The sequence below is a fragment of the Streptomyces sp. NBC_01268 genome (assembly GCF_036240795.1).
Classification (GTDB): domain Bacteria; phylum Actinomycetota; class Actinomycetes; order Streptomycetales; family Streptomycetaceae; genus Streptomyces.
Genome location: NZ_CP108454.1, coordinates 2,231,742 through 2,288,337 on the forward strand (window position 1 = coordinate 2,231,742; position 56,596 = coordinate 2,288,337).

Here is a 56,596-nt window from a genome sequence, read left to right on the forward strand (position 1 = left end):
GACGCCCTGCGCGAGGAGGGAGCCGTATGACGGGCCCCGCCGGGCACGGCGGACTCACCGTCCCGGCCGGGCCGGCGGGTCTCGCGGGCCGGCCCGGTCGCCTCGGGCGCGACGCCCCGCCCGTCCCCCTCACCTGGCTCTACGCCCCCGGCGACCGCCCGTCCGTGGTCCGCAAGGCCCTCGCCTCCGGGGCCGACGTCGTCATCGTGGACCTGGAGGACGCGGTGGCCCCGGACCGCAGGGCCTATGCCCTGGCCGCCACCGCCGAGCTGCTCGCCGAACCCCACCCCGTACCGATCCACGTCCGCATCCACTCCCCCCGTGACATCCCCGCACTGGCACCCCTCCCCGGGATCGTCGCTCTCCGTGTTCCCAAGGTGACACACCCCACTGACATCCAGCGGATCGTCGAGCTCGCCCAGGGCCTCCCGATCTACCCGCTTCTGGAGAACGCCCTGGCCGTGGAGCACGCCTACGCCATCGCCGCCGCGCACCCCTCGGTCCACGGCATCGCCCTCGGCGAGGCGGACCTGCGCGCCGATCTGGGCGTACGGGAGGACAGCGGCCTCGACTGGCCGCGCAGCCGGGTCGTGGTCGCCGCCCGCGCGGCCGCGCTCCCTCCCCCGGTCCAGTCGGTGCACCCGGACGTCCGCGACCTGAACGCGCTCGCCGCGGGATGTGCGCGGGGCCGTGCCATGGGCTTCCTCGGCAGGGCCGCGATCCATCCCCGCCAGCTCCCCGTCATCGCCCGGGCCTACCTGCCCACGCCCGGCGAGGTCGCCGCGGCCGAGGAGGTCGTGAAGGCGGCGGAGACCGAGGAAGGGGCGCTCGCCCTTCCCGACGGACGCTTCGTGGACGCGGCCGTGGTCGAGGGCGCCCGCCGCGTCCTCACCCTCGCGGCCCGTACGGCCTGACGGGCGGGGGGGCCGACGACGCGGAAGGGCCGCCGGGACCGGATGGTCCCGACGGCCCTTCGCCGTGTCGGTCGGTCGGCCGGGTCAGCGCCCGCCCGCGCCGGCCCCGTTGTCCACGCCGTCCTTCGCGGCGGCGTCCTCGGCCGGGGCGTCGGAGGGCTCGTCCTCCGTGGTCCTGCCCGTCTTGCCCTGCGGAGCCCCGTCGGCGGCGGCGTCCTTCGCCGGCGCCTCGTCCGAGCCGGAGTCGGCGTCGGGGGCCTTGTCGCCGCCGTCCGCCTTCTCGCCGACGACGTCGTCGCCCTGCTCCGTGGCGTCGGCCTGGTCGGCCTGGTCGCTCTTCTCGGTCTTGTTCGCCTTCGGCTCCACGATCTCCTCGCGGCCCGGGCGGATCTTCGCCGAGATCACGATGTAGACGACCGCGAGGACGAAGACGATGATCGCCGTCCACACGTTCAGCCGCAGGCCGAGGATGTGGTGGGCCTCGTCGACGCGCAGGTACTCGGTCCAGACGCGGCCCGCGCAGTACGCCGCGACGTACAGCGCGAAGGCGCGGCCGTGGCCCAGCTTGAAGCGGCGGTCGGCCCAGATGACCAGGAGCGCGACGCCGACGCACCACAGCGACTCGTAGAGGAAGGTCGGGTGGTAGAGGCCGGCCTCGCGGTTGGGGCCCGCGGTGATCTTCAGCGCCCAGGGCAGGTCGGTCGGCTTGCCGTAGAGCTCCTGGTTGAACCAGTTGCCCCAGCGTCCGATGGCCTGGGCGAGGGCGATGCCGGGCGCGATGGCGTCCGCGTACGCCGGGAGCGGGATGCCGCGGCGGCGGCAGCCGATCCAGGCGCCGACGGCGCCGAGCGCGATGGCGCCCCAGATACCGAGGCCGCCCTCCCAGATCTTGAAGGCGTCGACCCAGTTCTCACCCTCGCTGAAGTACAGCTGGTAGTCGGTGATCACGTGGTAGAGCCGGCCGCCGACGAGGCCGAAGGGCACGGCCCAGACGGCGATGTCGGCGACGGTGCCGGCGGTGCCGCCCCGGGCGATCCAGCGCTTGTTGCCGAGCCAGACGGCGACGAAGACACCGATGATGATGCAGAAGGCATAGCCGCGCAGCGGGATCGGTCCGAGGTGGATCACGCCGGTCGACGGGCTGGGAATGTAGGCAAGGTCCATGGCAGGTCCGACGCTACCCTGCCGGGCGGGCCGTGCGGCAGCCAGCCCGGCAACTTCTCCGTAACTACCGTGACGGACGAGGTCAGCGGGTGGCGGATCCGGCGGCCGGGGAGGCCGTGCCGGGCTTCTTGCCCTTGTTGGCCTCGGCGACCCACTTCTTCAGGTTCTCCGGGGAGATCTGCTCGTTCCCCTTCGACGGGAAGATCGATTCGCCGTTGAGCAGGACGGACGGGGTGCCGGTGAACTCGCTGGCGCGGAAGGCGTCGTTCGACTTCTTCACCCAGGCGTCGTGCGTGCCGTCCTCCACGCAGCTGCGGAAGGCGGGGGTGTCGAGACCGGGGACCTTCGCGGCGAGCTCGATGAGCTTGCCGTTCTTCGCGTAGGCGTCGTCGGTCTCCTGCGGCTGGTTGATGTAGAGCACGTCGTGGTACTGCGTGAACTTTCCGGCGTCCTGGGCGCAGGCCGCCGCGTTGGCGGCGCGCAGGGAGCCGCTGCCGCCCATGTTCCCGTCGATGAGGGTGGCGAGGTGGTACTCGGCCTTGACCGCGCCCGAGGCCTCCAGCTCGTGGACGGTGTCCCGGAAGAAGTTCTCGAACTGGGCGCAGGCCGGGCAGCGGAAGTCCTCCCAGATCGCGAGCGTGGACGGGGCGTCCGGCCTGCCCTGGGGGATGGCCGGCTTGTCGCCGCCGATGGCCCCGGTGGGGGCGACCACGGGGCCGGCCTTGTCGGAGCTGTCCTTGCCGCCGCTGTTGGCGGCGATCACTCCGACGACCGCGGCCAGGCCGAGGACGCCGACGACCGCGGCCGACACGATGAGGACGCGCCGCTGCTTCTCGCGGGCCTTGTCACGCTGCCGCTGCTGCTGGAGGCGCTCCCGCGCGCTCTGGGTACCGCCATTGTTCTTCTCGCTCACGCCCACAGCAACGAACCGGGGAGGCACCACCGTGCCTCCCCGGTCCGGAATCCACCCGTATGGGTTACGGGGTGCGGCGCACGCCTTCGGCGAGTTCGGCCGCCAGTTCCCTTACGGCGTCGAGTCCGGCGCCCTCGTCGCCGTCGGCGTCGAGGATCCGCTGCACGAAGGCGGAGCCGACGATGACGCCGTCGGCGAAGGCGGCGACCTCCTTCGCCTGCTGCGCGTTCGAGACGCCGAGTCCGACGCAGACGGGCAGGTCGGAGGTGGCCCGGGTGCGGCGGACGAGGTCGGAGGCCTGCGTGCCGACCGACTCGCGGGTGCCGGTGACGCCCATGAGGGAGGCCGCGTAGACGAAGCCGGAGCCGGCCGCGGTGATCGTGGCGAGCCGCTCGTCCCTGCTGCTGGGCGCGACGACGAAGACGGTCGCGAGACCGTGCTTGTCGGCGTGCTCGCGCCAGAGGGCGGACTCCTGGACCGGCAGGTCGGGCAGGATGCAGCCCGCGCCGCCGGCCGCGGCGAGCTCCTCGGTGAAGCGCTCGACGCCGTAGCGGTCGATCGGGTTCCAGTAGGTCATGACGAGGACCGGCTTGCCGGTGGCCTCGTGGGCCTCCTTCACCGTGCGCATGACGTCGACGATCTTGACGCCGCCGCGCAGGGCGATGTCGTCGGCGGTCTGGATGACCGGGCCGTCGAGGACCGGGTCGCTGTGCGGCAGCCCGACCTCGACGACGTCGGCGCCGCCGTCGAAGACCGCCTTGATGGCGGCGATGCCGCCGTCCACGGTCGGGAACCCGGCCGGGAGGTAGGCGATGAGCGCGGCCCGGTTCTCCGACCTGGCCTTGGCCAGGGTGTCGCTGAGCAGCTGAACGTTCCCGGTCACTTGGCGCCCCCCTCGGCTCCGTTGTCGTACAGCCCGAAGTAGCGGGCCGCGGTGTCCATGTCCTTGTCGCCGCGCCCGGAGAGGTTGACGAGGAGCAGGGCGTCCTTGCCGAGCTCCTTGCCGATCTCCAGCGCCCCGGCGAGGGCGTGCGCCGACTCGATGGCCGGGATGATGCCCTCGGTGCGGGAGAGCAGGCGCAGGGCCTGCATGGCGGCGTCGTCGGTGACGGCGCGGTACTCGCCTCGGCCGCTGTCCTTGAGGTAGGCGTGCTCGGGGCCGATGCCGGGGTAGTCGAGTCCGGCGGAGATCGAGTACGGCTCGGTGATCTGGCCCTCGTCGTCCTGGAGGACGTAGGAGCGGGAGCCGTGCAGGATGCCGGGCTCGCCCGCGGTCAGGGTGGCGGCGTGCTCGCCGGTCTCGACGCCGTGGCCGGCCGGCTCGCAGCCGATCAGCCGGACGGAGGCGTCCGGGACGAAGGCGTGGAAGAGCCCGATGGCGTTGGATCCGCCGCCGACGCAGGCGACGGCCGCGTCGGGCAGGCGGCCGGCGCGCTCCAGGATCTGGCGGCGGGCCTCGACGCCGATGACGCGGTGGAAGTCGCGGACCATGGCCGGGAAGGGGTGCGGTCCGGCGACGGTGCCGAAGAGGTAGTGCGTGTTGTCGACGTTCGCGACCCAGTCGCGGAACGCCTCGTTGATGGCGTCCTTGAGGGTGCGGCTGCCGGACTTCACGGCGATGACCTCGGCGCCGAGCATGCGCATGCGGGCCACGTTGAGGGCCTGGCGCTGGGTGTCGATCTCGCCCATGTAGATGGTGCAGTCGAGGCCGAACAGGGCGCAGGCGGTGGCCGTGGCCACGCCGTGCTGGCCGGCGCCGGTCTCGGCGATCACGCGGGTCTTGCCCATGCGCTTGGTGAGCAGGGCCTGCCCGAGCACGTTGTTGATCTTGTGCGAGCCGGTGTGGTTGAGGTCCTCGCGCTTGAGGAAGACGCGGGCGCCGCCGGCGTGCTCGGCGAAGCGCGGGACCTCCGTGAGGGCGCTGGGGCGGCCGGTGTAGTTGACCATCAGGTCGTTGAGCTCGCGGGCGAACTCGGGGTCGGCCTTGGCCTTGTCGTACTCGACCGCGACCTCGTCGACGGCGGCGACGAGGGCCTCGGGGATGAACTTGCCGCCGTAGGCGCCGAAGTAGCCCTCGGGAGAGGGGATCCGACCCTCCGGGTCGGGAATGAAGAACTCGCTGGACATGCGGTTGCTCCTCGCGGGGCGGGTGCCCCGGGTACGCGTGCTGATGATGGTCACGGTATGCGCGCGACCCCCTCCCACACGCCGCCCTCGCCGACGGGCTCCCGCCCGCCCCGTTCGTGGGCTCGCGCCCCGCCCGTTGGGGGCAATCGTTCCGCTGGGCGGAACGGGTGGGCAGAACGGACGGCGCCCCTCGCCGGGCCCAGGCTTCCGCGCCTGAACACCCACCCCCGGTGCGCCGCACCAGGGGTGCGGGTCGAGGCACTGGGAGCGGAGGCGCCGCAATGGGCGCCGCCGCGTGTGCCCACCCGTCCCGCCCTGCGGGACGGGTGCCCACACGGAGGTGGGCGGGGAGGGCTACGGCGAGACGGCGGCCGGCGCGGGCGCAGCCGGAAGGGCGGGGTTACGTGTGGATGGTGATGGTGCGCGCGAGGCGCGGGCGCCATCGCATGCCGTTGACCTGGCCGGGCTCGTCGCCGATCACGTACCGGACCCGGCGGCCGTGGACACGGCGGGCGGGTGCGCGGCAGCCGCGCGGCCGGCAGCCCCGGGCCAGCGGGGCGTGGGCGGGAGCGGCGGCGGTGCGGAGCAGGGTACGGCGCGCCGACGGGACCTCTGGCGGGGTCGGCGTGGCGCGTCGGACGGTCATGGCGGAGGTCAGCTCCGGCCGTGGCGCAGGGCCGGGTGGGCGCCGGCGGCGACGAGGTCGGCGACGGCGGCCTTCGGGTCGCGGCCGGTGACCAGCGACTCGCCGACCAGGACCGCGTCGGCCCCGGCGTTGGCGTACGCGATCAGGTCGTGCGGGCCGCGGACGCCGGACTCGGCGATCTTGACGATGGTGTCGGGGATCTCGGGGGCGACGCGCTCGAAGGTGGAGCGGTCGACCTGGAGGGTCTTCAGGTTGCGCGCGTTGACGCCGATGATCCGGGCGCCGGCGTCGACGGCCCGCTCGACCTCCTCCTCGTCGTGGACCTCGACCAGCGGGGTCAGGCCGATGGACTCGGCCCGCTCGATGAGGGAGACCAGGGCCTCCTGCTCCAGGGCGGCGACGATGAGGAGCGCGAGATCCGCTCCGTACGCCCGCGCTTCCCAGAGCTGGTACGCGGTGACGATGAAGTCCTTGCGCAGCACGGGGATGTCGACCCGGGCGCGGACGGCCTCCAGGTCGGCGAGGGAGCCGCCGAAGCGGCGCTGCTCGGTGAGGACGGAGATGACGGCGGCGCCGCCCGCCTCGTAGTCCGCGGCGAGCGCGGCCGGGTCGGCGATGGCGGCGAGGGCGCCCTTGGACGGGCTGGAGCGCTTGACCTCGCAGATCACCTTGACGCTGTCCCCGCGCAGTGCGGCGACGCCGTCCTTGGCCTGCGGCGCCTTGGCGGCGCGCTCCTTGAGCTCGTCGAGGGAGACCCGCGCCTGCCGCTCTGCGAGGTCGGCGCGCACGCCTTCGATGATCTCGTCGAGCACACTCACGCGAGAGGCCCCCTTCCGGGACGGTGACGGTGTTGATGAACGCCGAGGAACAGTGTTCAGCCAAGTCGATGGTATCCGCAGGTGGGCCCCGGACCCGCATCGGTTCGCGACGCGTCCCACCTGCTGGGACTTCAGGGGGCCAGCGCGGAGCCGAACGGAAGGTTCCGCACCAGGGTGAAAACGGCCAGAACGGCCCCGACGCCCCACCAGAGGACCGGGGAGACCGCCAGGCGCATCGGGACGCCCCTGATGGCGCGAACCAGCCAGACGGCCATGACGACCGCGAAGACGCCGTAACCGACGACGGCCAGGGCGTTCGCGCCGAAGGCGGCGCCGAGGTCGCCGTGGACGAAGGCGTGGGCGCTGCGCAGACCGCCGCAGCCGGGGCAGTAGACGCCGGCGAAGCGGAGCAGCGGACAGACGGGGTAGTGGCCGGGTTCGTTGGGGTCGACCGTCCCGACGTACGCGAAGGCCGCGGCGACCCCGGCGAGGGCGCCGAGCGGGGCGAGCAGCCGCCGGGCGAGGGGCTTGGGCGGCACGGCGGGGGCGTACGGGCCGGGCGGCGGCCCCCAGGGGGCCCGCAGGGGTTCGGTCTCGGCTCCCGCCGTCGGCTTCGCGTCCACCCGGTGATTCTCGCCCGTGACGCGCGAGGGCGCAGCCCCGCGTCGCGGGACTGCGCCATCGGAGTGACCCTGGGGCGTCAGGCGCGCGCCCTGATGCTCGCGGTGGCGGTCTCACGGGCGGCGATGACGGCGGCCGACTGCTTCGGCATGCCGAGGCCCGCGACCTTCATCACGCCGCCGACGATGCCGCCGAGGACGATGACGCCGATGCCGCCCCAGAAACCGGGCACGTTGGCGGCCACCATGAAGACTCCGGCGATGCAGAAGCCGATGAAGGAGATGATGACACCGGTCCAGGCGGCCGGGGTGTGTCCGTGGGCGCTGCCCGCCATGAGTTGCTCCTCGTTGGTGTTGCTCGGTGGTGACGCCTCATTCTTCCGCACATGGGGGCGCGGAGATGAATCGGGGTGCCCGAACGATCACGCGTCGCGCTCGCGGTCCGGCCGTCAGTCGCCGTGGGTGGGGTCCTCGCCGCGGTCGAGGGCCTTCCACAGGTCCTCGGGCCGGTCCGGATCGGCCGTCGCGGGACGGCGCGTCGCGCGCGGGGTTCCGGAGCGCTCGTAGCGGCCGCCCATGGCGGGCCAGGCCTTGCCGTAGCACAGGGCGAAGAGCCCGGCGGCCAGGATGAGGACGGCGCCGGCGGCGGTCACGTACGGCCAGACGGTGTGGCTGAGGCCGTCGACGACGGCGGCGGTGTTGCCGCTGATGCGGGCCGCCTCGGCGTCCAGGGCGGCGCTGTCGGAGGCGCCGAGGACGGCGGCGAGGGCCGCGCCCGCGCCACTGAGGGCGAGCAGGGCGGCGACCAGGGTGCGGCCGGTGCGGCGGACCGCGAAGACGGCGACGAGCGCGGCGAGGCCGACGATCGCGAGCGCGGTCGGCACGCCGGTGACGGAACCGCCGTCGGCGTGCACCGGAACGGCGCCGCCGCCGACGGCCGCGGTGCCCTCGGCCCAGATCTGGCCCGCGGAGAGCAGCACGACGGTGGCTCCGAGGGCGCCGAGCAGGAGGGCCGCGGCCAGACTGCGACGGGCGCCGGAGGAGGAGGCGGCGCCGCCCGGGCGGGCGGCTCGGGGCTGGGGTACGGGTACGGCACTCACGTACCCCACTATCCCCTACCGGCTCCCGGTGCGTTCATCCGGTCGTGGTCATCCGGTTGGCCGTGTGGACGGCGCGGAGCACCGCCGCGGCCTTGTTGCGGCACTCGTTGTCCTCGGCGACCGGGTCGGAGTCGGCGACGACACCGGCGCCCGCCTGCACGTACGCGGTTCCGTCGCGCAGCAGCGCGGTGCGGATGGCGATGGCCGTGTCGGAGTCCCCGGCGAAATCGAGATACCCGACACATCCGCCGTACAGGCCGCGCCGGGTGGGTTCGAGCTCCTCGATGATCTGCATCGCGCGGGGCTTGGGCGCGCCGGAGAGGGTGCCGGCCGGGAAGCAGGCGGTGAGCACGTCGAAGGCGGTCTTCCCCTCGGCGACCCGGCCGGTCACGGTGGAGACGATGTGCATGACGTGCGAGTACCGCTCGATCGACATGAAGTCGACGACCTCGACGGAGCCCGGTTCGCAGACCCGGCCGAGGTCGTTGCGGCCGAGGTCGACGAGCATGAGGTGCTCGGCGCGCTCCTTGGGGTCGGCCAGCAGCTCCTCGGCGAGGTCGTGGTCCTCCTGCGGGGTGGCGCCGCGGTGCCGGGTGCCGGCGATGGGGTGGACCATCGCCCGCCCGTCCTCGACCTTGACCAGCGCCTCGGGCGAGGAGCCGACGACGTCGAAGCCGTTCTCGAAGCGGAAGAGGTACATGTACGGGGAGGGGTTGGTGGCCCGCAGGACCCGGTACACGTCCAGGGCGGTGGCGGCGCACGGGGTCTCGAAGCGCTGCGAGGGCACCACCTGGAAGGCCTCTCCGGCCCGGATGCGCTCCTTGATGTCCTCGACGGCGTCCTGGTAGGCCGGGCCGCCCCACAGGGCGGAGAACTCGGGGAGTTCGGAGGCGGGCAGGGCGGCGGGGACGGTGGCGACGGGGCGGGCCAGGTCGGCCTCCATCGCGTCGAGGCGGGCGACGGCGTCCGCGTACGCCTCGTCGACGCCGGTCTCCAGGTCGTTGTGGTTGATCGCGTTGGCGATCAGCAGGACCGTGCCGTCCCAGTGGTCGAGGACGGCGAGGTCGCTGGTGAGCAGCATGGTGAGCTCGGGCAGCCGGAGGTCGTCGCCGCCGTGCTCGCCGATGCGCTCCAGGCGGCGGACGATGTCGTAGCCGAGGTAGCCGACCATGCCGCCGGTGAACGGGGGCATGCCGCCCGCGAGGTCGCGGGGGGTGTGGAGGGTCTCGACGGTCGCCTTCAGGGCGGCGAGCGGATCGCCGTCGACGGGGACGCCGACCGGCGGGGTGCCGAGCCAGTGGGCCTCGCCGTCCTCGACGGTCAGGGTCGCGTCGCTGCGGACCCCGATGAAGGAGTAGCGGGACCAGCTGCGCCCGTTCTCCGCGGATTCGAGGAGGAAGGTGCCGGAGCGTTCGGCGGCCAGCTTGCGGTAGAGCCCGACCGGGGTGTCGCCGTCCGCGAGGAGCCTGCGGCTGACGGGGATGACGCGGCGGTCGGCCGCCAGCTTGCGGAAGTGCTCGAGATCCATGGCGCCAGACCCTACTCGGCCGCGCGGAGGACGTCGGCGTCGAAGCAGGTCCGGGCCCCGGTGTGGCAGGCGGCGCCGACCTGGTCGACCTTGACGAGCAGGGTGTCGGCGTCGCAGTCGAGCGCGACGGACCGGACGTGCTGGACGTGGCCGGAGGTGTCGCCCTTGACCCAGTACTCCTGGCGGCTGCGGGACCAGTAGGTGCAGCGGCCGGTGGTGAGGGTGCGGTGCAGGGCCTCGTCGTCCATCCAGCCCAGCATGAGCACCTCGCCGGTGTCGTACTGCTGGGCGATGGCGGGAATCAGACCGTCCTCGCTCCGCTTGAGGCGGGCGGCGATGGCCGGGTCGAGGTCGCTGGGGGTGCGGGGCGTGCTGCTCATGACGCCATTCTGCCGCGCCGGGCGGGGATGTCCGGCGGTGCGTCCACTGGGCGGACCGGCGGACACCGCCGTACGCTGGCGAGCATGTCGACCCATGCCAAGCGTGAACGCCTTCTGCTCGCCGACCTGTTGGAGGCGGCCGGTCCGGACGCCCCCACGCTCTGCGAGGGGTGGCGGACCCGGGACCTGGCGGCCCATGTGGTGGTGCGCGAGCGCCGCCCGGACGCGGCGGCCGGGTCGGTGGTGCCGGCCCTGAAGGCCAGGATGGAGCGGGTGCAGGCGGAGTTCGCCGAGAAGCCGTACGAGGAGCTGGTCCAGCTCATCCGGACGGGTCCGCCGCGGCTCTCGCCGTTCACGATCAAGCAGGTGGACGAGGGCGCGAACGTGGTGGAGTTCTTCGTCCACGCCGAGGACGTGCGCCGGGCGCAGCCGGAATGGTCGGCGCGCGAACTCGACCCGGTCTTCTCCGACGCGCTGTGGTCGCGCCTGGAGAAGTCCGCCCGCCTGCTCGGCCGCAAGGCCCCGGTCGGCCTGGTGCTGCGCCGCCCGAACGGGCAGACGGCGGTGGCGCACCGGGGCACCCCGGTGGTGACGGTCTCCGGGGAGCCGGGCGAGCTGACGATGTTCCTGTTCGGCCGCCAGGACGTGGCGAAGGTGGCCCTGGAGGGCGACCAGGAGGCGATGGACCGGCTGCACGAGACGAAGCAGCTGGGGATCTGAGGCCGGCGGGCCCGCACGGGAGGCGCCGGGGGTATGGTCGCCGCCCGGCGCCGAGTCCGGTGCGACCCCGTGCCGCCGGGACCCAGGGCCTGTCGTCAGACTCCCGTCGTCGCCCGAAGGGCGGCCCCGCGGCGTCTGGTGCGTGCTCTCGGCGTGCCGGGTGGAAGCCCTCGTACTGGACGTACTCGGACTTTCACCCGGTGCGGCGAGAGCGCGTGCCAGGCGTCGCGGGGCAGGCGGGAGTTCGACGACAGGCCCTAGCGCGGCAGCTCGGCCTTGCGGACCGCCGGGACGAGGAGGCCGTAGATCCCCGAGAGGGCGCAGACGGACGCGCTCACGACGTACACCGGGCCGAGGCCCCACAGGCCGATCGCGGCGCCGGTGAGCGGGTAGCCGAGCGGTGCGAGGCCGAGGGAGCAGAGGCCGGCGACGGCGGTGACACGGCCCAGGTAGGCGGGCTCGCAGTGGGTCTGGACGAGGGCGTTGCACAGCGCCCCGGAGAGTCCGGCGAGCAGGCCGATGGCGAGCGCGACGGCGACGGCGGCGGGCAGGACCGGGGCGTAGGCGAGCGCGCCGATGGCGACGGCGCCCAGGGTCATGGTCCAGCCGCTGACGGCCCCGGCGCGCGGTACGTGCCCCCGTACCGTCAGGAGCAGCGCGGCGGCGCCCGCGCCGGTGCCGAAACCGGCGAGGATCCAGCCGATGCCGGACGCTCCCCAGTCGCGCTGCTCGGCGAGGACGGCGAGGCCGACGTTGAGGGGGCCGACGAAGCCGAGGTCGCTGAGGAGCACGATGACCATGAGCGGGCCGAGGACGCGGTGTCCGCGCAGGTAGCGCAGTCCATCGGCGAGGTCGCTCAGGGCGGTGCCGTCGCGGACCCCCTCGGTGTCGGGGAGCGGGCGCAGCCGCAGCGCGGACAGCAGGGGGATGGAGAGGGCGAAGAGGACTCCGGCGGCCCCGAAGGCGGTGGCCGGGCCGCCGAGGGCGACCGCGAGGCCGCCGAGCGGGGCGCCGAGGACGGCGCCGCAGCGGTACGCGAGGCCGCGCAGGCCCTGGATCCGGGCCAACTGGTCGGTCGGGGCGATCCGGGGCGGCAGGGCGCCGACCGCGGGCAGGAACAGGGCGTCGACGGTGCCGAAGACGAGGGCGACGGCGGCGAGCGCCCACAGGCCGGGCGAGGTGAGGAAGAGCGTCGCGGCGAGGCCGAGGACGACGAGGCAGCGGACGGCATCGGAGCCGATGACGACGCGGCGCGGGCCGAGGCGGTCGGCGACCACTCCCCCGCCGAGCATGAGCAGGGCGCGGGGCACGGCACTGACGGCCATGACGAGTCCGGCCTGGGCGGGGGTGCCGGTGCTGACGACGGTCCAGGACAGGGCGAGGTGGTAGACGCTGTCGCCGAGCGTGGAGGCGGTGTAGGCGCCGACCCAGCGCAGCACGTTCGGGTCGCGGTGGGCGGGGCGCGCGGGGGCGGGGGCCGTGGCCGTAGCGGTGGCGGTGGCGGTGGCGGTGGCGGTGGCGGTGGACATCGGCTCAGCCCCGGTACGGGAAGCCGAAGAGGTGGACGGCGACGTTCTCGCGCCCCTCGGTGTCGCCCGCCGCCTCGGCGGCGCGGGCCCGCTCGTCGTACTTCCTGACGAGCTCGTCGAGCTCCGCGCCGAGCCCGGCGAGTTCGTCGGCGGTGAGCCGGGGCAGCCACTCCGAGCTCATGGCGGCGGTCCGCCAGGCCTCGGACCAGGTGTGCCGTTCGTCGAGGAAGCGGCTGTGCATCTCGGTGCGCTGCGCGTTGACCGTGCGGCCGAACGCGGTGCTCGCGGCGGCGAGTTCGGGGGCTCCCTGGAGGTCCTGCTCGTGGATGCTGAAGCCGTAGGAGCTGGGCTGCCACCAGCGCTCGCGGCCGTCGGAGGACTGGCTCTCGGCCTCCTCGATGAGGCCGTGGTCGGCCAGCTTGCGCAGGTGGTAGCTGACGAGGGAGACGGCCTCGTCGACCTGGTCGGCCAGCTGCGAGGCGGTGGCGGTGCGGGCGACGAAGAGGGCGCGGTAGAGGCGCATCCGCAGCGGGTGGGAGATGGCTTTGAGGGTGCCGAGATCGGTGATCCGGCGGTTCTCCGACGAGGTCATGTCAGAAACTCTAGATAGGAAAGAAAACTTGCGCAATGGATGTTGCGCAAATAATCCTGTGCATCGGGGCAAGGGGAAGCCCCCGGATCCGAGGGGTCCGGGGGCTTCTTTGAGGGGTCGGACGGCCGAGCGGCCGGAAGACTCAGCGGACCTGTCGGCCCGCCTCCTTCAGCGCCTGCTTGACCTCGCCGATCCGCAGATCGCCGAAGTGGAAGACCGAGGCCGCGAGCACCGCGTCCGCGCCCGCCGCGACGGCCGGCGGGAAGTCGGACAGCTTGCCGGCGCCGCCGGAGGCGATCACCGGCACGGTCACGTGCTTGCGCACCGCCGCGATCATCTCGGTGTCGTAGCCGTCCTTCGTGCCGTCCGCGTCCATCGAGTTGAGCAGGATCTCGCCCGCGCCCAGCTCGGCGGCCCGGTGCGCCCACTCGACGGCGTCGATGCCGGTGCCCCGGCGGCCGCCGTGCGTGGTGACCTCGAAGGAGCCCGTCTCGGTGCGGCGGGCGTCGACCGACAGGACGAGGACCTGGCGGCCGAACCGCTCGGCGATCTCGCGGATCAGCTCGGGGCGGGCGATGGCGGCCGTGTTGACGCCCACCTTGTCCGCGCCGGCCCGCAGCAGCTTGTCGACGTCCTCGGCGGAGCGGACCCCGCCGCCGACGGTCAGCGGGATGAAGACCTGCTCGGCGGTGCGGCGCACCACGTCGTAGGTGGTCTCCCGGTTGCCCGAGGAGGCGGTGATGTCGAGGAAGGTGAGCTCGTCGGCGCCCTCGGCGTCGTACAGCTTGGCCATCTCGACGGGGTCGCCCGCGTCCCGCAGGTTCCGGAAGTTGACGCCCTTGACGACCCGGCCGTTGTCCACGTCCAGGCAGGGGATCACGCGTACGGCGAGGCTCATGCGGCGCCCCCCTCGGTGGCACCCGGGCGGTACGCCTCGACCTCGACCTCGACGACCAGACGCGGGTCGACGAAGCCGGAGACGATGATCATGGACGCGGCGGGGCGGACGGCGTCGAAGAGCTCCTTGTGGGCCCGGCCGACCTCGTCGACGTCCCGCGCGTGCGTGAGGTACATGCGGGTGCGGACCACGTGCTCGGCGTTCAGATCCAGCTGCTTCAGGGCGTCGAAGGCGACGTTGAAGGAGTTGACGGTCTGCTCGTACGGGCCGCCGTCGGCGATCGCGCCGCCCACCACGGAGGTGCAGCCGGAGACCAGCACCGTCCCGTTCGGCAGCTCCACCGCGCGGGAGTAGCCGAACTGCTCCTCCCAGGGGGCGCCGGTCACGATCTTGCGCACGGAGTCGCTCATACGGCCACCGCCTGAAGGGCCTCTTCCAGGGTGAAGGCCTTCGCGTACAGCGCCTTGCCGACGATCGCGCCCTCGACGCCCAGCGGGACCAGGGCGGACAGGGCCCGCAGGTCGTCCAGGGAGGAGACGCCGCCGGAGGCGACGACCGGCTTGTCGGTGGCCGCGCAGACGTTCCGCAGGAGCTCCAGGTTGGGGCCCTCCAGGGTGCCGTCCTTGGCGATGTCGGTGACCACGTAACGGGCGCAGCCCTCGGAGTCGAGGCGGGCCAGCGTCTCGTACAGGTCGCCGCCGTCGCGGGTCCAGCCCCGGCCGCGCAGGGTCGTGCCGCGCACGTCCAGACCGACGGCGATCTTGTCGCCGTGCTCGGCGATGACCTTGGCGACCCACTCGGGCGTCTCCAGGGCGGCGGTGCCCAGGTTGACGCGGGTGCAGCCGGTGGCGAGCGCCGCGGCCAGCGAGGCGTCGTCGCGGATGCCGCCGGAGAGCTCGACCCGGAGGTTCAACTCCGCCATGGACTCGGCGACCTCGCGGACCAGCTGCCGGTTGTCGCCGGTGCCGAAGGCGGCGTCCAGGTCGACGAGGTGCAGCCACTCGGCGCCGGAGCGCTGCCACGCGAGGGCGGCCTCCAGGGGCGAGCCGTAGGAGGTCTCCGTGCCGGACTCGCCGTGCACGAGGCGGACGGCCTGGCCGTCGCGGACGTCGACGGCGGGGAGGAGTTCGAGCGCGCTGGTCACAGGGTTCCGATCCAGTTGGTGAGGAGCTGGGCGCCGGCGTCGCCGGACTTCTCGGGGTGGAACTGGGTCGCCCACAGGGCCCCGTTCTCCACCGCGGAGACGAACGGCTCGCCGTGGGTGGACCAGGTCACCTTGGGGGCACGGATGTGGGGGTTGCCGATCTCCAGCTCCCACGTGCGCACCCCGTAGGAGTGCACGAAGTAGTAGCGGGTGTCGGCGTCGAGGCCGGCGAACAGCTCGCTGCCCTCGGGCGCGTCGACCGTGTTCCAGCCCATGTGGGGCACGACCGGCGCGTCCAGCGGCTCGACCGAACCGGGCCACTCGTCGAGCCCCTCGGTCTCCACGCCGTGCTCGATGCCGCGGGCGAAGAGGATCTGCATGCCGACGCAGATGCCCATGACCGGGCGTCCGCCGGAGAGCCGGCGGCCGATGATCCAGTCACCGCGGGCCTCCTTGAGGCCCTCCATGCAGGCGGAGAAGGCACCGACGCCGGGGACGAGCAGGCCGTCGGCGTTCATGGCGCGCTCGTAGTCGCGGGTGATCTCGACCTCGGCTCCGACCCGGGCGAGAGCGCGCTCGGCGGAGCGGACGTTGCCGAAGCCGTAGTCGAAGACGACGACCTTCTTGGGGCTGCCGCCGCTCATGACCACACGTCCAGCCGCAGCACACCGGCCGCCAGGCACATGGCGGCGCCGATGGAGAGCAGCACGATGAGGCCCGCGGGCATCTTCTGCTTGGCGAAGGAGTAGATGCCGCCGAGCAGGAAGAGCCCGACGACGATCAGGATGGTGGAGAGGCCGTTCACGTTTACAGCGCGCCCTTCGTGGAGGGGAGGATTCCGGCGGCGCGGACGTCGCGCTCCGAGGCGTAGCGCAGGGCGCGGGCGAGCGCCTTGAACTGGCACTCGACGATGTGGTGGGCGTTGCGCCCGTACGGCACGTGGACGTGCAGGGCGATCTGCGCCTGCGCGACGAAGGACTCCAGGATGTGCCGGGTCATCGTCGTGTCGTAGGAGCCGATCATCGGCGCCATGTTCTCGGGCTCGGTGTGCACCAGGTAGGGGCGGCCGGAGAGGTCGACGGTGACCTGGGCGAGCGACTCGTCCAGCGGGACGGTGCAGTTGCCGAAGCGGTAGATGCCGACCTTGTCGCCGAGGGCCTGCTTGAAGGCGGCGCCCAGGGCGAGGGCGGTGTCCTCGATCGTGTGGTGCGAGTCGATGTGGAGGTCGCCGTCGGTCTTCACGGTCAGGTCGAACAGACCGTGCCGGCCGAGCTGGTCGAGCATGTGGTCGTAGAACCCGACCCCGGTCGACACGTCGACCTTTCCGGTGCCGTCGAGGTCGATCTCGACGACGACGGACGTCTCCTTGGTGGTGCGCTCAACGCGGCCTACGCGGCTCATGCGTCCTGCTCCTTCTTCAACTCACGAACCGCGTCGAGGAACGCGTCGTTCTCTTCGGGGGTGCCCGCGGAGACCCGCAGCCAGCCCGCCACACCGTTGTCCCGGACCAGGACGCCCCGATCGAGGATCTTCTGCCAGGCCGCGTGGGAGCCCTCCGCTCCGTCGAAGCGGCCGAACTGGACGAAGTTGGCGTCGGACTCGGTGACCTCGTAGCCGATGGCCCGCAGCTCGCTGACGAGGCGGTCGCGCTCGGCCTTGAGCTGCTCGACGTACCCGAGGAGGGTGTCGGTGTGCTCCAGGGCGGCCAGCGCGGTGGCCTGGGTGACGGCCGACAGGTGGTACGGCAGGCGCACCAGCTGGACGGCGTCGACCACGGCGGGGTGGGCGGCGAGGTAGCCCAGGCGCAGTCCGGCGGCGCCGAAGGCCTTGGACATGGTCCGGGAGACCACCAGGTTCGGGCGGCCCTCGATGAGGGGAAGCACCGAGTCGCGGTGGCTGAACTCCACGTACGCCTCGTCGACGACCACCAGGGAGGGCTTGGCGGCCTGGGCGGCCTCGTACAGCGCGAGGACGGTCCCGGCGTCGACCGTCGTCCCCGTGGGGTTGTTGGGCGAGGTGATGAAGACGACGTCCGGCGCGTTCTCCGCGATGGCCCGCTCGGCCGCCGCGAGGTCGATGCTGAAGTCCTCGTTGCGGGGGCCGGAGATCCAGTGGGTGCCGGTGCCGCGGGCGATCAGGGCGTGCATCGAGTACGAGGGCTCGAAGCCGATCGCGGTGCGGCCGGGCCCGCCGAAGGTCTGCAGCAGCTGCTGGAGCACCTCGTTGGAGCCGTTGGCGGCCCACACGTTGCCCATGGCGACCGGGTGCTTGGCGGTACGGGTGAGGTAGCGGGCGAGCTCGGTGCGCAGCTCGACCGCGTCCCGGTCGGGGTAGCGGTTGAGGCCGCGGGCGGCCTCGGCGACCCGCTCCGCGATCCGGGCCACCAGGGGCTCGGGCAGCGGGTACGGGTTCTCGTTGGTGTTCAGCTGGACCGGCACGTCGAGCTGGGGCGCGCCGTAGGGCGACTTGCCCTTCAGCTCGTCGCGGATCGGCAGGTCGTCGATGCCGAGGGTGTCGTTGCTGTCGCTGGTGTCGCTCACTTGCTCTCGGGCACCTTCCATCCGAAGCGTGCCTTGATGGCGGCGCCGTGTGCGGGCAGGTCCTCCGCCTCGGCGAGGGTCACCACGTGGTGGGCGACCTCGGCGAGCGCGTCGCGCGTGTAGTCCACGATGTGCACGCCGCGCAGGAAGGACTGCACGGACAGGCCCGAGGAGTGGCAGGCGCAGCCGCCGGTGGGCAGGACGTGGTTGGAGCCGGCGCAGTAGTCGCCGAGGGAGACCGGGGCCCAGGGGCCGACGAAGATCGCGCCCGCGTTGCGGACCCGGTCGGCGACGGCGGCGGCGTCGGCGGTCTGGATCTCCAGGTGCTCCGCGCCGTAGGCGTCGACGACCCGCAGGCCCTCGGCCAGGCCGTCGACCAGGACGATCGCGGACTGGCGGCCGGCGAGCGCCGGGACGATCCGGTCGTCGACGTGCTTGGAGGCGGCGACCTGGGTCTTGAGCTCGGCCTCGACGGCCTCGGCGAGCTCCTCGGAGGCGGTGACGAGGACCGAGGCGGCCATCGGGTCGTGCTCGGCCTGGCTGATCAGGTCGGCGGCGACGTGCACCGGGTCGGCGGTGGAGTCCGCGAGGACCGCGATCTCGGTGGGACCGGCCTCGGCGTCGATGCCGATCCGGCCCTTGAGCAGGCGTTTGGCGGCGGCGACGTAGATGTTGCCGGGGCCGGTGACCAGGTTGACGGGGGCGCAGCCGGGCGTGCCGGCGGCACCTTCGGGGCCTTCGGTGCCGTACGCGAACATGGCGACCGCCTGGGCGCCGCCCGCGGCGTAGACCTCGTCGACGCCGAGCAGGGCGCAGGCGGCGAGGATGGTCGGGTGCGGCAGGCCGCCGAACTCCTTCTGCGGCGGCGAGGACACGGCGATGCCCTCGACACCGGCCTCCTGGGCCGGGACGACGTTCATCACGACGGACGAGGGGTACACCGACCGCCCGCCCGGCACGTAGAGGCCGACGCGCTCGACGGGGATCCATTTCTCGGTGACCGTGCCGCCGGGCACGACCTGGGTGGTGTGGGTGGTGCGGCGCTGCTCGCGGTGGACCAGGCGGGCGCGGCGGATGGACTCTTCCAGGGCGGCGCGGACGGCCGGGTCGAGCTCGTCGAGGGCGCGGGTGAGCGCCTCGGCGGGCACGCGCAGGCTCTCGACGCGGACGCCGTCGAACTTCTCCCCGTAGTCGATCACCGCTGCGGCGCCATGATGCCGGACGTCCTCGCAGATCGGCCGCACCTTCTCCAGGGCGGCTTCCACGTCGAACTCGGCACGGGGCAGCAGGTCGCGCAGGGCGGCACCCTCGGGGAGGGACGCGCCACGCAGATCGATTCGAGAGATCACGGGTCAATTCTCGCAGACGCCCCAGAGCCCCGGACGCCCGTATCACTGGCTGATACGGGCCACTCTGGCGTCTTGTCGCCACTCCTGACCGTTAGCGTTCAGTCCGTCACTCAGCGGGAAGAACGGCTGTACGAATCCGGGGAAGTGAAGCGGAGTCGTGGAAAGCGAGGGGGCGGCAGTGACCGAGCCGCGCGTGGACGACGGAGTGCCGGAGGGCCTGACCGGCCCGGAGCGGTTCATGTGGAGGGCGTTCCGGATCGGCAAGGCGTGTGATCTCAGGGAGGGGGTCGCGGAGCGGGACGACCCGTTCGACCGGCAGGTGGTGTGGGGCGAGGAGCGCAGCGTGCGGGCCGAGGTGGTGGCGCTGCTGCTGCTCGACGGACCGCCGGCCCGGTCCGGGCGCGTCGCGGCGCTCAAACTGCGCGGGGCGCGGATCACGGGGGTGCTCAACCTGGCGGGCGGCACGATAGGGCCGTACGTGGAGATGAACGGCTGCCGCTTCGACGGCGAGGTGGTGCTGCCGGAGGCCCACTTCGGGACGCTGCGGATGGTCGAGTGCGCGATACCCCGGCTGGAGGCGGCGCGCCTGCACACGGCGGGCGACCTGCACCTGCCGCGCTGCCGGGTCGAGCGGGGCATCCGTCTGACGGACGCCCAGATCGGCACGGACCTGCTGATCAACCAGATCCGGGTGTGGCCGGACCGACGGGGCCGGGCCATCACCGCGGACGGCCTGGTGGTCGCCCAGGACCTGCAGGCCGAGCTGATCGAGACGTACGGGGAGCTGAGCCTGCGCGGGGCGAAGGTCGGCGTGTCGCTGAGCCTGCGGGGCAGCGTGCTGCGCGGCGCCCAGCAGCGCCGCGCGCTGAACGCGCCGCAGCTGACGGTCGAGCGCACGCTCTATCTGAACGCGGCCTGGGTGTACGACTCCTCGGGCGACGCGACGGCCACCCCGCCGTACGGGGTGACCCCCTCGCAGGGCGCCCGACGCAAGCCCGTCGAGTGCCACGGCGGGGTCCGGCTGGACGACGGGCGCTTCGGCGACTCGGTGGACCTGCACTACGCCCGCTTCCTGCTGGACGGCTCGCGACGCGAGGAGCTGTCGCTGCGCCGGATCGTCACGCCCGAGCTGCGCTTCAACGGCGAGCGCCCCGAGGAGGGCCGGGTGGTGCTCAACGGGGCGAAGGTGGTGACGCTCATCGACCTGTCCACCAGCTGGCCGGGTCCGGGCGGCCTCGCGCTGAGCGGCTTCGTCTACGAGAACCTGGTGCCGTACGGACACTTCCCGCTGAGCCGACGCCTGGAGTGGGTCGCGGCGGCCACCCCGGAGTACGCGCCGGAGCCGTACGAGCGGCTGGCCACGGTGCTGCGCAACAGCGGGGAGGACGCCGACGCGCGGGTGGTGCTCCTCGCCAAGCAGCGCCGCCGCCGGGAGACGCTGCCGGTCGCCGGGAAGCTGTGGGGGTACGTCCAGGACCTGGCGGTGGCCTACGGCTACCGCCCGGGGCGGGCCGCGCTGTGGATGGCGGTGCTGTGGGCGGCGGGGGCCTACGCCTTCGCGCACTACGACCCGGTGGCGCTCAAACCGGGCGAGGCCCCGAAGTGGAGCGCCACCCTCTACGCCCTCGACGTGCTGCTCCCGGTGATCGACCTGGGCCAGGCCGGCTACTGGCGCATGGAGGGCTTCTGGCAGTGGGCGTCGACGGTGCTGATCCTGCTCGGCTGGGTGCTGGCGACGACGGTGGCGGCGGGGGCCTCGCGGCTGCTGAGACGGGGGTAGCCGGGCGGGAACCGTGAGGATCAGGGGGCCGGACGAGCACCACACCGCCCCTTTCTTTACGCTGTCTTGACCCTCGCCAGGACAACCTTCCGGCCGCCACCAAGTCTTCACAGTCCCCCACTGGCGCGGCCCTCACCTGCGGTTTTCAATGATTCGCACCATGTCACTGCTCCGCGCCCTGATCGGCACCGCCCGCATGGTCCGGCACACCCCGCGCCTCGCCGCCGGGCTCCCGCCGGACGACGACGTGCTGCTCGACGTGCCGGACGCGAGACTGGCGCCGGCCCTGGTCGCCGCCGCCCAGGCCGACCCGGAACCGGCCGCCAAGCTGCTCGCCACCACCCGCGACGCCGCCGACTGGGAGGACCGCGACCGCTACGTCACCCGGCTGAGCACCTTCGCGCACCACCGGGACGAGTGGCTGCGGCACTGGCTCTCGTGCGCCCCGCGCGACCCGGACGCCCTGCTCGTCAAGGCGCAGCTCGCGGTGCGCAGGGCCTGGGAGTCGCCGGCCAGGGCCGAGCGGCTGCGCGAGCTCGGGCCGCTGATCGACGCGGCGACCGAGGCCGCGCCCCGTGACCCGGTGCCGTGGCGGCTCGCGCTGGACCACGCGCGCGGCACCCACGCCCGGCACACCGACTTCGAGGCGCTGTGGGAGCAGGCCGTGCGCCGCGCCCCGCACCACTACGGCTGTCATGTGGCCGCCCTCAAATACCTGTCGGCGCAGTGGTACGGCTCGCACCGCGAGTGCTTCGACTTCGCCGAGCAGGCCGCCGAGGACGCGCTGCCCGGCTCGCTGGTCCAGGCCCTGCCGGTGCGGGCGGCCTTCGCGCAGCTGCTCGCGGGGCCGGGCCACGGGGTGGCGGGCGACCGGGTCGACGCGGCGGCCGACCGGGCACTGGCCCTGTCGGCGGAGTACCCGGCGGGCGACCTGTGGCCGGCGGAGGTGCGCAATCTCCTGGTGCACGTCCTGGTGGGGCGGTCCCGTTGGGACGACGCCCTGACGGAGTTCGGGCGGATCGGGACCCGGGCGACCTCCTTCCCCTGGACGCTGCTCGCCGAGGACCCGCTGCGGGCCTTCCTGGAGGCCCGGACGACGGCCGTCCGCGAGGTGGCCCGCCGCACGCGGCTGCGCGCGGGGCACCTCGATCAGGTGCCTGTTCCGGACCAGGAGGACCGGGCCGGTGGTGACGGCCCGGACGGCCATTACGCTTGACCGCTGTGACCACCGCTCGCCTGCCCCTGTTCCCGCTCAACGCCGTGCTGTTCCCGGGCCTCGTGTTGCCGCTGAACGTCTTCGAGCAGCGCTATCGCGCCATGATGCGCGAACTGCTCAAGACCGACGAGTCCGAGCCGCGGCGCTTCGCGGTCGTGGCGATCCGGGACGGCCGGGAGGTCGCGCCGACGGCGCCCGGCCTGCCGGACCAGACGGCGCTGCCCGAGAAGGGCCCCACGGCCGGCTTCGGCCCGGACCCGATCCAGGCCTTCCACCGGGTCGGCTGCATCGCCGACGCGGCCCAGATCCGGGAGCGCCCGGACGGCGGCTTCGAGGTGATGGCCACCGGCACGACCCGGGTGAAGCTGCTCTCGGTCGACGCCGACGGCCCGTTCCTGACGGCGGAGCTGGAGGAGATCCCCGAAGAGCAGGGCGACGAGGCGGGCACCCTGGCCGAGGGGGTGCTGCGCGCCTTCCGCACCTACCAGAAGCGGCTGGCCGGGGCGCGCGAGCGGTCCCTGACGACCAGTGAGCTGCCGGACGACCCCTCGGTGGTGTCGTACCTGGTGGCGGCGGCCGCCGTCCTGGACACCCCGGCCAAGCAGCGGCTGCTGCAGGCGCCGGACACGGCGACCCGGCTGCGCGAGGAGCTGTCGCTGCTGCGCGCGGAGACGGCGGTCCTGCGCCATCTGCCGTCGCTGCCGGCGGTGGACCTGACCCGCGCGCCGACCAGCCAGAACTGACCTCTGGAGAGGACTCCGTGGCGAAGAAGCAGAAGAAGAACACCGGCGGCACCCCGGCGACGGTGGCGCTGACGGCGGCGGGCACCGCGTACACCCTGCACTCCTACGACCACGACCCGGCGACCCCGTCGTACGGCGAGGAGGCGGCGGAGGCCATGGGCGTCTCGCCCACCCGGGTCTTCAAGACCCTGGTCGCGGACGTGGACGGCGAGCTGACGGTCGCGGTGGTCCCGGTGGCGGGCCAGCTGGACCTGAAGGCGCTGGCCTCGGCGGTGGGCGGGAAGCGGGCGGCGATGGCGGACCCGGCGGCGGCCGAGCGGACCACCGGCTACGTCCGCGGCGGCATCTCGCCGCTGGGCCAGCGCAAGCGGCTGCGCACGGTCCTGGACAGCTCGGCCGAGGAGCATCCCACGATCTGCATCTCGGCGGGCCGCAGGGGCCTGGAGGTGGAGCTCGCCCCGCAGGACCTGGCGGCCCTCACGCAGGCGGTGCTGGCGCCGATCGGCCGCGGCTGAGCCGACGGGCCGTCGGGCCGTCGGGCGTGCGGGCGGTCCCCGTCAGGCGCCGGGCAGCGGAGGCCAGGCCTCGTCCTCGGGCTCCGGGTCGCGGGGGCCGAAGAGCGCGGTCAGCGCGAGGTGCACGATCATCGCGGCGACGGGCCACGCCAGCATCGCAGCGGCCGCCATGTTGAGCTCCAGCGGCGCCTGGAAGTCGACGTTGGGTCCGACCGCCTTGGCGTGGGCGACGACGTCGCGGTCGGGCCCGAGCCAGACCCCGGTGCCCCAGGCGAGGAGCGAGCCGAGGACACCGCCGAGGGCGAGACCCAGGACGAGGGCGATGCCGCCGTGCCGGTGGACGAGGAAGACGACGGCCGCGGCGACCGCGCCGAAGCCGAGGGCCAGCAGGACGAACGTTCCGTCCATGCCGATCGCCGCCTCCCCCTCGCTGTTGCGGAGGAAGACCGCCTTGCCGTCGGAGATCAGGGTGACCCTCGGCGCGAGCCACAGCCACAGCAGTCCGAGCAGGGCACCCGCCACGCCGGAGACGGCGGCCACCACGGCGGCCTGCCGCAGCTCGGTGCCGGTGCTCGGGGCACCGTCCGGTGCGGGCTGCGCGGGGTAGGGCGCGGGCCACTGGGAGTCGTGCGGCGGCTGGTGCGGCGGAGTCAGAGGTGCGGTCACCATGCCATCGTGCCAGGTGTGCCTGTGCGCCGCCTCAGCGGACCGCCGCCCGACGGTACGCCCAGGTCGCGACGGCCAGCGAGAGGACGCCCACCGCCCCGCAGACGGCGAGGTCCCGGCAGACGGCCGTCCAGTCCGGGTGCGCGTCGAAGGTGCGGGCCAGGGCCTCGACCCCGTACGTGGAGGGCAGCAGGTCCCGCGCCCAGCCGATCGGGCCGGGCAGCCGGTCGGGCGGCAGGACGCCGAGCAGCAGCGCCGCCGACATCCCCAGCTGGCCGAGCAGGGTGGCCAGCTCCTGGCGCGGCGCGAGCAGGCCGAGGGCGGCGCCCAGCCCGGCGAGGGCGGCGCCGGACAGCGGCACGACCGCGGCCAGGATCCACAGGTGTCCGAGCGGCAGCCCGAACAGGACGGAGCCGGCGACGGCGGTCACGACGGTGCCGGGCACGGTGAAGGAGGCGTACGCCCCGGCCGCGCCGAGCACCACGGCGGCGGGCGGCACGGGCAGCGTGGCGTAGTGGTCGAGCCCGCCGCCGGCCCGCAGCTGCCCGAAGTACTGGGCGAGCAGGTTGAGCGCGACGAAGGCCACGACGAGGACGGCGGAGCCGGCCACCACGGCCCGCGCCTCCGTACCGCCGTCCACGACACCCCGCATCAGGACCATGATCCCGATCGACTGGAAGGTCGCGACGAAGAGCAGCGGGATACGGGAGACCCGGGCGCGCGACAGCTGCGCGCGGTACACGGCGGCGAGCGCGGGCAGCAGCCGGGCGCGCGGGGCGAGGGGCGCGGCGGTGTGGTCCTCCGCGTCCCCGGTCGGGTCGCCGAGGGCGGTGGCGGGCAGCGCCTCCGCGGGCAGGGTGCTCAACTCGTACAGCTCCTGGGATCCGACAGGTGCGACAGGTGCGACGGGCCCGGCAGGGGGGCCGGCGGGTGGGTCATGCCTTCACCAGCCCGCGGTTCTCGCCGCCGAGCGCGAGGTAGACGTCCTCCAGGCTCGGCGTCGCCAGCGTGAAGTCGTCGAGGGCGGCGAAGGCCGCTCCGCCGGTCACCGCGGCGACCGCGGCGCGCGCCTCGTCGGGGGCGAGCCGAAGGGTCCAGCGGCGTCCCGACTCCTGGGCGGACACCTGCAGCGCGGAGACCTCGGGGACCTCCAGCGGCGCCCGCTCGCGCCAGACGAGCTCGACCCGCACCTCCCCCGCGACCCGCTCCTTGAGTCCGGCGGGGGTGTCGCAGGCGATGACCCGGCCGCGGTCGATGACGGCGACGCGGTCGAGGACGGTCTCGGCCTCGATGACGTTGTGGGTGACGAGCAGCACGGTGGCGCCGTGCTCGGCGCGCCGCCGGTCGACGGCGGCCCACACGGCCCGGCGGGCGACGGGGTCCATGCCGGTGGTGGGCTCGTCGAGGACGAGGACCGGCCGCTCGCCGACGAGGGCGGCGGCGACGCAGGCGAGCCGGCGCTGGCCGCCGGAGAGCTTCTTCAGGGGGCGCCCGGCGATCTCCGCGAGGCCGAGCTCGTCGAGGACGGCGTCGCGCTCGGCACGGGCCTCGCGGGCGCCGAGCCCGCGCAGCCGGCCGGTGGTCTCGGCGGCGAGGGCCACGGTGAGCTCGTCGAGCGCGGTGGACTCCTGCCCGAGATGGGCGAGGAGCCGGGAGGCGCGCTCGGGGTGGCGGACCAGGTCGTGGCCGAGCATCCGGACGGTGCCGGAGTCGGGGCGCATGAGGCCGGTCAGCTGGCGCACGAGGGTGGACTTGCCGGCGCCGTTGGGGCCGAGCAGACCGAAGATCTCGCCGCCGCGCACGTCGAGGCTGATCCCGTCGGTGGCCCGCACCTCGGGGGTCGCGGGCGTCCCGCGTCTGCCGCGCGTGGCGGGGTACGTCTTGACCAGATCCCGCACCACGCACACCGTACTCACGAGGGATGAGCCTACGGGGTCCCCCGGCTCTCCTCGGGCGCGGGGGCGTGTTGGGCGGCGGCGTGGACGTCGATCTCGCGCCAGAATCCGGCCCGGATCGCGTACCGGTCGTGCTCGTCGATCTGGTCGTCCTTGTGGGCGAGGAGGCCGAAGCGGGCGGCGTAGCGGAGGAGTTCGCCGTCGATGCGGTGCGGGATGCGCGGGTACATGACGGCCAGCTTCTGGACGTGCCCCGGCTCGGGGAGCCGGTCGAGCCAGCGGCGGGCGAACACCTGGCCGACCTCGTAGGGGTCGCCGCCGACGGTGGTGATGTCCTCCTCGCGGTCGGCCCAGCGCTGCTCGGCGCTGGTGAGCTGGGCGAGGGTGGGCAGTGAGGCGGTCTCGGCGGGCTCGCCGAGGGGGGCGGCGGGCCGGTCGATCCACCCCTTGTCGGAGGACCAGCGCAGGGTGGCGCTCGCGGGGTGCGGGGCGGCAGGGGCGGCGGGCCCGCGCAGGGCGGCGAGGTCCTTGGGGGTGGGCACGGTCTTGGCGGAGGCGGGGGCGGGGATGACGGAGCCGTTCACGGCCTCGGCGTCGACGGGCTCCGGGCCCGTGGGGGCGCCCCCGTCGGTACGGACCCCGTCGGGGGCTCCACCGGCCGTGGCGGCCCGTTCGGCGGAGGCGGCGAGCGCGGACTCGGGCAGCGGGGCGGAGAGGATCGCGGCGATCTCGGGTCGGGGCACCGGCGGCGTGGCGCAGAGTCCGCTGAGGTCCTTGGCGCGGACGGCCCGGGTGATCCAGGCCCGGTCGAGGACCCGGCGCTCGTCGGCCTCGGCGACGAGGTCCTCCGACTGGTTGTAGTCGCCGTCGGCGGCCTGGACGGCCCAGAGGTGGACGGCGACCCCGTGTTCCTTGGCGGACATGAGGCCGGGCAGCAGGTCGCCGTCGCCGGTGACGAGGACGATGTCGGAGCAGGCCCGGTTCCTGGCGAGCTCGGTGAGCTCGGTGTGCATGGCCGCGTCGACGCCCTTCTGCGCCCAGCGCCCGTCGGTACGGGTGAGGGCGCCGAGCCGGACGGTGACCCGGGGCATCACGCGGAGCCTGCGGTGCTCGGGCTGGGGCACCCGGTCGGGTGCGCCGTCGAACCAGTAGATCCGCAGCAGCGGCAGCTCCGTGTCGGCCTCGGCGCGTTCGCGCAGCTGCTGGATGAGCGCGGCGTGGTCGACGGTGATCCGTGAGCGGGCCGGCTCCCCGGCGAGGAGGCTGGCGGCGGCGCCCAGCAGATAGCCGGCGTCCACCAGGACGACGCAGCGGTCCACGTGTTCCACCCTCTTTCGGGAACCTCGGGATCGGAAGTGCTCCAGGTTGCTCCGAGTCTGCCCGACCGCGCGCGCGGAGAGGTCCGGAACTGGATCATCGGCGTGGCGGATCTCACTCGGAGACCTCGATTACCGTCCGTAATGATCCAAAATGCGGCGCTTTCCGCCGTGTGTGAGTCTGACAGCGGCCCTGGCCCCACACCCCCTTGAGGAGGCATCATCCCCATGGCCAAGAACCGAAAGCAGGACCGCAGTCAGCAGCGAGGCTCGCAGGCCGAACGCGGGCAGCAGCAGGCGCAGGCGTCCGCGATGGAGTCCCAGGCCGAGCAGCGCGCCACCCAGGTCACGCCTGGCGACATGGCACGCAAGGGCCGTCAGAAGCGCTTCGGGCACAACTGACGGATCCACGGCAAAGGGGCGCGCCCGTGACGACGGGCGCGCCCCTTGCGCGTGTGCGGCGGACGCCTATCCGGCCAGGCAGGACGGCCCGAGCAGCACCTTCAGGTCGCCGAAGAGCGCCGGGTCGGGCTGGACCCGGTGCCGGTCGAGCCGGAGCACGGTGGTGGAGCGCGGCCCCTGCAGCTTGATGCGGACCTCGGTGTTGCCCCGGTGGTGCTTGAGGATCTCGCCGAGCCGGCTGACCATGGGCGGCGTCACCTTGACCGTGGGGATGGTCAGGATCACCGGCGCGTTGGTCCCGGCGTTGGAGAGGTCGGGGACCATCAGCTCCATGGCGACCAGACGGGGGATGTCCTCGCGCTTGTCGAGCCGGCCCTTGACGAAGACGACCGTGTCCTCGACGAGCTGGGTGGAGACCAGCTGGTAGGTGGCCGGGAAGAACATGCACTCGATGGAGCCGGCCAGGTCCTCGACGGTGGCGATGGCCCAGGCGTTGCCCTGCTTGGTCATCTTCCGCTGGAGGCCGGAGATGATGCCGCCGATGGTGACGACCGCGCCGTCGGAGTGCTCGCCGCCGGTGAGCTGGGAGATGCCGGCGTCGGTCTTGTCGGACAGGACGTGTTCGAGGCCGAAGAGCGGGTGGTCGGAGACGTACAGGCCGAGCATCTCGCGCTCCTGGGCGAGCAGGTAGGCCTTCTCCCACTCGACGTCGGAGAACTCGACGTCGAGGCCGAAGCCGGGCTCGTCGCTGTCGTCCTCGCCCATGCCGCCGAAGAGGTCGAACTGGCCCTCGGCCTCCTTGCGCTTGACGGCCACCACGGTGTCGATCATGGGCTCGTGCTGGGCGACCAGGCCCTTGCGGGTGTGGCCCATGGTGTCGAAGGCGCCGGCCTTGATCAGCGACTCGATGGTCCGCTTGTTGCAGACCACGGCCTCGACCTTGTCGAGGAAGTCGGGGAAGGAGGAGTACTTCCCCTTGGACTTGCGCGTCTTGATGATCGACTCGACGACGTTGGAGCCGACGTTGCGGACGGCGGTGAGGCCGAAGAGGATCACGTCGTCGCCCTGGGCGGCGAAGTTGGACTCGGACTCGTTGACGTTCGGCGGGAGCACCTTGATGCCCATGCGGCGGCACTCGTTCAGGTAGACGGCGGACTTGTCCTTGTCGTCCTTGACCGAGGTGAGCAGGCCCGCCATGTACTCGGCGGGGTAGTTCGCCTTGAGGTAGGCGGTCCAGTAGGAGACCAGTCCGTACGCGGCGGAGTGCGCCTTGTTGAAGGCGTAGCCGGCGAAGGGGACCAGGACGTCCCAGAGGGCCTGGATGGCCGCGTCGCTGTAGCCGTTCTTCTGGGCGCCGGCCTGGAAGATGGTGAAGTTCTTCGCCAGCTCGTCGGGCTTCTTCTTGCCCATGACGCGGCGGAGGATGTCGGCCTCGCCGAGCGAGTAGCCGGCGATGATCTGGGCGGCCTTCTGCACCTGCTCCTGGTACACGATCAGGCCGTAGGTGACCGCGAGCACCTCTTCGAGCGGCTTCTCCAGCTCGGGGTGGATCGGGGTGATGTCCTGCTGCTTGTTCTTGCGCAGGGCGTAGTTCGTGTGCGAGTTCATGCCCATCGGGCCCGGGCGGTAGAGCGCGGACACGGCGGAGATGTCTTCGAAGTTGTCGGGCTTCATCAGGCGCAGCAGGGAGCGCATGGGCCCGCCGTCGAACTGGAAGACGCCGAGGGTGTCGCCGCGCTGGAGCAGTTCGAAGGTCTTGGCGTCGTCGAGCGGCAGGGCCAGGAGGTCGAGCTCGATCCCCTTGTTGGCCTTCACCATCTTGACGGCGTCGTCCATGATCGTGAGGTTGCGCAGGCCGAGGAAGTCCATCTTCAGCAGGCCGAGCGACTCGCACTGCGGGTAGTCCCACTGCGTGATGGTGACGCCGTCGGTGTGCCGCACCCAGATCGGGGCGTGGTCGACGATGGGCTCGCTGGACATGATCACGCCGGCGGCGTGCACGCCCATCTGGCGGACCAGGCCCTCGACGCCCTTGGCGGTGTCGATGACCTTCTTGACGTCCGGCTCGTTCTCGTACATCCCCCGGATCTCGCCGGCCTCGCTGTAGCGCGGGTGGCTGGGGTTGGTGATGCCGTCGAGGTCGATGCCCTTGCCGAGGACGTCGGCGGGCATGGCCTTGGTGAGCCGGTCGCCCATGGCGTACGGGTAGCCGAGGACGCGGGCGGAGTCCTTGATCGCGTTCTTGGCCTTGATCTTGCCGTAGGTGCCGATCATGGCGACCTTGTCGGCGCCGTACTTCTCGGTCACGTACCGGATCACCTCGACGCGCCGGCGCTCGTCGAAGTCGATGTCGACATCGGGCATCGAGATGCGCTCGGGGTTGAGGAAGCGCTCGAAGATCAGTCCGTGCGGGATGGGGTCGAGGTCGGTGATGCCCATGGCGTACGCGACGATCGAGCCGGCCGCGGAGCCTCGGCCGGGGCCGACGGCGATGCCCTGGCTCTTCGCCCACATGATGAAGTCGGCGACGACGAGGAAGTAGCCGGGGAAGCCCATCGAGATGATGGTGTCCATCTCGTACTCGACCTGCTTCATGCGGTCGTCGGGGATGCCGCCGGGGAAGCGCCGGTGCATGCCCTTCATGGTCTCCGCGCGGAACCAGGTGACCTCGGTGTAGCCGTCCGGGATGTCGAACTTCGGCATGAGGTTCTTGGCCTCGAACATGCCGGAGACGTCGATCTGGTCGGCGACCAGCTGCGTGTTCGCGCAGCCCTCCTGCCAGGCGTCCGAGAGGTCGACGGCGTACATCTCGTCGGTGGACTTCAGGTAGTAGCCGGTGCCGTCGAACTTGAAGCGGTCCGGGTCGGAGAGGTTCTTGCCGGTCTGGATGCACAGCAGGGCGTCGTGGGCGGTGGCCTCGTGCGCGTAGGTGTAGTGCGAGTCGTTGGTGACCAGCGGCGGGATGCCCAGCTTCTTGCCGATCTCCAGGAGCCCGTCGCGGACCCGGCGCTCGATCTCGATGCCGTGGTCCATCAGCTCCAGGAAGTAGCGGTCCTTGCCGAAGATGTCCTGGTACTCGGAGGCGGACTTCAGGGCCTCGTCGAACTGGCCGAGACGCAGCCTGGTCTGCAGCTCGCCGGAGGGGCAGCCGGTGGAGGCGATCAGGCCCTCCGACCACTGCGAGATGGTGTCCTTGTCCATCCGGGGCCACTTCTGCAGCCAGCCCTCGGCGTACGCGTCGGAGGAGAGCCGGAACAGGTTGTGCAGTCCCGTGGCGTTGGCCGCCCAGATGGTCTTGTGGGTGTAACCGCCGGAACCGGAGACGTCGTCCCGCTTCTGGTGCGGCTGGCCCCACTGGATCTTCCGCTTGTTGCGCCGGGACTCCGGGGCGACATAGGCCTCGATGCCGATGATCGGCGTCACACCGGCCTTCTTGGCGCTGTGGAAGAAGTCGTAGGCCCCGTGCAGGTTGCCGTGGTCGGACATGGCGATATGGGTCATGCCCATCTCGTTGCACGCGTTGAACATGTCCTTCAGCCGCGCGGCACCGTCCAGCAGGGAGTACTGGGTGTGGACGTGGAGGTGCGTGAAGGGCGGCTTGGTCACGGGGGGTGCCTCCGAATGAATTCCTGGGGGGACAGCGTCGAAGTCTACGTCGCCCGACTGACAACGAGCGGGCACTCGCGACTAGCGTCGAGCGTTGGGGACAGAGAACACCTGTCCCATTTGTCATGCACAATTTTGAGTCACATCCGCGGCGCCCGCGCGCCGCGTCCCCGTACCCAGGAGGCACCCTCGATGTCGGTCCCCCAGCCCACCGCGGCCGAGCGCGGTGAGCAGATCCTCGCCGTCTTCGACACCGCCTTCGGCGAGCTGCTCGCCGCCGACCCCGCCGCCTTCAAGGTCAAGTTCCGCAAGATGGCCGGCTCCGCCTTCGCCTTCTACCGGGGCACCGCCTGCCTCTTCTACAAGGACCTGGAGCGGGAGGCGCACGGCGGCCCCTACCTGGACGAGCGGACCGGCCGGGTGTGGATCCACGGCGATCTGCACGCCGAGAACTTCGGCACGTACATGGACGCCAACGGGCGCCTGATCTTCAACGTCAACGACTTCGACGAGGCCTACGTCGGCCCCTTCACCTGGGACCTCAAGCGGCTCGCCGCCTCCCTGGCGCTGCTGGGCTACACCAAGGCGCTCGGCGACGAGCAGATCACCGAGCTGGTGCGGATCTACGCCGCCGCCTACCGGGAGCGCATCCACGCGCTCGCGACCGGCGCCAAGCACGACGAGATTCCGCCCTTCACGCTGGACACGGCGGGCGGCGCCCTGCTCGACGCCCTGCGCGACGCGCGCGGCATGACCCGCTTCGGCCTGCTGGACTCGATGACGGAGATCCGCGAGTTCGAACGCCGCTTCGCCTCCGGCGGCGGTGCGATCGAGCTGGACGCGGCCACCCGCTACAAGGTCCTCGCCGCCTTCGACGGCTACCTGGAGACCCTGCCGGAGTCGAGCCTGACCCGCCCGGACTCGTACCGGGTGAAGGACGTCGTCGGGCGGCGCGGCATCGGCATCGGCTCGGCCGGCCTCCCCTCGTACAACATCCTCCTGGAGGGCAACAGCGACGCCCTGGAGAACGACGTCGTCATCTACATGAAGCAGGCGCAGACGCCGGCGGTGTCACGCCACGTGACGGACGCGGCGGTACGGGGGTACTTCCGGCACGAGGGCCACCGCACCGTGATCTCGCAGCGGGCGCTCCAGGCGCACGCCGACCCGTGGCTGGGCTGGACGGAGCTGGACGGGGCCGGGCAGCTGGTCGCCGAGGTGTCGCCGTACGCGGTGGACCTGGACTGGTCGGACATCGACGACCCGGAGGAGATCGCGGCGACCGTGGCCGACCTCGGGCGGGCCACGGCGGCCATGCACGCGGCGGCGGACGACTCCAGCGGGCAGTCGCTGGTGCCGTTCTCCACGGAGCGGGCCATCGACGCGGCCATCGCGGCCGACGAGGAGGGCTTCGCCGAGCTCCTGGTGGACTTCGCGCACTCCTACGGCGCGCGGGCGCGGGCGGACCACCAGATCTTCGTGGACCTCTTCCGCAACGGGCGCATCCCGGGGCTGTAGGGGCGGGTGGGGCCGCCGGGCCCGCCCGGCGCGGTCTCACAGCTCGGCCTTAGGGACGCCATACGGCCCGGCATGACACACTTCCACGGCGATGGACATGGCAAGCATTCAGCTGAGAGCCCTACGGGCGGCGCTCTTCACGACCCTGGTCGTGGCGCTGTCCGTGGCCTCGCATGTGCTGCTGTCCGGGGTGCCGCTGCCCCTGGCGACGGTCGTCCCGGTCGGCGCCGGCGTCTTCGCCGTCGCCTACGCCCTGGCCGGGCGGGAGCGCGGCTTCGGCCCGATCGCCGGGCTGCTCGTCCCGCTGGAGCTGGCCGCCGACACGCTGTTCACCAGCGGGCAGGTCGCCTGTTACGGCCCCGCCGGCGGCCCGGTCGCCGGCTCGCTGCGCGCGGTGGGCTTCGACGTGGACGCACTGTGCGGCGGCGCCCTCGGCTCCCCGCTGCCGGGTGTGGCGGCCCCGGGGAGCGGGACCGCGGCGGCGCTGCTGAGCTCGCCCGATCCGGCGGTGCCCTGGCTGCTGCTCTCCGCCCATGTGGTGGTCGGGCTCACCGCGGCCGCCTGGCTGCGCGGCGGGGAGCGGGCGCTCGCCCGGCTGCTCGCGGCGGCCGTGGCCCTCGCCTTCCGGCCACTGCTCCTGGTGGCGGCCTTCTTCCGCGTCGTGGGGACGGTCCCGCGGCGCGCCGGGCGTCCCGTGGACCGGCCTCTCCGGTCGCGGGCCCGGCTGCTCGTGCACTCCGTGGGACGGCGTGGACCGCCGTGCTCCGCGGGCTTCCGGCGCGCCTGTGCGCCGGCGCTCGCCCTCGTCTGAGCAAGCACGCGGTCCGTTCGCCCTTTTCCTTTCCTGCTTCACGTCACGGAGATCACGATCATGAGCAAGCGCAACACCCAGGCCAACAAGGCAGCCGCCCGCGAGCGGCTGCGCGAGGAGCGCGAGCGCCAGGCCAAGAAGGACAAGGCGCGCCGCCAGGTGGTCGTCGCGGTGTCGGCGGTCGCCGCGCTCGCGGTGGTCGGCGGCATCAGCTTCGCCATCGTCCAGTCCAACAAGCCGTCCGTGTGGGAGACGGCCGCGGACGCGAAGAACGTCACGGCCCCGAAGAACACCGAGGGCACCGACGGCACGACGCTCGTCGTCGGCAAGCCGGAGGCGAAGAAGACGCTGGAGCTGTACGAGGACTCCCGCTGCCCGGTCTGCGCGACCTTCGAGCAGGGCGTGGGCGCGACCGTGGCGAAGGACGTCGCCGACGGCAAGTACAAGATCAAGTACGTGGGCGCCACCTTCATCGACAACTCCGACCAGGGCGAGGGCTCGAAGAACGCCCTGTCGGCGCTGGGCGCGGCCCTGAACGTGAGCCCCGAGGCCTTCCTGAAGTACAAGGAGGCGCTGTACTCGACCAAGTTCCACCCGGAGGAGAGCCAGGACAAGTTCGCCAAGGACTCCTACCTCCTGGAGGTCGCGGACTCGGTGCCCGCGCTGAAGGGCAACGCCGAGTTCAAGAAGAACGTCGAGGACGGCACCTTCGACGCCTGGGCGATGAAGATGTCGAAGGCCTTCGACAAGAGCGGGGTCACGGGCACGCCGACGCTGAAGATGGACGGCAAGACCCTGACCGCCGAGGGCAGCGACAACCCGCCGCTGACGGTGGACCAGTTCAACACCGCGCTCGCCAAGGTGATGAAGGGCTGACCCCTCGCCCCTCCCCCGGGCGCTCCTCCGGGACCGCTTCGCCGGCCCCCGGCCCACCGCACTCCGCGGCGGACCGGGGGCCGCGGCGCGTCCGGCGGGAAGCCCACTCCCCCGGGGAGGGCGGCCCCGGCCCCTTCGGCGACGCCCCGCCGAAGAGTCGGCGAACTTTGCGCACAGCTCTGCCACTCAGCCGTACCGGCCGGTAATCTGACGGCCCGTGACCAGTCGTAACCTCATATCCGCCCCCACTCGCCGCACCGTCGTGAAGGCCGCCGCCGTGACGGCCGTCGTGACCCCGGCACTGGTGGCCACCGCCTCTCCCGCGCTCGCCGACCCGACGGCGCCCGCCTTCCTGCACGGTGTCGCCTCGGGCGACCCGCTGCCCGACGGCGTCCTGCTCTGGACGCGCGTCACCCCCACCCCCGACGCCGTACCCGGCTCCGGCACGGGCCCCGATGTGACCGTCACCTGGGAGCTCGCCGAGGACCGCGCCTTCGCCCGGACCGTCGCCGACGGCACGGCCCTGGCCACCGCCGCCTCCGACCACACCGTGAAGGCGGACGTCCGCGGCCTGCGCCCGGCCACCTCCTACTGGTTCCGCTTCACCGCCGGCGGGGTCGTCTCCCCGGCCGGCCGCACCCGCACCGCCCCCGCCGCCGACGCGGCCGGACCCGGCGTCCGCTTCGGCGTGGTCTCCTGCGCCAACTGGGAGGCCGGCTACTTCTCCCCGTACCGCCACCTCGCGGCCCGCACCGACCTGGACGCGATCCTCCACCTCGGCGACTACATCTACGAGTACGCCACCGGCGCCTACCCGGCGGCCACGTACGTCGTCCGGCAGCACGAGCCGGCCCACGAGATCGTCTCGCTCGCCGACTACCGCACCCGGCACGGGAAGTACAAGACGGACGCCGACCTCCAGGCGCTGCACGCGGCGCACCCGATCGTCGCGATCTGGGACGACCACGAATTCGCCAACGACGCCTGGTCGGGCGGGGCCGAGAACCACACGCCGGGCGCCGAGGGCGACTGGGCGGACCGGGTGGCGGCGGCCAAGCGGGCCTATTTCGAGTGGATGCCGGTCCGCACCTCGACCGAGGGCACGGTCTTCCGGCGGCTGCGCTTCGGCAAGCTGGCCGATCTGCACCTGCTCGACCTGCGCTCCTTCCGCTCCCAGCAGGCCGGCGTGGGCAGCGGCAAGGTGGACGACCCGGAGCGCTCCCTCACCGGCCGGGCGCAGCTGGACTGGCTGAAGTCGGGCCTGTCCGCCTCGGACGCGGCCTGGCAGCTGGTCGGCACCTCGGTGATGATCTCGCCGGTGGCCTTCGGCTCGCTCCCGGCCCATCTGCTCGAACCGCTCGCCGGGCTGCTCGGGCTGCCCAAGGAGGGCCTCGCCGTCAACGTGGACCAGTGGGACGGCTACACAGACGACCGCAAGGAGCTGCTGCGGCACCTGACGGACCGGGGCATCCGGAACACGGTCTTCCTCACCGGTGACATCCACATGGCGTGGGCCAACGACGTGCCGGTGACGGCGGCGACGTACCCGCTGTCGGCCTCGGCCGCGACGGAGTTCGTGGTGACCTCGGTGACCTCGGACAACCTGGACGACCTGCTGCACGTGGCGCCGGGCACGCTCTCGGTGGTGGCGGCGGGCGCGGTCAAGGCGGCCAACCGGCACGTGAAGTGGGTGGACATGGACCACCACGGCTACGGCGTGCTCGACGTGACGGCCGAGCGCTCGCAGATGGACTACTACACGGTCTCCGACCGGGCGGACGCGCACGCGACGGCGTCCTGGGCCCGTTCGTACCGCACGCTCAGCGGAACGCAGCGTGTCGAGCGCGTGTATCAGCCGGTGCGCTGACGCGTACGTACGGGCGCCCCGGGGCGTCGTAGCGATGCTTTTCAGCCATGATCCGCTCTGTTAACGGAAGATCACATGGCTACGGCGGGTGGCGAGTTCGGGAGATCGAAACCGGACACACCACCCGCCTTCGTCATCACTTCTGTTACGTCCACGTCTCAAACTCCGGAAGCGACAGAAGTTTTTCTTCCCGATGCCCCGAATTGCCCCACGAATGATTGGGCTTGATCAATCCTCAACGACGTCTGACATGGACGCGTAATCTCCCGGCCAGTGGCGAGGAACTACCTCCCCACCACCCCCCACGAGGAGTCAGCGTGCGCGCTCTTGTCCGCATATCCCCGCTTATGTCACGTCGCGTGCTCGGTACGGCCGTGGTGGCCGGAACTCTGGCTCTGGCCCCCCTCTCCGCCCCCGCCGCGGCCCCGGCCACCTCCACGCTGGCCTCCGCCGAGAAGTGCGCGGACGGCTCCGCCACCCTGTCCGGCGCCCGCAAGGCCAAGGGCCACGCCACCGAGGCCGAGCCCAACGAGGTCACCGCCGCCCAGGCCAAGGCCATGGACGCGGACCTGAAGAAGAAGGTCAGCGAGGCCCGCGTCTCCGGCCGCGCCTCCCTGGCCGCCGGAGCGAACGCCGCCGCCGCGACGACGATCCCCGTCTACTTCCACGTCATCCACAGCGGCACGACGGGCAAGCTCAGCGCCACCGCCATCAACAACCAGATGGCCGTCCTCAACGCCGCCTACAGCGGCCAGGGCACCGGCAACGTGAACTCCAACTTCCAGTTCTCCCTGGCCGGCACGGACTACACGGACAACGCCACCTGGTACAACGTCTCCGACGGCACCCAGGCGGAGAAGGACATGAAGAACACCCTGCGCAAGGGCGGCGCCAACGCGCTGAACGTCTACACCGCCAACCTCGGCGGCGGCCTGCTCGGCTGGGCGACCTTCCCGTCCTCCTACAAGGCCAGCCCGAAGATGGACGGCGTCGTCATCCTCGACGCCTCGCTCCCGGGCGGCTCCGCGGCCAACTACAACGAGGGCGACACCGCCACCCACGAGGTCGGCCACTGGATGGGGCTCTACCACACCTTCCAGGGCGGCTGCACGGGCAACGGCGACTACGTCAGCGACACCCCGGCCGAGAAGAGCGCCGCCTTCGAGTGCCCGACCGGCCGTGACACCTGCACCTCGAAGCCCGGTGTGGACCCGATCCACAACTTCATGGACTACACGTACGACTCCTGCATGTACCAGTTCACGTCGGGCCAGGTGACCCGGATGAACGACTCCTGGACCGCGTACCGCGCCTGACGCACCGTCCGCGCACACGGGTGTGGCCCCCGGGGAACTCCCCGGGGGCCACACCCCGTCCGTCGCACCGATCTACAGGCTGTCCAGGAACGACAGCGCGACCGACCAGGTCCGCTCCGCCGCCTCCTCGTCCCAGTCCGGCAGCTCCGGGTCGGTGTACAGGTGCCCGGCGCCCCGGTAGCGGTAGACCTCCACGTCCGCCCCCGCCTTGCGCATCTGCAGGTACCAGGAGGACAGCCAGTCGTCCGTCTCGAACGGGTCGGGCTCGGCCACGTGCAGCTGCACGGGCAGGTCGTCCACCGACGCCGACTCGGCGATGTCCGAGGTGCCGTGGAACAGCAGCAGCCCGCGCGCCTTCTCGTCGCCCAGCGCCAGCGTCTGCGCCACCGAGGCCCCGAAGGACAGGCCCATGTAGACGAGCCCGCGCTCCGAGTACGGCGCGGCCGCCAGGACCGCGCGCCGCAGCAGCTCGTCCTTCCCGATCCCGTCCCTGAGCTCCATGCCCTCCTCGACCGTGCCGACGGTGCGGCCCTCGAAGAGGTCCGGCGTCCAGACCTGGTGCCCGGCGGCCCGCAGCCGCTCGGCCGCGGCCTCCACCGCGGGGCGCATCCCGTAGACCGAGTGGAAAAGCATGATGTCCATGCGGCCATCCTCCCATCCGCGCGGCACGCTCCAGGTCGTGGCCGGGCGCCGCGAGCCGGGCGGGACCTCCGGGCGCGGCCTAGCGCATGCTGCGCACGTCCAGGTGCCGGAGCACCCGGTCCACCACCTCCGGGTCGGCGCCGGGCTCGCTGCGCGCCGCGAGGACCTCGTGCCGGGCCGCGGACATCAGCTCCCGGTGGATCCGCTGGACCTTCTTCACCCGGTCCACCCGCTCCGTGAACGCGGCCCGCCGCTCGTCGTCGACCATGTCCGGACTGATCCGCGCCCCGATGTCGAAGGCCCCGCGCAGCAGCCGCTCGGCGACCTCCTCGGGGAGCTCCTCGACCTCCTCGATCTCCTTCAGACGGCGCTTGGCCGCCTTGGCGGCGCGGATCGCGAGCTCCCGCTCGAAGGCCCGCTCCGCGTCCGCGTCGGCCTTCACGCCGAGCCGCCTGACCAGCCAGGGCAGGGTGAGCCCCTGGACGACGAGGGTGGCGATGATCACGCAGAAGGCGATGAAGACGATCTCGTCCCGGCCGGGGAAGGGCGAACCGTCGTCGGTGCGCAGCGGGATGGCGAGCGCCAGCGCCACCGAGGCCACCCCGCGCATGCCGGACCACCACATGACGACGGTCTCCCGCCAGCTCATCGGGATCTCCTCGGCGTAGTCCCGGCCGGTGTGCAGCCGCTTCGCCAGCCAGGTCGCCGGCAGCAGCCACAGCAGCCGGACCCCGATGACCACGCCCACCACGGCCGCGCCCCAGCGGAGCACCTGCCCGCCGTGGTCGTCCACCACCCCGAAGACGTTCACCAGCTCCAGGCCGATGAGCCCGAAGGCGATCCCGGTGACCAGGGTGTCGATGACCTCCCAGAAGGTCTGCCCGGCGAGCCGGCCCATCACGTCGTCGGCGTCGATCGCGTGCTCGGCCAGGAAGAGCGCGGTGACCAGCACGGCGAGGACGCCGGAGCCGTGCAGCTCCTCGGCGAGCACGTAGGAGACGAAGGGCACCAGGAGGGTGAGTCCGGTCTGGAGCGTGGAGTCGCCGAGCAGGCCCATCAGCTTGTTGGCGGTCCAGCCGAGCGCGAGCCCGACGACGACCGCGACGACGGCCGACAGAACGAGCTCACCGAGTGCCCGGGGCCACGAGAAGGAACCGCTCACCACGGCGGTGATCGCCACGTTGTAGAGCACGATCGCGGTGACGTCGTTGAAGAGCCCCTCGCCCTCCAGGATCGACACCAGCCGCCGGGGCAGCCCGAGCGACCCGGCGACGGCGGTCGCCGCGACCGGGTCGGGCGGAGCCACGAGCGCGCCGAGCGCCAGCGCCGCGGCCAGCGGGATCCCCGGCACGAGGGCGTCCGCCACCGCGCCGACGGCGGCCGTGGTGACGAAGACCAGGGCCACCGCGAGCAGGAAGATCGGGCGCCTGTTGGCCGCGAACTGGCGCCAGGAGGTGCGCTGCACGGAGGCGTACAGCAGCGGGGGCAGGACCAGCGGAAGGATGTACTCGGGCGGGATGTCCACGTTGGGCACGAAGGGCGTGAAGGCCAGCGCGATCCCGATGAGGGTCATCAGGACCGGCGCGGGCAGCCCGAGCCGGTCCCCGAGGGGCACGGTCAGTACGGCGCCGAGCAGCAGCAGGAACAGCAGGGCCAATTGATCCACGGCCCCACCCTGCCACGTACGTCCGGTTTGACCGTGATTGCCCCCACCGTGGGGAGAAGCCCCGCGGTGGGAGAACGTCAGAGCGTGCGGCGCATCGCCCGGTGCGGCATCCCCGCGTCGGGGAACTCCGGGCCGTACGCCTCGTAACCCAGCCGCTCGTAGAAGCCGAGCGCCTGCGTCTGCGCGTGCAGGTCGACGGCGGCGAGCCCGCGCCCGCGGGCCGCGTCCTCGATGGCCCGCACCAGCGCGGCGCCCACCCCGAGACCGCGGGCGGCCTTGCCGACCGCGAGCCGCCCGAGGGAGCCCACCGAGGCGTCGGCGCCGGTCTTGCCGGTCGCGTCCGCCCCGAACAGCAGCCGCCCGGTGCCCAGCGGCACCCCGTCCCCGCCGACGGCGAGGACGTGCACGGCGGTCTCGTCGTACGGGTCGTACTCGAGCTCCTGCGGAACGCCCTGCTCCTCGACGAAGACCTCGCGGCGCACCGCGAAGCACGCCTCGCGGTCGGCGCCGTCCACGGCCTCGCGGACCACGTACGCGGCCCCGGTCACCGGCTCTCCGACGCGATCCGGTCGAGCGCGGTCTGCAGGTCCGCAGGGTAGGTGCTGGCGAACTCGACCCACTGCCCGTCGCCGGGGTGCTCGAAGCCGAGCCGCACCGCGTGCAGCCACTGGCGGGTCAGGCCGAGGCGCTTGGCCATCGTCGGGTCGGCGCCGTAGGTCAGGTCGCCGACGCAGGGGTGGCGGAGGGTGGACATGTGCACCCGGATCTGGTGGGTGCGGCCCGTCTCCAGCTTGATGTCGAGCAGCGAGGCCGCGCGGTAGGCCTCGATCAGGTCGTAGTGGGTCACGGAGGCCTTGCCGTCGGCGGTCACGGCCCACTTGTAGTCGTGCTGCGGGTGCCGGCCGATGGGTGCGTCGACGGTGCCGCTCAGCGGGTCCGGGTGGCCCTGGACCAGGGCGTGGTAGCGCTTGTCGACCACGCGCTCCTTGAACTGGCGCTTCAGCGAGGTGTACGCGTACTCCGACTTCGCCACCACCATGAGACCGGAGGTGCCGACGTCGAGGCGGTGCACGATGCCCTGGCGCTCGGCGGCGCCGGAGGTGGAGATGCGGTAGCCGGCGGCGGCGAGGCCGCCGATCACGGTGGTGCCGGTCCAGCCGGGGCTGGGGTGGGCGGCGACGCCGACCGGCTTCATGATCACGACGATGTCGTCGTCGTCGTGGACGATCTCCATGCCCTCGACGGGCTCGGCCACGATCTGCACCGGGGCGGCCGCGCCCGGCATCTCGACCTCGAGCCACGCGCCGCCGCTGACCCGCTCGGACTTGCCGACGACGGCACCGTCGACCTGGACCTTGCCTGCGGCGGCCAGCTCGGCCGCCTTCGTACGGGAGAACCCGAACATACGGGCGATGGCGGCGTCGACGCGCTCGCCCTCCAGGCCATCGGGAACGGGCAGCGTGCGGATCTCGGGACTCGTACTCACCCGTCGAGTATGCCTTGTGCGGACGACACCCCGTCGTCCGCCGGGGGCGGGCTCAGTCCTTGTGGACGGTTCCGTCGGGGTCCAGACCCCGGAAGGACAGGATCACGATCAGGATGCCGCCGCACACGATCGCCGAGTCGGCGAGGTTGAAGACGGCGAAGTGGGCGGGCGCGATGAAGTCGACGACCGCCCCCTCGAAGACGCCCGGCGAGCGGAAGATCCGGTCCGTGAGGTTGCCCAGCGCGCCGCCGAGCAGCAGACCCAGCGCGATCGCCCAGGGCAGGCTGTAGAGCTTGCGCGCGAGCCGGATGATCACGACGATGACGACGGCCGCGATCGCGGTGAAGATGATCGTGAAGGCCTCGCCCATGCCGAAGGCGGCACCCGGGTTGCGGATGGCCTCGAAGCGCAGCAGGTCACCGATGACCTCGATCGGCGCGTGCCCCTCCAGCTTCTCGACCACCAGCATCTTGCTGCCGAGGTCGACGAGGTAGGCCAGGACGGCCACCACGAGGAGGGCGACGATCCGTCGCCTCCCCTTGGGCCGCTCCTCGGGGACGGCCGTGTCGTCGGCCCCTGCTGAATCCGGCGTACCTGAATCCGGCGTACCGATGACGCTCTCCGCCTCTGCCATGTGCACGAGGGTACGGCACACTCCCCGGGCCGCGTCAGCCGCGGCGCTCCTGCCTCTGCTTGTCCTCCACGCACAGCGTGGCCCGGGGGAAGGCCTGCATCCTGGCCTTGCCGATGGGCTTGCCGCAGACCTCGCACAGGCCGTACGTGCCCGCGTCGAGCCGCTCCAGGGCGTGCTCGCTCTGCTCCAGCATCTCGCGCGCGTTGGCCGCCAGGGCGAGCTCGTGCTCGCGCGTGATGTTCTTGGTCCCGGTGTCGGCCTGGTCGTCGCCCGCCCCGTCGCCGGAGTCGCGCATCAGCCCGGTCAGCTCCTCCTGCGAGTGCACCAGCTCGCTCCGCAGCCGCAGCACCTCCGCCTGGAGGCCGCTGCGGGCCTCGGCGACCTCCTCGGGGGTCCAGGGGTCCTCCCCGGGGCGTACGGCGAGCTCTCCCGGCCGGGAGTGAGGCACCGCGGCCTCGCTCGTGGCCGTCCTGACGCCCCCCGCGGTCTTCTTCGCTGCCACCGTCCTGGCTCCTGTCTTCTCGGTCGCGGCCTTCGCCGTCTTCACGGTCTTCGCGGTCTTCGCCGTCTTCACGGTCTTCTTCGACGCGGCGGTCGTCCCGGCCGTGGCCGCCTTCTTCGCCGCGGCGGCCTTCCGCGCGGGTGCCGCCTTCTTCGCGGGGGCCGCGGGGTCGGCCGACGCCTCCTGCACGGCCGCCGTTCCTCCGGCCGTCGCCTTCGCGGCGGCCTTCCCGGCGGGCGCCTTGCTCGCGGGCGCGGAGTTCTTCGCGGGCGCGGACTTCTTGACGGCCGGCGTCTTCTTCGCTGCCGTCGTCTTCTTCGCGGCGGTCTTCTTCGCCACCATGTCGCGGCCCCTTCACATTTAGTGATCTTGCTCGCGAATCGTGCTGGGACGATAAATCGGCCCAGAGCCCGCGGCAACGGGGCACGCCGCCCTGCACACCCGCCCCGGCGCCCTCCGGGACGAGCCTGCCTCCGTTGTGCCCAGCTCCCCGGCGGGTTATCCGTCCCGACCGTCCCCCACTTGGCCGAAGTCCGACTCCGCACGGCCCGGTGTGCCCATTCGGGTCACCGGGAAACACCGGAAATCCGGTCGGCCGGGCCCGTCCCGGCCCCGTACACTGGCCGGAGCGAAAGGCTTGGATGGGGACGAGTAGCGTCGTACGCAGCCATGAGCGACCCGGGGACGGTGAGAGCCCGGGGGCGAGCCCGATGTGAAGCATCACCCCGGAGCTGCCGGAAGAAAGCCGCGGTCGACCGCGGCGAGTAGACCCGGCGTCGCGACCCCAATGAGGGGGCTCAGGACGGCAGCGGCCGGCCGGGGCCAAGGAGGGTGGTACCGCGGGAGCAGCGCTCTCGTCCCTCCGGACGGAAGCGAAACAGTCCGCCGGAGGAGCTCGCAAGCATGACGCCGCCGCAATACCGCCAGGTGCCCGCCCAGGTCGACCTGCCCGCGCTCGAGCACGCGGTGCTCGACTTCTGGCAGGACAACAAGGTCTTCGCCAAGACCCTGGAGCAGTCCGAGGGACGCCCCGAGTGGGTGTTCTACGAGGGCCCGCCCACCGCCAACGGCATGCCCGGCGCCCACCACATCGAGGCCCGCGTCTTCAAGGACGTCTTCCCCCGCTTCCGCACCATGCGCGGCTACCACGTCGCCCGCAAGGCCGGCTGGGACTGCCACGGCCTGCCGGTCGAGCTCGCCGTCGAGAAGGAGCTCGGCTTCTCCGGCAAGAAGGACATCGAGGCGTACGGCATCGCCGAGTTCAACGCCAAGTGCCGCGAGTCCGTGACCCGGCACACCGACGCCTTCGCCGAGCTCACGACCCGCATGGGCTACTGGGTCGACCTCGACGACGCGTACCGGACCATGGACCCCTCGTACATCGAGTCGGTCTGGTGGTCGCTGAAGCAGATCTTCGACAAGGACCTGCTGGTCCAGGACCACCGCGTCGCCCCCTGGTGCCCCCGCTGCGGCACCGGCCTCTCCGACCACGAGCTGGCCCAGGGCTACGAGACGGTCGTCGACCCCTCGGTCTTCGTGCGCTTCCCGCTGACCTCCGGCCCGCTGGCCGGCAAGGCGGCCCTGCTGGTCTGGACGACGACCCCGTGGACCCTGGTGTCCAACACGGCCGTCGCCGCCCACCCCGAGGTGACCTACGTGGTCGCCACCGACGGCGACGAGCGGCTGGTCGTCGCCGAGCCGCTCCTGGAGAAGGCCCTCGGCGAGGGCTGGGTGACCACCGGCGAGTCCTTCACCGGCGCCGAGATGGAGCGCTGGACCTACCAGCGCCCCTTCGAGCTGGTCGAGTTCCCGGCCGAGGCCCACTACGTGGTCAACGCCGAGTACGTGACGACCGAGGACGGCACGGGTCTGGTCCACCAGTCCCCCGCCTTCGGTGAGGACGACCTCAAGGTCTGCCGTGCCTACGGCCTGCCGGTCGTCAACCCGGTCCGCCCCGACGGCACCTTCGAGGAGGACGTGCCGCTGGTCGGCGGCGTCTTCTTCAAGAAGGCCGACGAGCAGCTGACCGCCGACCTGGACGCGCGCGGCCTGCTCTACCGGCACATCCCGTACGAGCACAGCTACCCGCACTGCTGGCGCTGCCACACCGCCCTGCTCTACTACGCGCAGCCGTCCTGGTACATCCGTACGACCGCCGTGAAGGACCGCCTTCTCGAGGAGAACGAGAAGACGAACTGGTTCCCGGACTCGGTGAAGCACGGGCGCTTCGGCGACTGGCTGAACAACAACATCGACTGGGCCCTCTCCCGCAACCGCTACTGGGGCACCCCGCTGCCGATCTGGCGCTGCGAGGACGACCACCTGACCTGCGTGGGCTCGCGCGCGGAGCTCTCCGAGCTGACCGGCACGGACCAGTCGGAGCTCGACCCGCACCGCCCGTACATCGACGCGGTGACCTTCACCTGCCCCGCCGAAGGCTGCTCCCACGAGGCCGTCCGCGTCCCGGAGGTCATCGACGCCTGGTACGACTCGGGCTCGATGCCGTTCGCGCAGTACGGCTACCCGTACCAGAACAAGGAGCTGTTCGAGAGCCGCTACCCGGCGCAGTTCATCTCCGAGGCGATCGACCAGACCCGCGGCTGGTTCTACACGCTGATGGCGGTCGGCACGCTGGTCTTCGACAAGTCCTCGTACGAGAACGTGGTCTGCCTGGGCCACATCCTCGCCGAGGACGGCCGCAAGATGTCCAAGCACCTCGGCAACATCCTGCAGCCCATCCCGCTGATGGACCAGCACGGCGCCGACGCGGTGCGCTGGTTCATGGCGGCCGGCGGCTCGCCGTGGGCGGCCCGCCGGGTCGGCCACGGCACGATCCAAGAGGTCGTCCGCAAGACCCTCCTGACGTACTGGAACACGGTCGCCTTCCAGGCCCTGTACGCCCGCACCTCGGGCTGGGCCCCGTCGGCCGCGGACCCGGCGCCGGCCGACCGCACGGTCCTCGACAAGTGGCTGCTCTCCGAGCTGAACACGCTGGTCGCCTCGGTCACCGAGGCGATGGAGGCGTACGACACCCAGCGGGCCGGCAAGCTGCTCTCGGCCTTCGTCGACGACCTGTCCAACTGGTACGTGCGCCGCTCCCGCCGCCGCTTCTGGCAGGGCGACAAGGCGGCGCTGCGCACCCTGCACGAGGTCGTCGAGACGGTCACCCGTCTGATGGCCCCGCTGACCCCCTTCATCACGGAGCGGGTCTGGCAGGACCTGGTCGTCACGGTCTCCCCGGACGCCCCGGACTCCGTCCACCTGGCCACCTGGCCGGAGGCGGACGCCGCGCTCGTCGACGAGGTGCTGTCCGAGCAGATGCTGCTGGTCCGCCGCCTGGTCGAGCTGGGCCGCGCGACGCGCGCCGAGTCGGGCGTGAAGACCCGTCAGCCGCTCTCGCGCGCGCTGGTTGCGGCGACCGGCTTCGCGGCCCTCTCGCCGGAGCTCCAGGCCCAGATCACGGAGGAGCTGAACGTCTCCTCGCTCGCCTCCCTCTCCGAGGTCGGCGGCAGCCTCGTCGACACCACCGCCAAGGCGAACTTCCGGGCGCTGGGCAAGCGCTTCGGCAAGGGCGTCCAGGACGTGGCGAAGGCGGTGGCCGCGGCCGACGCGGCGGCCCTGTCGCTGGCGCTGCGCGGCGGCGAGGCGGTCGTCACGGTCAACGGCGAGGAGGTGACCCTCACCCCGGAGGAGGTCATCATCACGGAGACCCCGCGCGAGGGCTGGTCGGTGGCCTCCGACTCCGGCGCGACGGTCGCCCTGGACCTGGAGATCACCCCGGAGCTGCGCAAGGCGGGTCTGGCCCGTGACGCGATCCGCCTGATCCAGGAGGCCCGCAAGAACAGCGGCCTGGACGTGGCGGACCGGATCGCGCTGCGCTGGACCTCCACCTCCCCGGAGACGGTGGAGGCGCTGGCGGCCCACGCCGGTCTGATCGCCGACGAGGTCCTGGCCACGGACCACGCGGAGGGCGCCGCCGACGATTCGTACGGCACCCCGTTCGAGGACGAGGGCCTGGCCCTCACCTTCCGCCTCCGCAAGGCGTAACCCGCACGGCGAAGGGCCCGGCACCGACCTCGGTGCCGGGCCCTTCGGCGTACCCGGCCCTGCGGCGTACCCGGCCCTGCGGCGTACCCGGCCCTGCGGCGTACCCGGCCCTGCGGCGTGCCCGTCCCTGCGGCGTGCCCGGCCCTGCGGCGTGCCCGGCCCTGCGGCGTGCCCGGCCCTGCGGCGTACCCGCCCTTCGGCGTACCCGCCCTTCGGCGTACGCCCGGGGACGCGCAAAAGGGCCGGGCCCTGGGTGGATACCCAGGGCCCGGCCCTTGCGACTGCCGCCGACGGCTACGCGCTCAGCGCGTGGACGTACGGCGCCGTCAGTTGTCGTCCTCGTCGATCAGGAAACCGCGCATCGGCGCCGGCGCCTGCTGCATCGGCTGCGGAGCCTGCGGACGGACCGGAGCCATCGGCTGGGTCATCGCCGGGGACATCTGCTGCTGACCGCCGTACGACGGGGCGCCGCCCATCGGGCCGTTGCCGCCGAAGGACGGGGCGGGGGCACCCGCCGAGGCCATCGAGGGCGACGGCGGCAGGGACGCGGTCGCGGGGGTGCGCGCCGGGGCCAGCGAGTCGTCGGCCTGGGTCTCCAGCTGACGCAGCTGCGACTCCAGGTACGACTTCAGGCGGGTCCGGTACTCACGCTCGAAGCCCCGCAGGTCCTCGACCTTGCGCTCGAGGGTCGCGCGGGCGGACTCCAGGGAGCCCATCGCGACGCGGTGCTTCTCCTGCGCGTCCCGCTCCAGGGCGTCGGCCTTGGCGCGGGCGTCCCGCTCCAGGCCCTCGGCGCGCGAACGCGCCTCGCCGACGATCTTGTTGGCCTCGGAACGGGCCTCCGCGATCGCCTGGTCGGCGGTCTGCTGGGCCAGCGAGAGGACACGCGCGGCGCTGTCGCCACCCGGGCCCTGGGCCGGCTGCATGGGCTGCATCTGCTGCTGCGGGTGACCCATGGGGCCGCCCTGCATGGGGCCACCCTGCATCGCGCCGGGACCCATGGGGCCGCCCTGCATCGCGCCGGGGCCCATCGGGCCGCCCTGCATGGGGCCACCCTGCATCGGGCCGCCCTGCATCGGGCCGGCGGGAAGCGCGGGGGCACCGGACGGCAGCTGCGGCGGGCCCATCTGCGGGGGCTGCTGCTGGGCCGGAGGTCCGGATATGGCGGCGGGCACGGGGGCGCCGGGACCGACGGGGCGGTCCTGCTGCTCCGGGGGCTTGCGCATGCCCTGCTGCTGCTGGTTCTGCGCGGCGGCACGGGTCGCGGCGGCCAGCTTGGCGCGCAGGTCCTCGTTCTCGCGGAGCAGACGGGTCAGTTCGCCTTCGACCTCGTCGAGGAAGGCATCGACCTCGTCCTCGTCATAGCCTTCTCGAAGTCGGACGGTCGTGAACTGCTTGTTCCGCACGTCCTCGGGGGTCAGCGGCATCTCTTCTTCACCTCTACGTAGTCGTCGGCAGTCGGCAAGACCGTATCGTCCACATTTCCCTCCACCATCACCTCGCGAAGTTGCTCACGACGGAGATCAGGATGTAGACGATGATCATCAGAACGAAGAAGGACAGGTCGAGTGCCACGCCCCCGAGACGCAGCGGCGGGATGAGCCGCCGCAGGAGCTTGAGCGGTGGATCGGTGACAGTGTAGGTGGCCTCCAGAACGACCACCATCGCCTTACCGGGTTGCCATGAACGGGCGAACTGGAAGACGTAGTCCATGACCAGCCGGAAGATCAGGAGGACAAGGAAGCACATCAGCGCGATGTAGACCACCTGCAGTGCGACGCCCATCCCGCGCTTCCCTCTCCCCTGGCTCTCGCTTGTCCGGCCTCGCGGCCGGGTCGTTCTCGGTCTCGTGTTCTCAGCTCTGGTTGAAGAATCCGCCCTCTGCGATACGGGCCTTGTCCTCCGCCGTGACATCGACGTTAGCAGGCGACAACAGGAACACCTTCTGCGTCACGCGCTCAATGCTGCCATGGAGCCCGAAGACGAGTCCGGCGGCAAAGTCGACAAGTCGCTTCGCGTCGGTGTCGTCCATCTCCGTGAGATTCATGATCACCGGGGTGCCCTCACGGAAGTGTTCCCCGATGGTACGGGCCTCGTTGTAGGTCCGCGGGTGAAGCGTGGTGATGCGGTAGGGCTCCCGCTCGGACACGACCTTGGGCATGATCACCGGCGCGTTCTTCTCCAGGCTCGGGCGTTCGGGTGTGATGGATGCCACGGGGGCAATTCGGGCTGGACGCCCGCTCTCGGCGGGTACCGGGACAGAATGGGACACCGGCTCGCGGGGCGCGGGCGGGGAGATCACTCGTACCGGTTCCTCCCGTTCCACCTGGCGCGGGGGCTGGTGATGGCGCCGGTCACGCTCGGGCTCGGGCTCCAGCTCGGGTTCGAAGTCGTCGTCGGGGTCGAATCCCCGGCCGTCGTAACCATCGTCCTCCACGAGGCCGAGGTAGACCGCCATCTTGCGCATCGCGCCGGCCATGCTCTGCATCCTCCGCTCAGTGGTGGATCGCCCTTACCGAATGTCGCAGTGTCACCAAGTGCCCGCGATCCACGAGGTCCCCCCGCCTCCCTGGCGGAATGACCATATTTTCTGCTGTGGTCCGACTTGCTTCGCGACGTTACCCGAGCTTCGGGCGGACACCGAGTACCGCCGTACCGATGCGCACGTGTGTCGCTCCGGCCGCCACGGCCTCCTCGAGGTCCGCACTCATCCCTGCTGACACCATGTTCGCAGCCGGACGGGTCGCGCGCAGGACAGTCGACAAATCCATCAGCCGGTCGAAGGCGGCCCGTTGCCGTCCCGCGAACGGACCCGCGAGCGGGGCGACCGTCATCAGTCCGTCGAGCCGCAGTCCGGGCGCCGCGTCCACCGCGGCGGCCAACTCCTCGATGCCGTCGGGGGCCACCCCGCCCCGGTCGCCCCGGGCGCCGGACTCGGCGTCGAGGGCGACCTGGAGGAGGCAGCCGAGCTCGCGCTCCGCCTTCTCCGCGGCCGCGGAGAGAGAGGAGACCAGCTTCAAACGGTCGACGGACTGCACCACATCGGCATAACCCACCACGGAACGGACCTTGTTGGTCTGCAGCTGGCCCACGAAGTGCCAGTTCAGGTCGAGGTCCGCACAGGCGGCGGCCTTGGGGGCGGCGTCCTGGTCGCGGTTCTCGGCGACATGGCGCACCCCGAGTCCGTGCAGGATCCTCACGTCGCTCGCGGGGTAGGTCTTGGTGACCACGATGAGGGTCACCTCCTCCCGCGCTCGACCGGCGGCGGCGCAGGCGGCGGCGATGCGCTCCTCCACCCCGGCCAGGTTCTCGGCGAGTTCCGCGGTGCGGTCCGTCATGTCTCTTCCCGGTTCAGCCAGACATATCCCGCGAGTCGCCCGGTGGTGCGGTCGCGGCGGTACGAGTAGTGGTCCCGGGACTCCAGGGTGCAGACCCCGCTCGCCGCCACGTCGGTGACGCCGAGTCGGGCGAGCTGGTCCAGCACGCCCGCGGTGACGTCGACGGCGGGGGTTCCCCAGGAGGTCTCGGCGTGTGCGGCCGGTTCGACGGCGGCGACCTCGGCCCGCATCGCCTCGGGAACCTCGTAGCAGCGCCCGCAGACGGCGGGGCCGGTGCGGGCGACGATCCGCTCGGGGCGGGCCCCGAGTTCGGTCATCCGGGCCACCGCGGCCGGGACGACTCCGGCGACCATCCCGGGCCGCCCGGCGTGGGCGGCGGCGACGACACCGGCGACGGGGTCGGCGAGGAGGACCGGCACGCAGTCCGCGGTGAGCACCGCGAGGGCGAGTCCGGGCCGGTCGGTGACGAGGGCGTCGACCGAGGGGACGGGGTCCGTCCCCCAGGGCCCGTCCACCACGGCGACGTCGGCGCCGTGGACCTGGTTCATCCAGACCACCCGGGCCGGGTCGAGGCCCAGCCCGGTCGCGGCGCGCCCCCGGTTGGCGAGGACGGCCGCGGGGTCGTCACCGACGGCTCCGCCGAGGTTGAGCTCCTCGTACGGAACGGCGCTCACCCCGCCCCACCGGTCGGTGAAGGCGAAGTGGGCGCCGCTCGTGTCGTGACGCTGCCCTATCACTTCAAGAAGTCCGGGACATCCAGCTCTTCGGCCTGGCTGTCCGGGTACGGGCGGGCCGGCGGGACCACCGGCGAGGCGACGGGCGGCAGCGGGGTCTCGCTGACGGCCGGCATCGGCTCGACCGGGGCCACGGGCTCCTCGCGCGGGGCCACCGTGCCCAGACCGCCCAGCGGGCGGGAGGTCTCGGCGATGCGGGGGGCCGGGGCCGGCTCCTCGCGCTTGGCGGAGGCCGAGCCGATGATGTTGTCGCGACGGGCCGGCGGCTGGCCGCCGTCGAAGCCCGCGGCGATCACGGTGACCCGCACCTCGTCGCCGAGGGCGTCGTCGATGACGGCGCCGAAGATGATGTTCGCCTCGGGGTGGGCGGCCTCGCTCACCAGCTGGGCGGCCTCGTTGATCTCGAAGAGACCGAGGTCGCTGCCGCCGGAGATGGAGAGCAGCACACCGCGGGCCCCGTCGATGGAGGCCTCCAGGAGCGGCGAGGAGATCGCCATCTCGGCCGCGGCCACGGCGCGGTCGTCGCCGCGGGCGGAGCCGATGCCCATGAGGGCGGAACCCGCCTCGGACATGACCGACTTGACGTCGGCGAAGTCGAGGTTGATCAGACCGGGGGTGGTGATGAGGTCGGTGATGCCCTGGACACCGCTCAGCAGCACCTGGTCGGCCGACTTGAAGGCGTCGAGCACGGAGACCTGACGGTCCGAGATCGACAGCAGTCGGTCGTTCGGGATGACGATGAGGGTGTCGACCTCTTCGCGGAGCTCGGCGATGCCGTCCTCCGCCTGGTTGGCGCGCCGACGGCCCTCGAACGTGAACGGGCGGGTGACCACACCGATCGTCAGGGCGCCGAGCGAGCGCGCGATGTTGGCGACGACGGGTGCGCCGCCGGTGCCGGTGCCGCCGCCTTCGCCGGCGGTCACGAAGACCATGTCGGCCCCCTTGAGGACCTCCTCGATCTCCTCACGGTGGTCCTCTGCCGCCTTGCGACCGACGGCCGGGTTGGCCCCGGCCCCGAGGCCACGGGTGAGTTCACGGCCGACGTCCAGCTTGACGTCGGCGTCGCTCATCAACAGCGCCTGTGCATCGGTGTTGATGGCGATGAACTCGACGCCCTTGAGACCGACCTCGATCATTCGGTTGATGGCATTGACACCACCGCCGCCGACACCGATGACCTTGATGACTGCGAGGTAGTTCTGCGGTGCTGCCACGTCGAAGGCCTCTCGCCTCGAGTTACGTGTCGCCGCTTCGCGGTGGTTAGCGCGCCGCGACGACGGATGCCGATTGGGACGGTCCGAAACGCCGACCCAAACCCTAACGTTGAAGTTTAGGGTTACCAGTGTCTCTGTTCGCTGGACTCTTCCGAACAGGACACTAAGTCGACAAGTGGCGCACGTTCAACGAACACGCCGAACCTCCCGTTTTTCTTTTCACCCTATGTGATCACCCGTAGCGCTGGCCAACCAGGGTGCTGGCCAGGGCTGATGAGCGTCAACTTCCCGACGAAGCGGGCGCCGTGGGGGCACTTACATCGAAGTGTCCCGCTTTGGGAGTGGCCTTCATCAGCGCGGTCAGGACACGGGCCTTGACGGCCCCGTCCTCACCACTGCCCCAGAAGACCGTGCGCCCTCCGCCGAGCTCCAGGGTGATGGAGTCGTACGACTTGATCCGGACGACACGGGCGTCCCGGGCGATTTTCTCCGGGAGTTCGCCCGTCACGCCTACCGCCTCGCCGAGGAGCCGGTCCTCGTCGAAGCGGCGCAGGCTCGGCGAGGCGGCCGCGTCGAGGACCAGCCGGGGGACGCCGGAGGGCGCCTTGGCCACGGTGGCGAACCGCACACCACCGGCGTCCACTTCGGTGAACTTTCCGCCCTTTTCCATCAGGAGTACGGGCTTCCGTTCCGTCACTTTCAGACCGATTCCGTGCGGCCAGGACCGCACGACGTCCACGGTGTCGATCCGGGGCAGCCGTTCGCGCAGCCGTGCCGCGATGGAGTCGGTGTCGACGGAGACCATCGGCGCGCCGACGGGAACGGCCGCGACGCGCTCCACCTCGTCCGGGGTGAGCACCTCCGTGCCAAAGACGCTCACCCGCTCCACGCGGAGCCAGGCCGAGCCGTAGAGCGCCCAGACGCCGCCGGCCACGAGGGCGAGCGCGCCGAAGGAGGCCAGGAGCACCCGCGGGCCGGGCACCCGGAACCTCCGGGCGCCCGGTCGGGACGACGGCCCGGGCGAGCCCTTGGACCTGCCGCTCGGGCTCTTCCGGTCGGTCGCGGGTCCGGCTGCCACAGGGCGTCTCCCTTTCCGCCGCCGCTACGCCTGACGGCGGGCGGCGATCGCCTCGTACACCATGCCGACGAGGAGGTCGTCGGCGTCCCGGCGGCCGAACTCGGAGGCGGCGCGGGACATCTCGTACAGCCGGTGCGGATCGGCCAGTACGGGCAGGACGTTGCCCTGCACCCACTGCGGCGACAGCTCCGCGTCGTCGACGAGGAGTCCACCGCCCGCCTTGACCACCGGCTGGGCGTTCAGCCGCTGTTCGCCGTTGCCGATGGGCAGCGGGACGTAGGCGGCCGGCAGTCCGACGGCGGAGAGCTCGGCGACGGTCATCGCGCCCGCGCGGCAGAGCATCATGTCGGCGGCGGCGTACGCGAGATCCATCCGGTCCACGTACGGTACCGGCACGTACGGCGGCATTCCGGGCATGTTGTCGACACGCGGCAGCTCGTTCTTCGGGCCGACCGCGTGCAGGATCTGGATGCCCGAGCGCTGGAGCACCGGTGCGATCTGCTGGATGACCTCGTTGAGCCGCCGGGCGCCCTGGGAGCCGCCGGAGACCAGCAGGGTCGGCAGGTTCGGGTCGAGGCCGAAGGCGGCGCGCGCCTCGGGGCGGACCCGGGCCCGGTCGAGGGTCGCGATGGTGTGCCGCAGCGGGATGCCGATGTAGCGGGCGTTGCGCAGCTTGGAGTCCGGGGTGGCCACGCCGACCCCGGCCGCGTAGCGCGAGCCGATCTTGTTGGCCAGGCCGGGCCGGGCGTTGGCCTCGTGGACCACGATCGGCACGCCGAGCCGCTTGGCGGCCAGGTAGCCGGGCAGCGCCACGTAGCCGCCGAAGCCGACCACGCAGTCCGCCTTGGTGCGCTCCAGGACCTGCTCGGCGGCCTTGATGGTGCCGCGCAGCCGTCCGGGGACGGTGATCAGCTCAGGGGTGGGCTTGCGGGGCAGCGGCACGGCGGGGATGAGCGCCAGCTCGTAGCCCCGCTCGGGGACCAGCCGGGTCTCCAGGCCCTTCTCCGTGCCCAGCGCCGTGATCCCCACGGAGGGGTCCTGCCTGCGCAGGGCGTCCGCGAGTGCGAGCGCGGGCTCGATGTGGCCGGCTGTACCTCCGCCGGCGAGGACGACATGCACCGAAATTCACCGCTCTCCGGACGGACGCTTCTTGACGCGCCGTCGCATCGACTTCCATCTCCCCCCGACCCGCTTGCCCCAGCCGGGGCGGCGCATGGCCAGGGCCGCTTTCGCGGCGGGTTCCTGTCTCGCGAAGGCGATCAGGAGCCCGACGGCGAACATGGTCGGCAGCAGGGCCGATCCTCCGTAGGAGAACAGCGGGAGCGGGACTCCGGCGATCGGCAGCAGACCGAGCACCGCACCGATGTTGACCACGGCCTGCGCCGTGATCCAGGTGGTCACGCCTCCCGCGGCAAACCTGACGAAGGGGTCCTCCGTACGTCCGGCCACGCGGATACCCGCATAGCCTAGAGCCGCGAACAGGGCCAGCACCGACAGCGTCCCCGCCAGACCCAGTTCCTCGCCGGTGACGGCGAAGATGAAGTCGGTGTGCGCTTCGGGGAGTTGGCCCCATTTTTCCACACTCGCCCCGAGCCCGGAACCGAACCATCCGCCCGAGGCCAGAGCGTAGATCCCGTGCGCTGCCTGGAGGCACGGGGCGCCTTCTCCGCCGGGATCGGTGGCACCGATGCAGGCGAAGCGCTTCAGCCGGTTGTCGCTGGTCTTGATCAGCAGGAACCCGATGGCCCCGGCCACCGAGAGCACGCCGACGAAGAGCCGGGTGGGGGCGCCGGCGGTCCACAGCAGTCCGAAGAGGATCGCCGAGAGGATGATCGCCGTGCCCATGTCACCACCCAGCATGATGAGCCCCAGCAGCAGAAACGTTCCGGGCACCAGCGGGACGAGCATGTGCTTCCACTGCGTGAGCAACTTCATGTCCTGCTTGCGGGCGAGCAGGTCGGCCCCCCACAGGATCAGCGCCAGCTTGCCGAACTCGCTGGGCTGCAGCATGAACGGTCCGCCCAGTGAGATCCAGTTCTGGTTGCCGCCGACCGCCACCCCTATCCCCGGCACCTGGACGAGCACCATCAGGAAGATCGCCCCGACCAGGATCGGGTAGGCCAGCGCCCGGTGCAGCTTCACCGGCATCCGGGAGGCCACGAGCAGCAGCCCCGCCCCGAGCAGCGCCGCGAAGAACTGCTTGCGGAAGAAGTACGAGGGCACCAGGTCGTAGCGCAGCGCCGTGATCATCGAGGCCGAGTAGACCATCACCAGGCCGAGCGCGGTGATGAGCAGCCCGGCGCCGACGATGACGTAGTACGCGGTGAGCGGCCGGTCCCAGGTCCTGCGGGCCCGCTCGTGGATCCCGCGAAGACCGCCCCGGCGTGGCTTCCTCGGCGCCGCCGGGGCGCGCCCTGAGCCGCGTACGGCGGACGGGTCGCGCGTCCCTGCGGTTCGGCTCGGCATGATCGCCGTCCCCTCCAGTCGTGCCCGGTCCGGCCGGACCTCCTTGCTGGTCAGGTCAGGCGCGTCCGGTCGCCGCGAGACTGCGGACGGCGTCCGCGAAGGCCTCGCCGCGCTTGTTGTAGTTGGTGAACATGTCCATCGAGGCACAGGCCGGGGCCAGCAGGACCGTGTCCCCCGGCCGGGCGAGCGAGGCCGCCTCCTGGACCGCCGCGGACATCGCCCCAGTGTCGGTCCGGTCGAGGTCCACCACCGGGACCTCGGGGGCGTGTCGGGCCAGCGCTTCGCGGATCAGCGCGCGGTCCCGGCCGATCAGTACGACGCCGCGCAGCCGCTGCGCCGCGTTGCGGACCAGCTCGTCGAACGCGGCGCCCTTGGCCAGGCCGCCGGCGATCCAGACGATCGGGTCGTAGGACGCCAACGAGGCTTCGGCGGCGTGGGTGTTGGTCGCCTTGGAGTCGTCGACGTAGACCACGCCCTCGATCTCCTCGACCAGCTCGATGCGGTGCGGGTCGGGCCGGAAGGCCCGCAGCCCGTCCCGTACGGCCTTCGGCTCGACGCCGAAGGCGCGGGCGAGGGCGGCCGCGGCGAGGGCGTTGGCGATGTTGTGCGGGGCCGGCGGCTGGACGTCCGCGACCTCCGCCAGCTCCTGGGCGTTCTTCTGCCGGTTCTCGACGAAGGCCCGGTCGACGAGGATGTCCTCGACGATGCCGAGCTGCGAGGGGCCGGGGGTGCCGAGGGTGAAGCCGATCGCCCGGCAGCCCTCCTCGACGTCGGCCTCGCGGACCAGGTCCTCGGTCGCCTTGTCGCCCACGTTGTAGACGCAGGCGACCTGGTTGCCCTCGTAGATCCGGCCCTTGTCGGCGGCGTACGCCTCCATGGAGCCGTGCCAGTCGAGGTGGTCGGGCGCCAGGTTGAGCACGGCGCCCGAGTGGGCGCGCAGCGAGGGCGCCCAGTGCAGCTGGTAGCTGGAGAGCTCCACGGCGAGCACGTCGTACTCCTCGTCGCCGAGGACGGCGTCGAGGAGCGAGACGCCGATGTTGCCGACGGCTGCGGTCCGCAGGCCGGCCGCCTCCAGGATTGAGGCGAGCATCCGCACGGTCGTGGTCTTGCCGTTGGTGCCGGTGACCGCGAGCCAGGGGGCCGGGGTCCTTCCGGGCCGGGATCCCCGCAGGCGCCAGGCCAGCTCGACGTCGCCCCAGATCTCCACGCCCGCCTCGGCGGCGGCCAGGAACAGGGGCTTGTCGGGCTGCCAGCCCGGGGCGGTGACGATCAGTTCGGTG

General features: G+C 72.2%; 56 protein-coding genes (2 of these 56 only partly in view). 14 read left to right on the plus strand and 42 right to left on the minus strand.

Annotated features, from left to right (window positions below; all coding sequences use genetic code 11):
- Positions 1-30 carry the 3' portion of a CaiB/BaiF CoA transferase family protein gene (locus tag OG309_RS09720; RefSeq protein WP_329419787.1) on the plus strand. The gene continues 1,191 nt to the left of window position 1, outside the view, so 30 of the gene's 1,221 nt are visible here — the last part of the coding sequence; its start codon lies beyond the left edge, outside the window; it ends in the stop codon at positions 28-30.
- Complete coding sequence (locus tag OG309_RS09725) at positions 27-914, plus strand: HpcH/HpaI aldolase/citrate lyase family protein (RefSeq protein ID WP_329419789.1); 888 nt, start codon at positions 27-29, stop codon at positions 912-914. The genes OG309_RS09720 and OG309_RS09725 overlap by 4 nt, the downstream gene beginning before the upstream one ends.
- Before the next feature lie 84 nt (positions 915-998).
- Here the strand turns inward: OG309_RS09725 and lgt are convergent, their stop codons facing one another.
- The 11 genes from lgt to hisI form a co-directional block, all read right to left on the minus strand.
- Entirely contained in the window at positions 999-2,078 is a 1,080-nt protein-coding gene (lgt, locus tag OG309_RS09730) for a prolipoprotein diacylglyceryl transferase (protein WP_329419790.1), read from the minus strand.
- Positions 2,079-2,160: 82 nt separating this feature from the next.
- Entirely contained in the window at positions 2,161-2,991 is an 831-nt protein-coding gene (locus OG309_RS09735) for a DsbA family protein (protein ID WP_329419791.1), read from the minus strand.
- A gap of 64 nt (positions 2,992-3,055) precedes the next feature.
- Positions 3,056-3,874, minus strand: a complete 819-nt coding sequence (gene trpA, locus OG309_RS09740; RefSeq protein WP_329419793.1) for a tryptophan synthase subunit alpha — start codon at positions 3,872-3,874, stop codon at positions 3,056-3,058.
- The gene (trpB, locus tag OG309_RS09745) at positions 3,871-5,118 is read right to left on the minus strand and encodes a tryptophan synthase subunit beta (protein ID WP_329419794.1); all 1,248 of its coding nucleotides are present in this window, start codon (positions 5,116-5,118) and stop codon (positions 3,871-3,873) included. Before trpB ends, trpA begins: the two co-directional genes overlap by 4 nt.
- 400 nt (positions 5,119-5,518) lie before the next feature.
- On the minus strand, positions 5,519-5,764 hold the full coding sequence (gene trpM / locus OG309_RS09750) for a tryptophan biosynthesis modulator TrpM (protein WP_329419795.1): 246 nt from the start codon (positions 5,762-5,764) through the stop codon (positions 5,519-5,521).
- A gap of 8 nt (positions 5,765-5,772) precedes the next feature.
- Positions 5,773-6,582: an indole-3-glycerol phosphate synthase TrpC gene (gene trpC, locus OG309_RS09755; protein WP_329419797.1), complete on the minus strand. Its 810-nt coding sequence runs from the start codon at positions 6,580-6,582 to the stop codon at positions 5,773-5,775.
- 131 nt (positions 6,583-6,713) lie between these two features.
- Positions 6,714-7,166, minus strand: coding sequence for a DUF2752 domain-containing protein (locus OG309_RS09760; protein WP_443067629.1), 453 nt, complete (start codon positions 7,164-7,166; stop codon positions 6,714-6,716).
- Between the two features lie 116 nt (positions 7,167-7,282).
- A complete protein-coding gene (locus tag OG309_RS09765) occupies positions 7,283-7,537 on the minus strand; it encodes an HGxxPAAW family protein (protein WP_329419798.1) in 255 nt (84 codons plus the stop codon).
- A gap of 114 nt (positions 7,538-7,651) precedes the next feature.
- Positions 7,652-8,311, minus strand: a complete 660-nt coding sequence (locus OG309_RS09770; protein WP_329419799.1) for a TIGR02234 family membrane protein — start codon at positions 8,309-8,311, stop codon at positions 7,652-7,654.
- 25 nt (positions 8,312-8,336) lie between these two features.
- Positions 8,337-9,830 carry an anthranilate synthase component I gene (locus OG309_RS09775; protein WP_329419801.1) on the minus strand — a complete coding sequence of 498 codons (1,494 nt, stop codon included), beginning with the start codon at positions 9,828-9,830 and terminating at the stop codon, positions 8,337-8,339.
- An 11-nt stretch (positions 9,831-9,841) separates the two neighbouring features.
- On the minus strand, positions 9,842-10,210 hold the full coding sequence (gene hisI, locus OG309_RS09780; RefSeq protein WP_329419802.1) for a phosphoribosyl-AMP cyclohydrolase: 369 nt from the start codon (positions 10,208-10,210) through the stop codon (positions 9,842-9,844).
- Positions 10,211-10,294: 84 nt separating this feature from the next.
- On the opposite strand from hisI, the gene OG309_RS09785 reads away from it, so the two are divergent.
- Positions 10,295-10,930, plus strand: a complete 636-nt coding sequence (locus OG309_RS09785) for a TIGR03085 family metal-binding protein (protein ID WP_329419803.1) — start codon at positions 10,295-10,297, stop codon at positions 10,928-10,930.
- Positions 10,931-11,187: 257 nt separating this feature from the next.
- Here OG309_RS09785 and OG309_RS09790 read toward each other — a convergent pair whose 3' ends face one another.
- The 10 genes from OG309_RS09790 to hisD all read right to left on the minus strand — a co-directional run bounded on the left by OG309_RS09790 (position 11,188) and on the right by hisD (position 18,982).
- Positions 11,188-12,459: an MFS transporter gene (locus OG309_RS09790; protein ID WP_329419804.1), complete on the minus strand. Its 1,272-nt coding sequence runs from the start codon at positions 12,457-12,459 to the stop codon at positions 11,188-11,190.
- A gap of 4 nt (positions 12,460-12,463) precedes the next feature.
- Positions 12,464-13,051: an ArsR/SmtB family transcription factor gene (locus OG309_RS09795; RefSeq protein ID WP_329419805.1), complete on the minus strand. Its 588-nt coding sequence runs from the start codon at positions 13,049-13,051 to the stop codon at positions 12,464-12,466.
- 142 nt (positions 13,052-13,193) lie between these two features.
- Positions 13,194-13,949 carry an imidazole glycerol phosphate synthase subunit HisF gene (gene hisF / locus OG309_RS09800; RefSeq protein WP_329419807.1) on the minus strand — a complete coding sequence of 252 codons (756 nt, stop codon included), beginning with the start codon at positions 13,947-13,949 and terminating at the stop codon, positions 13,194-13,196.
- Positions 13,946-14,359 carry a RidA family protein gene (locus OG309_RS09805; protein WP_329419808.1) on the minus strand — a complete coding sequence of 138 codons (414 nt, stop codon included), beginning with the start codon at positions 14,357-14,359 and terminating at the stop codon, positions 13,946-13,948. The genes hisF and OG309_RS09805 overlap by 4 nt, the downstream gene beginning before the upstream one ends.
- Entirely contained in the window at positions 14,356-15,093 is a 738-nt protein-coding gene (gene priA / locus OG309_RS09810) for a bifunctional 1-(5-phosphoribosyl)-5-((5-phosphoribosylamino)methylideneamino)imidazole-4-carboxamide isomerase/phosphoribosylanthranilate isomerase PriA (RefSeq protein ID WP_329419809.1), read from the minus strand. Before priA ends, OG309_RS09805 begins: the two co-directional genes overlap by 4 nt.
- On the minus strand, positions 15,090-15,737 hold the full coding sequence (gene hisH, locus OG309_RS09815) for an imidazole glycerol phosphate synthase subunit HisH (RefSeq protein ID WP_329419811.1): 648 nt from the start codon (positions 15,735-15,737) through the stop codon (positions 15,090-15,092). Before hisH ends, priA begins: the two co-directional genes overlap by 4 nt.
- Positions 15,734-15,898, minus strand: a complete 165-nt coding sequence (locus OG309_RS09820; protein ID WP_329419812.1) for a hypothetical protein — start codon at positions 15,896-15,898, stop codon at positions 15,734-15,736. The genes hisH and OG309_RS09820 overlap by 4 nt, the downstream gene beginning before the upstream one ends.
- Before the next feature lie 2 nt (positions 15,899-15,900).
- Positions 15,901-16,494, minus strand: coding sequence for an imidazoleglycerol-phosphate dehydratase HisB (hisB, locus tag OG309_RS09825; protein ID WP_030211590.1), 594 nt, complete (start codon positions 16,492-16,494; stop codon positions 15,901-15,903).
- Positions 16,491-17,633: a histidinol-phosphate transaminase gene (locus tag OG309_RS09830; RefSeq protein WP_329419814.1), complete on the minus strand. Its 1,143-nt coding sequence runs from the start codon at positions 17,631-17,633 to the stop codon at positions 16,491-16,493. Before OG309_RS09830 ends, hisB begins: the two co-directional genes overlap by 4 nt.
- The gene (gene hisD, locus OG309_RS09835; protein ID WP_329419815.1) at positions 17,630-18,982 is read right to left on the minus strand and encodes a histidinol dehydrogenase; all 1,353 of its coding nucleotides are present in this window, start codon (positions 18,980-18,982) and stop codon (positions 17,630-17,632) included. Before hisD ends, OG309_RS09830 begins: the two co-directional genes overlap by 4 nt.
- Positions 18,983-19,160: 178 nt before the next feature.
- On the opposite strand from hisD, the gene OG309_RS09840 reads away from it, so the two are divergent.
- The 4 genes from OG309_RS09840 (at position 19,161) to ybaK (ending at position 23,236) form a co-directional block, all read left to right on the plus strand.
- Positions 19,161-20,762 (plus strand): oxidoreductase, encoded by a 1,602-nt coding sequence (locus OG309_RS09840; protein WP_329419816.1) that lies wholly within the window; start codon positions 19,161-19,163, stop codon positions 20,760-20,762.
- 148 nt (positions 20,763-20,910) lie between these two features.
- Positions 20,911-21,978: a hypothetical protein gene (locus OG309_RS09845; RefSeq protein WP_329419817.1), complete on the plus strand. Its 1,068-nt coding sequence runs from the start codon at positions 20,911-20,913 to the stop codon at positions 21,976-21,978.
- Positions 21,979-21,983: 5 nt separating this feature from the next.
- Complete coding sequence (locus tag OG309_RS09850; protein ID WP_329419819.1) at positions 21,984-22,721, plus strand: LON peptidase substrate-binding domain-containing protein; 738 nt, start codon at positions 21,984-21,986, stop codon at positions 22,719-22,721.
- Between the two features lie 17 nt (positions 22,722-22,738).
- Positions 22,739-23,236: a Cys-tRNA(Pro) deacylase gene (ybaK, locus tag OG309_RS09855; RefSeq protein WP_329419820.1), complete on the plus strand. Its 498-nt coding sequence runs from the start codon at positions 22,739-22,741 to the stop codon at positions 23,234-23,236.
- 42 nt (positions 23,237-23,278) lie between these two features.
- Here ybaK and OG309_RS09860 read toward each other — a convergent pair whose 3' ends face one another.
- From OG309_RS09860 to OG309_RS09875, 4 genes are all read right to left on the minus strand, one after another.
- Positions 23,279-23,905 (minus strand): DUF2567 domain-containing protein, encoded by a 627-nt coding sequence (locus OG309_RS09860; protein WP_329419822.1) that lies wholly within the window; start codon positions 23,903-23,905, stop codon positions 23,279-23,281.
- A 31-nt stretch (positions 23,906-23,936) separates the two neighbouring features.
- Positions 23,937-24,767 (minus strand): ABC transporter permease, encoded by an 831-nt coding sequence (locus OG309_RS09865; protein WP_402546493.1) that lies wholly within the window; start codon positions 24,765-24,767, stop codon positions 23,937-23,939.
- 70 nt (positions 24,768-24,837) lie between these two features.
- Positions 24,838-25,809, minus strand: a complete 972-nt coding sequence (locus OG309_RS09870) for an ABC transporter ATP-binding protein (RefSeq protein ID WP_329428242.1) — start codon at positions 25,807-25,809, stop codon at positions 24,838-24,840.
- 20 nt (positions 25,810-25,829) lie between these two features.
- Positions 25,830-27,125 carry an NYN domain-containing protein gene (locus OG309_RS09875; RefSeq protein WP_329419823.1) on the minus strand — a complete coding sequence of 432 codons (1,296 nt, stop codon included), beginning with the start codon at positions 27,123-27,125 and terminating at the stop codon, positions 25,830-25,832.
- A gap of 216 nt (positions 27,126-27,341) precedes the next feature.
- Between OG309_RS09875 and OG309_RS09880 the strand changes: the two genes are divergently transcribed.
- The gene (locus tag OG309_RS09880; RefSeq protein WP_329419825.1) at positions 27,342-27,515 is read left to right on the plus strand and encodes a hypothetical protein; all 174 of its coding nucleotides are present in this window, start codon (positions 27,342-27,344) and stop codon (positions 27,513-27,515) included.
- 66 nt (positions 27,516-27,581) lie between these two features.
- Here OG309_RS09880 and dnaE read toward each other — a convergent pair whose 3' ends face one another.
- A complete protein-coding gene (gene dnaE, locus OG309_RS09885; protein ID WP_329419826.1) occupies positions 27,582-31,121 on the minus strand; it encodes a DNA polymerase III subunit alpha in 3,540 nt (1,179 codons plus the stop codon).
- Positions 31,122-31,313: 192 nt separating this feature from the next.
- Here dnaE and OG309_RS09890 point away from each other — a divergent pair, with 192 nt between their 5' ends.
- The 5 genes from OG309_RS09890 (at position 31,314) to OG309_RS09910 (ending at position 37,509) form a co-directional block, all read left to right on the plus strand.
- Positions 31,314-32,639 carry a DUF2252 domain-containing protein gene (locus OG309_RS09890; RefSeq protein ID WP_329419828.1) on the plus strand — a complete coding sequence of 442 codons (1,326 nt, stop codon included), beginning with the start codon at positions 31,314-31,316 and terminating at the stop codon, positions 32,637-32,639.
- A gap of 91 nt (positions 32,640-32,730) precedes the next feature.
- The gene (locus tag OG309_RS09895) at positions 32,731-33,450 is read left to right on the plus strand and encodes a hypothetical protein (protein ID WP_329419829.1); all 720 of its coding nucleotides are present in this window, start codon (positions 32,731-32,733) and stop codon (positions 33,448-33,450) included.
- 60 nt (positions 33,451-33,510) lie between these two features.
- Positions 33,511-34,326, plus strand: coding sequence for a DsbA family protein (locus OG309_RS09900; protein ID WP_329419830.1), 816 nt, complete (start codon positions 33,511-33,513; stop codon positions 34,324-34,326).
- 217 nt (positions 34,327-34,543) lie between these two features.
- Positions 34,544-36,193 carry an alkaline phosphatase D family protein gene (locus OG309_RS09905; RefSeq protein WP_329419831.1) on the plus strand — a complete coding sequence of 550 codons (1,650 nt, stop codon included), beginning with the start codon at positions 34,544-34,546 and terminating at the stop codon, positions 36,191-36,193.
- 347 nt (positions 36,194-36,540) lie between these two features.
- Entirely contained in the window at positions 36,541-37,509 is a 969-nt protein-coding gene (locus tag OG309_RS09910; RefSeq protein ID WP_329419833.1) for a zinc metalloprotease, read from the plus strand.
- Positions 37,510-37,581: 72 nt separating this feature from the next.
- Here OG309_RS09910 and OG309_RS09915 read toward each other — a convergent pair whose 3' ends face one another.
- From OG309_RS09915 to OG309_RS09940, 6 genes are all read right to left on the minus strand, one after another.
- Complete coding sequence (locus OG309_RS09915) at positions 37,582-38,151, minus strand: dienelactone hydrolase family protein (RefSeq protein WP_329419834.1); 570 nt, start codon at positions 38,149-38,151, stop codon at positions 37,582-37,584.
- Positions 38,152-38,230: 79 nt separating this feature from the next.
- Positions 38,231-39,817, minus strand: a complete 1,587-nt coding sequence (locus OG309_RS09920) for a Na+/H+ antiporter (RefSeq protein ID WP_329419836.1) — start codon at positions 39,815-39,817, stop codon at positions 38,231-38,233.
- 77 nt (positions 39,818-39,894) lie between these two features.
- Positions 39,895-40,365, minus strand: a complete 471-nt coding sequence (locus OG309_RS09925) for a GNAT family N-acetyltransferase (RefSeq protein WP_329419837.1) — start codon at positions 40,363-40,365, stop codon at positions 39,895-39,897.
- Complete coding sequence (locus OG309_RS09930; RefSeq protein ID WP_329419839.1) at positions 40,362-41,303, minus strand: RluA family pseudouridine synthase; 942 nt, start codon at positions 41,301-41,303, stop codon at positions 40,362-40,364. Before OG309_RS09930 ends, OG309_RS09925 begins: the two co-directional genes overlap by 4 nt.
- Before the next feature lie 52 nt (positions 41,304-41,355).
- Positions 41,356-41,937: a signal peptidase II gene (gene lspA / locus OG309_RS09935; protein WP_329419841.1), complete on the minus strand. Its 582-nt coding sequence runs from the start codon at positions 41,935-41,937 to the stop codon at positions 41,356-41,358.
- Between the two features lie 34 nt (positions 41,938-41,971).
- Positions 41,972-42,781: a TraR/DksA family transcriptional regulator gene (locus tag OG309_RS09940; protein WP_329419842.1), complete on the minus strand. Its 810-nt coding sequence runs from the start codon at positions 42,779-42,781 to the stop codon at positions 41,972-41,974.
- A gap of 561 nt (positions 42,782-43,342) precedes the next feature.
- Here OG309_RS09940 and ileS point away from each other — a divergent pair.
- The gene (gene ileS, locus OG309_RS09945) at positions 43,343-46,486 is read left to right on the plus strand and encodes an isoleucine--tRNA ligase (protein ID WP_329419843.1); all 3,144 of its coding nucleotides are present in this window, start codon (positions 43,343-43,345) and stop codon (positions 46,484-46,486) included.
- Positions 46,487-46,812: 326 nt separating this feature from the next.
- Here ileS and OG309_RS09950 read toward each other — a convergent pair whose 3' ends face one another.
- From OG309_RS09950 to murD, 10 genes are all read right to left on the minus strand, one after another.
- Positions 46,813-47,913, minus strand: coding sequence for a DivIVA domain-containing protein (locus OG309_RS09950; RefSeq protein WP_329419845.1), 1,101 nt, complete (start codon positions 47,911-47,913; stop codon positions 46,813-46,815).
- A gap of 67 nt (positions 47,914-47,980) precedes the next feature.
- Positions 47,981-48,271, minus strand: a complete 291-nt coding sequence (locus OG309_RS09955; protein WP_329419846.1) for a YggT family protein — start codon at positions 48,269-48,271, stop codon at positions 47,981-47,983.
- A gap of 70 nt (positions 48,272-48,341) precedes the next feature.
- The gene (locus tag OG309_RS09960) at positions 48,342-48,965 is read right to left on the minus strand and encodes a cell division protein SepF (RefSeq protein ID WP_329419847.1); all 624 of its coding nucleotides are present in this window, start codon (positions 48,963-48,965) and stop codon (positions 48,342-48,344) included.
- A 139-nt stretch (positions 48,966-49,104) separates the two neighbouring features.
- Positions 49,105-49,824, minus strand: a complete 720-nt coding sequence (locus tag OG309_RS09965; protein ID WP_329419849.1) for a YggS family pyridoxal phosphate-dependent enzyme — start codon at positions 49,822-49,824, stop codon at positions 49,105-49,107.
- The gene (pgeF, locus tag OG309_RS09970) at positions 49,821-50,561 is read right to left on the minus strand and encodes a peptidoglycan editing factor PgeF (protein WP_329419850.1); all 741 of its coding nucleotides are present in this window, start codon (positions 50,559-50,561) and stop codon (positions 49,821-49,823) included. Before pgeF ends, OG309_RS09965 begins: the two co-directional genes overlap by 4 nt.
- Positions 50,558-51,772 carry a cell division protein FtsZ gene (gene ftsZ / locus OG309_RS09975; RefSeq protein ID WP_329419852.1) on the minus strand — a complete coding sequence of 405 codons (1,215 nt, stop codon included), beginning with the start codon at positions 51,770-51,772 and terminating at the stop codon, positions 50,558-50,560. Before ftsZ ends, pgeF begins: the two co-directional genes overlap by 4 nt.
- A gap of 280 nt (positions 51,773-52,052) precedes the next feature.
- Complete coding sequence (locus OG309_RS09980) at positions 52,053-52,850, minus strand: cell division protein FtsQ/DivIB (RefSeq protein WP_329419853.1); 798 nt, start codon at positions 52,848-52,850, stop codon at positions 52,053-52,055.
- Between the two features lie 24 nt (positions 52,851-52,874).
- The gene (gene murG / locus OG309_RS09985) at positions 52,875-53,969 is read right to left on the minus strand and encodes an undecaprenyldiphospho-muramoylpentapeptide beta-N-acetylglucosaminyltransferase (protein ID WP_329419854.1); all 1,095 of its coding nucleotides are present in this window, start codon (positions 53,967-53,969) and stop codon (positions 52,875-52,877) included.
- A 6-nt stretch (positions 53,970-53,975) separates the two neighbouring features.
- Positions 53,976-55,316, minus strand: a complete 1,341-nt coding sequence (gene ftsW, locus OG309_RS09990) for a putative lipid II flippase FtsW (RefSeq protein ID WP_329419855.1) — start codon at positions 55,314-55,316, stop codon at positions 53,976-53,978.
- Between the two features lie 55 nt (positions 55,317-55,371).
- Positions 55,372-56,596: the 3' portion of a UDP-N-acetylmuramoyl-L-alanine--D-glutamate ligase gene (gene murD, locus OG309_RS09995; protein WP_329419856.1), read on the minus strand. Its footprint extends 224 nt past the window's final position; the window shows 1,225 of its 1,449 coding nt (coding positions 225-1,449); its start codon lies beyond the right edge, outside the window; it ends in the stop codon at positions 55,372-55,374.

What these genes read in the sequence shown, in the direction of transcription:
- OG309_RS09725 (WP_329419789.1), top strand. Translation starts at nt 27, where the DNA reads ATGACGGGCCCCGCCGGGCACGGCGGACTCACCGTCCCGGCCGGGCCG.
- lgt (WP_329419790.1), bottom strand. Translation starts at nt 2,078, where the DNA reads ATGGACCTTGCCTACATTCCCAGCCCGTCGACCGGCGTGATCCACCTC.
- trpB (WP_329419794.1), bottom strand. Translation starts at nt 5,118, where the DNA reads ATGTCCAGCGAGTTCTTCATTCCCGACCCGGAGGGTCGGATCCCCTCT.
- trpM (WP_329419795.1), bottom strand. Translation starts at nt 5,764, where the DNA reads ATGACCGTCCGACGCGCCACGCCGACCCCGCCAGAGGTCCCGTCGGCG.
- OG309_RS09765 (WP_329419798.1), bottom strand. Translation starts at nt 7,537, where the DNA reads ATGGCGGGCAGCGCCCACGGACACACCCCGGCCGCCTGGACCGGTGTC.
- OG309_RS09775 (WP_329419801.1), bottom strand. Translation starts at nt 9,830, where the DNA reads ATGGATCTCGAGCACTTCCGCAAGCTGGCGGCCGACCGCCGCGTCATC.
- hisI (WP_329419802.1), bottom strand. Translation starts at nt 10,210, where the DNA reads ATGAGCAGCACGCCCCGCACCCCCAGCGACCTCGACCCGGCCATCGCC.
- OG309_RS09785 (WP_329419803.1), top strand. Translation starts at nt 10,295, where the DNA reads ATGTCGACCCATGCCAAGCGTGAACGCCTTCTGCTCGCCGACCTGTTG.
- OG309_RS09790 (WP_329419804.1), bottom strand. Translation starts at nt 12,459, where the DNA reads ATGTCCACCGCCACCGCCACCGCCACCGCCACCGCCACCGCTACGGCC.
- OG309_RS09795 (WP_329419805.1), bottom strand. Translation starts at nt 13,051, where the DNA reads ATGACCTCGTCGGAGAACCGCCGGATCACCGATCTCGGCACCCTCAAA.
- hisF (WP_329419807.1), bottom strand. Translation starts at nt 13,949, where the DNA reads ATGAGCCTCGCCGTACGCGTGATCCCCTGCCTGGACGTGGACAACGGC.
- OG309_RS09805 (WP_329419808.1), bottom strand. Translation starts at nt 14,359, where the DNA reads ATGAGCGACTCCGTGCGCAAGATCGTGACCGGCGCCCCCTGGGAGGAG.
- hisH (WP_329419811.1), bottom strand. Translation starts at nt 15,737, where the DNA reads ATGAGCGGCGGCAGCCCCAAGAAGGTCGTCGTCTTCGACTACGGCTTC.
- hisB (WP_030211590.1), bottom strand. Translation starts at nt 16,494, where the DNA reads ATGAGCCGCGTAGGCCGCGTTGAGCGCACCACCAAGGAGACGTCCGTC.
- OG309_RS09845 (WP_329419817.1), top strand. Translation starts at nt 20,911, where the DNA reads ATGATTCGCACCATGTCACTGCTCCGCGCCCTGATCGGCACCGCCCGC.
- OG309_RS09860 (WP_329419822.1), bottom strand. Translation starts at nt 23,905, where the DNA reads ATGGTGACCGCACCTCTGACTCCGCCGCACCAGCCGCCGCACGACTCC.
- OG309_RS09880 (WP_329419825.1), top strand. Translation starts at nt 27,342, where the DNA reads ATGGCCAAGAACCGAAAGCAGGACCGCAGTCAGCAGCGAGGCTCGCAG.
- OG309_RS09890 (WP_329419828.1), top strand. Translation starts at nt 31,314, where the DNA reads ATGTCGGTCCCCCAGCCCACCGCGGCCGAGCGCGGTGAGCAGATCCTC.
- OG309_RS09895 (WP_329419829.1), top strand. Translation starts at nt 32,731, where the DNA reads ATGGACATGGCAAGCATTCAGCTGAGAGCCCTACGGGCGGCGCTCTTC.
- OG309_RS09900 (WP_329419830.1), top strand. Translation starts at nt 33,511, where the DNA reads ATGAGCAAGCGCAACACCCAGGCCAACAAGGCAGCCGCCCGCGAGCGG.
- OG309_RS09910 (WP_329419833.1), top strand. Translation starts at nt 36,541, where the DNA reads ATGTCACGTCGCGTGCTCGGTACGGCCGTGGTGGCCGGAACTCTGGCT.
- OG309_RS09915 (WP_329419834.1), bottom strand. Translation starts at nt 38,151, where the DNA reads ATGGACATCATGCTTTTCCACTCGGTCTACGGGATGCGCCCCGCGGTG.
- lspA (WP_329419841.1), bottom strand. Translation starts at nt 41,937, where the DNA reads ATGGCAGAGGCGGAGAGCGTCATCGGTACGCCGGATTCAGGTACGCCG.
- OG309_RS09940 (WP_329419842.1), bottom strand. Translation starts at nt 42,781, where the DNA reads ATGGTGGCGAAGAAGACCGCCGCGAAGAAGACGACGGCAGCGAAGAAG.
- ileS (WP_329419843.1), top strand. Translation starts at nt 43,343, where the DNA reads ATGACGCCGCCGCAATACCGCCAGGTGCCCGCCCAGGTCGACCTGCCC.
- OG309_RS09950 (WP_329419845.1), bottom strand. Translation starts at nt 47,913, where the DNA reads ATGCCGCTGACCCCCGAGGACGTGCGGAACAAGCAGTTCACGACCGTC.
- OG309_RS09955 (WP_329419846.1), bottom strand. Translation starts at nt 48,271, where the DNA reads ATGGGCGTCGCACTGCAGGTGGTCTACATCGCGCTGATGTGCTTCCTT.
- OG309_RS09960 (WP_329419847.1), bottom strand. Translation starts at nt 48,965, where the DNA reads ATGGCCGGCGCGATGCGCAAGATGGCGGTCTACCTCGGCCTCGTGGAG.
- OG309_RS09965 (WP_329419849.1), bottom strand. Translation starts at nt 49,824, where the DNA reads ATGACGGACCGCACCGCGGAACTCGCCGAGAACCTGGCCGGGGTGGAG.
- ftsW (WP_329419855.1), bottom strand. Translation starts at nt 55,316, where the DNA reads ATGCCGAGCCGAACCGCAGGGACGCGCGACCCGTCCGCCGTACGCGGC.